The sequence below is a fragment of the Chryseobacterium oryctis genome, from assembly GCF_025971925.1.
Taxonomy (GTDB): domain Bacteria; phylum Bacteroidota; class Bacteroidia; order Flavobacteriales; family Weeksellaceae; genus Chryseobacterium; species Chryseobacterium oryctis.
The window spans coordinates 403,700-461,370 of sequence record NZ_JAPDHV010000001.1 but is presented as its reverse complement, the minus strand read 5'-3'; the positions used below and the strand labels follow the sequence as shown (position 1 = coordinate 461,370).

Sequence of the window (57,671 nt, the reverse complement as noted above, 5' to 3'; positions counted from 1 at the left end):
TTGAATTTTATTTTTTTATTATTAGAAAAGAAACCTTTGGTGTATAAAAAATTGTCTCTGTAATTTGATTCGGGAAAAATATAATCATCATTAAGAGTAGCTTTGTAGATGTCTAAAGCTGGAATTGAAAAATTCGTAATATTTTCGTTTTCTTCGGTCTCAATCCAATAAGAGTTAGTTTCGCCGTTTTGGGTTTCTGTTTCAAGTTTTACAGGAATAGCAGACGGCATGTTTTTTACAATTTTTATATTTAGAGAATCACCTTCTTTTTTTATTCTTTTTAATTTGAAATTGGCTCTGTTTTTATGTTTCAAAAATGCTGCTAAATAATCTGTAGTAGTATCTTTTTTTGAAAGTTCTTTTAAAAAGTCTTCAGGTTTTATCTGTGTATCTTTGTTTTGAGATAGGAAATCTTTTAGAGTATTATTAAAATTTTCATATCCCATTTTATCCGCAGAATAATTGAACAGACTTCCTGTTTCAAAACTGCTGATTGCCATGTTGTTGAAATTGCTTAATGCTGAGAAGTTTTCATCAATTCCCTGATCAAGATTTTGAGACATTATATATTGATAAGCTAAACCATAACGGTCAATCAATTTCACATTGGATGCATGAAATAATTTCAAAGGTTTTACACCAAATATTTTCGTTTCAGGAAGGCTTCCCAATAATTTTGTATCATTATAAAATTTCTTGAGATACTGTAATTCCAGATAAGATTTTAAACCATTTTTAAACCAATGGTCATCTTCTTTGTTGGTAATAATACTTTCATCAAGTATTTTTTTTGCGATGATTCCGAAATAATCTAAATCTGTTTTTTCAGCATCTGTAAACATTTGAAATCTGAATTTCCAGAATGCAATATCATTGTTGCCAAAAAAATCTTCCTTTCCCCTGAATTTATCGGAAATAAATAATCTTTCGGGAATAAAACCTATTCTGTCTTTAATAAACTTTAAATGTAAAGGAAGATAAAATTCAAGATTTTCTTTTTCCTGAGGTTTTAAATTGTACCCAAATTGTATTTCAGTATTAATTCCATCTGTATTTATTTTAATGGACGGAAACTGATTTTCGGAGATTAAAAATTCAGGATCAGAATCCAAAAATCCTTTAAAAGAATTCATTTGGATTTGCGTGAGATTACTTTCAATAAAATAATTTACCGGAATATCAAAATTTACAGTCCAATGTGTATTGAAGTTTACAGATTCTTCAATGTCGTTGTAAGCTCTTTTGGAAATATTGTCCGGATCGAAGTGATCCGGAACAATAAAGAAATATTTTAAGGCTATATTTTTATCAGAAGTGCCATATTCCGTGAATTTTTTATCAGGAAGCTGCATCTGATAATGAAGCTGTAATTTTATATTTTCTCCAGGCTTCAAAGCTGTTTCTAGAGGCAGAAAAATATTTTCTTCTGAAAAATTGCTGACAGAAATATCTTGATCTTTAGAGTTTTTAATATTTAAACTTAAAACCTTACCCAATTGTTCAGGCCTGGCAAAGTGTAAATCATTATTTCTATCTTCAAGTTTTCTATAGGCTAGAGCAGTTCCTCTTTTATGATATGCCGAAACCCAGTTTAAAAGTTTAATTGTGGTTAAATCTTTTTCTGAATGGTTATGATAAATGATTTCCTGATTTACCTCCAGTATTTTCTTGTCTGTAGATAACTTGGCTTCAATATAAATGCTGTCTTTTTGCGCAGAAATCTGAACAACTCCCCAAAACAAAACAAGACAAAAACTAATCTTCTTCAATAAATTGTGATAAAGTACCAAATATAACTTATTTCAATATAATTTATGAAAAGAAATTGTTAATTATGACTCAACTTTTTTTCAAAGAATTCAAATAAGCATTCCATCCTTCGTTTTTATAAGTAACTGCAGCCTGTTCAGGATTTTCAGACTTATAAATTCCTCTTCCTACGATAATGAAATCTGTATGTAGAGTCTGGAAAACATGCTCCGGAGTATTGTATTGTTGCCCTTTTCCATCCCCTGAATCTGCCAAATTTACACCAGGTGTAAACAATAAAACTTCGTCAGGAAGAGCGTTTTGAGAAACTCCTCCGATTACATTTGGGTGAGATAAAGCTATTTTAAGTGCTTCTTCTCTATAGCTGTTTGTTGTTAAAGTACCTTTAGAAGACATCCCGATGATGGCAACAACTCCTACATTTTTGAAACAGTCTAATGATTCAAAACCTCCGATAACCTGAGATGTTACGAAATCTGCCCAATTTGTAATTTTAAAAACACCACTTGTAAATTGTAATTCCTGGGTGTTTCCGATGTCAGCAAATTTTCTGTCCTCCATTAATAAGAACTGATGTTTTTCAGCTATTGCTTTCAGTGGAGTGATGGTTTTTTCATATTCGAAATCTGAAATAACATCAATATGAGTTTTTAAGGCAATGATATGCGGACCAACTTTTTCAGCTAAATCTAATAATTCCTGAGTGGTTGTAACATCAGCGGAAGCTATAAGGTTTGATTTTTTAGCTAAAGTTGTTTCTAATAATTTTTTTGAAACAGAATGTTGTGCATTTTGCAGTTTCTGCTCATAAGAAAGACGAGTTTTTTCTTCAAACTGAATATGATTTCCTTGTAAGAAGTCCTGAATTCTTTTTACTTCTTCGTCAGTAAGTTGTCCGTCTTCCTGAAGAATAGCACAAACTTCTGTAATATTGAAAAGTGTATGAACTCTAAATCCTTTGCTTTCTAAAAGTTGTTTTCCACCTTGTTCTCTATCCAGAACAACCACGATATCAGAAACTTTCAGGTCTTCCTGTTCAACTTCGGCAATGGTTTCTACCAAAGATTTTCCGGAAGTGATAACGTCTTCTACTAAAAGACAATTCTGACCTTTTTGATAAATACCTTCAATTAATTTTTTTGTACCGTAGCTTTTAGCTTCTTTTCTTTTAATAATTAATGGAATGTAGCTTTCCAAGGACATTGCAGTTGCCATTGGAAGTGCAGCGTACGGAACTCCGCAAATCAAATCAAAATTATCAAGAGGAAGCATTTCCAATAAATAATTCGCAAGATTTTTTAAAATTTTAGGTTCCGAAGCTAATGGTCTTAAATCTACATAGAAAGGGCTTTCAATTCCGCTTTTTAATGTAAATCTCCCGAATTTAATGATACCTAGTTTGTAGCACTCTAAAAAGAATTCTTTTTTACTTTCCATTATTTTTTATTAGATATTGCAAATTTAAGGATTTGAAAGTGAATAGTGAAATCAAGCTGTGTTCATTATAAAAATAAAAGCCACTCCAAAATTTATTGGAATGACTTAAAAAAGGATATTATTTATAAAATTATTTTACAATTTCGGCATCAATTACTTTTGTAGCAGAGGTATTGTATTTTTGTTCTGTTTCCCAAAGCAAAAACTTATCTACTTCTCGTATTAATTTTGGTATAGCTAAAGATAAAATTGCTAAATCATCCAAAACTCCTACTACAGGAATTGCCACCTCGGGAATCAAATCTATTGGTGAAATCACATATAGTAACCCTAATAATGGTAAAATAATATCAATAGATCTCATAGGATAAGCTCCTTTTCGCCACATTTTTACCATTCTGAAGATGTCAGGGATTTTTTTGATGAAGCCCTTGTGGTTGATAGCTTCTTTAGCTAAATTTAATTTTGAGTATTTCATTTTGTGTTTAGATTAAAATATTTTTTTTAACATTACAAATTTCACAAATTCTATACCAAATAATTATAAAATTTAGTTAAAAAAATTATTTAATTATACTGTCAATGAACTGATTTACAGAGTCTGTATTCCAATCTCTATATGCATCTTCCTTAATGATTATTCTTCCTGTTTTGTCTAAAAGAAAAGTTGTAGGAAAAGCTTTAGGCAATATTTTTTCAGAAATTGGGCTTTGTGCAATATAAACAGGGACATTGTAATTATTTTCTTTCAAAAACTTTACTACAGCATCTTCCTGGTCATTCATTGCAATTAATATAAAATCTACATCATTTTTTCTGGAATCATACAGCTTTTGAATAGAAGGCCATTCTTTTCTGCAAGGAGGACACCACGTTCCCCAAAAATTTAAGAAAACAGGTTTTTTATCTTTGAAAGCTTTTAGATTTGTACTCGGAACGTTTATTCCTTTTAAATCTATATCATAATCTTCTTCACTTATATGTACAGCGTTTTCAATAGTTGCAATTGGGAAAAAAGTATCTCTTAAAGTATCTTTCACTCCTGGAACAAAAGCAATTATCCCGATGATGGCAATTAATACGATATAAATTATATTTTTTTTCATAATAATTCTAAAATTTCCTGAATGGCATCTTTCCCTCTATTTCTCGCGTAATAAACCTGAAGTTCATTATAAAAATCGTCTTTTGTATAAACTTCAGGATCTGCTTTGTATTTCATTAATAATTCTGTCCCGTATTTTGGACGAGGTCCCCAAGAATTTTTAACGTTAAAATCTTTATCCAAGATAAGAACTTTAGGGATTGATTCCGTTCCGTTGGTTAAAAACTGATTGATTAATGTCTTATCACTGTCTCTCAAGAAAATTCTGACATCATTTCTGCCTTCAAAGAATTTAGCAACTGCAGGAACTGTTGCACTTGCATCACCACACCAAGGTTCTGAAATTATCAAAATCTTCCCATCAAAATTTTTCCCATCAAGCTTTTTTAACTGCTCTTCATCAGGAGAGAATTTTTTTAAAGTTCTATCCATTCTTTGAATTCCCAGTTCGTAATAAGGTTTGTAATCTATATCTGATTGAGTTGTAGGATTTGCTAATCTTTCTTCGGCGATTTTCAGATATTCTTCAAAAGAAATTCCTTGATTCCAGTAATTCTCCATTACTAAAAAATGTTTTTATGGTTAAAAATTATTTATATTTCTTGTTTTGTTGATTAAGAATAAATCTGCCAATACAAAAGCAGCCAAACTTTCCACAACAGGAACGGCTCTTGGAACAACACATGGATCGTGACGTCCTTTCCCTTCTACAATTACAGGGTTTCCGTCTTTGTCAATACTTTCCTGAGGTCTGATAATTGTTGCGACAGGTTTGAAGGCTACTCGGAAATAAATATCCATTCCGTTTGAAATTCCCCCTTGAATTCCTCCTGAAAGATTAGATTTTGTAGTGAAATCTTCATTGAAAAGATCATTATGTTCTTTTCCTGTCATTTTTGCACCGCAGAATCCGCTTCCGTATTCAAAACCTTTACACGCATTGATGTTGAGCATTGCTTTCGCCAATTCAGCCTGAAGTTTCGAAAATATCGGTTCGCCAATGCCTACAGGTACGTTTTTGATAACGCAGGTAATTGTTCCGCCAATCGTGTTGCCTTCTTTTTTGATTTCTTTAATTTTTGAAATCATTTTTTCGGCAGTTTCTGAATCGGGACAACGTACTTCATTTGATTCTGTTTTTGAAAAATCTAAATCCTGATAAGGTTTTTCACAAAAAATTTCGCCTACAGAAGATACATAAGCATTGATTTCAATAGTAGATAAAAGCTGTTTTGCAAGTGCACCTGCAACTACCCAGTTGATGGTTTCTCTGGCAGAAGATTTTCCTCCGCCACGATAATCTCTGATTCCGAATTTTTGATCGTAAGTAAAGTCAGCATGACTTGGGCGATAAGAATTCGCAATATGATCATAATCTTTCGATTTCTGATTTTCGTTTTCGATGATAAAACCAATTGGGGTACCTGTGGTTTTTCCTTCAAAAATTCCCGAAAGAAATTTTACCGTATCACTTTCTTTTCTTTGTGTAACGATAGCTGATTGTCCAGGTTTTCTTCGATCTAATTCTTGTTGAATTTTATCGAAATCAACCGCTAAACCTGCCGGAAAATTATTGATTATTCCACCATAAGCCAAACCATGACTTTCCCCAAATGTCGTAAGACTGAGTAGATTACCTAAAGTATTGAACATGATACAAAATTACCTTTTTTTCTTCAGATAATAAAGTTTCAAAACTTGTTTAATTTATGGGTGTTTTTTAATATTATTGATAACGTTTTGGGCTTCTTTTTTTTCTTTTTCTGTTAAATTTTTCCAGATAAATCCTTTTTGAATATTATTTTCATCAATTAGCTGTGGGAAAATATTTGCATTGATGTCATCAAATATAAAACTTGTTGAAATAGCCGGAAGTTGAGTGTCGAAATTATAAGGATAATCTTTTGATACATTAAATTTTAGATTCCCTATTTTATAAGATTCGAATTTTTTATAATAATATACAGATGGTTTGTAGAATTGTTCTTTTTCAAATTTAGTCATGAAATTTCCTAACCTGAAACTCGGAACAAGTTTTTGAACAAGATTGGGGAAAGATAAAAATAGGATGAAAAAAATACTCAAACCTGAAAAGATATAAAGTGATTTCTTTTGAGTAAAATATGAAATAAACATCACAAAGAAAATCACAAAAAATACATCTATGAAAAATCTGTACTGAGCCGAAAATAGTAAAACCAATGCACTTTTAATAATGATTGAAATACAAATAAGAGTAATGATTTTGTTCTTTTTAATGTAAGTAAATACAATGAATAGGAATAAACTCAGAATAAAAAGAATGTTGATTTTCGATTTGATTCCTTTTAAGAAAAGCCAGTTTTTAATATAGTCTAAACCAGAAAACTGTTGAATTTCCTGATAAGAATATTGCATATCATACGTTTTTAGAATCGCATATTGAGAAGATATTTTTAAAACTTCAGGGTTAGGTTTCCAGCTTATTCCTAAGTCGCCAATTGAAATTGGAAAGATAGGATATCCAAATGTCCAGATATTTTTAATAAAGAATAGAAGAAGAATTATTGTCCCGGGAATTAAGTTTTTAAAATTAAATTTAACGATAAAAATAGAGTAGAGAAAGGATAAAATTGGTAACCAAATCATCGTTGGTTTGATTGCAAAAACAAAAACTGAGAATGCAAAAATCAGATGTACATTTTTATTTTCTTTTACAATTTCACTTAAAACAATTATTGAAAAAATAATTACAGGTAAATCGGGACTTGGAGATTGCGAAAACAGTAATAATACGGGAATGAAACAAAGCTGAATCCAGCTTTTGTTTTCTATAATATATAAGGAATAGATAATTAATAGAATGGCATTAATTCTTAAAAAAGGATCCGTGAAATTTGAAAATCCTGCCTGAAAGATATGCCAAATCGACATTTGTCCTAAGGTAAGGTCTAGATTTGAAATACCTTTTACCAAACCATATTCTGTAAGCCACTTTAAGCTTGGTATATAATATCCAAAATGGTCTAAAATAAAGGGATGAAATGAACTGCCGAATAAAATCAATAAAATAATTCCACCGAATAAAACTGTTTCTTTTTTTGAAAAATTATAAAGAGGTAAATACAATTTTTCTCTGAAAAAGAAAAAAAGTCCAATTAAAATAGTGATAACTTCAACGTATATATTTAACGGAAAGAAGAATGATAAGATAGTCCAGATAAGGCTTATGATAAAGATTCCGGAAAATATATTTCCTGAAATTCCTTTACATAAGCTTCCGAAGAGTGAATTTGTGATTTTTCCCCAGCCCATCAAGGTAGGGAATATGAAAATTGTCGAAATTAAGATTAAAAACATAAAAAAAGATTGCCTAAAAATAAGCAATCTTTTAATTTATTGTGAAAGTATTAAATTAATGTTATTGAACTCTACCATCTTTTCTATCACCAGCTCTACCGATTGTATAACCAGTCGCACCACCAACAACACCGCCAATTACAGCACCTAAACCTCTGTTTTTCTTAGAAATTATAGCGCCAGCTGCAGCTCCACCTACAGTTCCGATAATGGTTCCTTTAGCGGCTTTACTCATTCCTTTTTTTTGTGTTGTTCCTTGAGAAGCACTATTTCCGTTGTCTGCGTAAGTTCCGTTTGAACTTGAACTTGAGGATTCTCTGTCTCTATATATTGTTTTGGTTTCTCTTATTACCTGTGGTTTTGAATTTTTTGCAGTTGCTTCACTTTTTGCTTTTTTAACTTCAGCGATGCTGTCTGCTTTTTTTTGTGTTTCGTAAGCCATTTTTTCTTTTTCGATGGCCAGTTTTTGTTTTTCGATTTCCAGTTGTCTCATCTGGAATTCTACTTTTTGTTGTTCCAGAGATTTTTCTGCTACTTGGTTGTCTTTTTTACAAGCTGTCAACATGAAAATTGACACTAAACCTGTTAATAATATATTTTTCATAACTCAAATTTTAATTAGGATATCAAAGTAGTATTACTGAGATTGTTTAAATATTTTCAATTATGAAGCCAAATTCAGGTTAAGTAATGTTAAAAATTCTAAAAATATCTTAAATGAGGCGTTTTCGTTGAGAAATATGAATATTAATTAGATTTTGATGGTTTTATTTTAAGTAATAATTACACAGATGTTTTTTTGTTTACAATCTTATCTATTCCTAAACCTAAAATAAATCCGATAAGGGAAGGTATGATCCAGCCTAATCCATATTCAAAAAACGGAATTTTATCTAAATATTTTAAAGTAGATTCATCCAGTTTTCCGAATAATTTAAGTAAATCAAAAACAGCAATAACTGTTGAACATATCAATGCGAGAGTATATGGAACTTTACTTTTAATAAATCGACCGAATAAAACAATGTAAATAACTAAAGTTATTGTGATTGGGTAAACAAAAACTAAAGGAGGGTAAGCAAATTCGATGATTTTATCTACTCCTTTTATTGATAATCCGAAAGATATTATTGTGCATAAAATGGTTAATAAAGTATAGCTCAATTTACCATTGGTAATTTTATTCAAAAATGTTCCGACTGCAGATGTAAGCGCAATGGAAGTGGTTAAACAAGCGAAAGCCATACATAATGCAATAGCTATAACACCATATTGTCCTAAGATATTTTGAGAAATGTGAATTAGTAATTCTGAACGAGATATTTCAGTGCCGTTTGCGACACCTGATGTAGCCCCCAGATAAATTAATCCACCATAAACGAATAGTAAACAGGTCGTTGATAATAATCCTGAAACAATAACAATTTGGGATTTACTTTTTTTATCTACGTATCCTTTATCTTTTGTTGCTTTAATAATGATACCGGCAAAAATAACTGAAGCTAAAACATCTAATGTTTGGTAGCCTTCTATAAAACCTCTAGAAAAAGCACCTGTCATTGATAATTTAGATGACGAAAAATTTGCAGTTGGGTTGATTATTCCCATTGTAATTAATATTACTAAAAGAACCAGCAAAATAGGGGTGAGGTAATTTCCTATAACATCGACTACTTTTGAAGGGCGAATTGCCAGAGCAAGTGTTATTGCGAAAAAAACGAATGAACTCCATATTGGATTCATTCCCTGAAAAAAGGGTTTAATACCAACTTCAAAAGTAGTTGCAGCAGTTCTTGGTATTGCGATTAAAGGTCCTATACAAATAATGGTAATAGTTCCTAAAATTAAAACTAAGTATTTATTAATTCGATTTCCTAAATCATGAAAGCTATCTCCTGAAAATACGACAGATAAAATTCCTGTAAAAGGTAAAAGAACTCCTGTTAATCCAAATGAAATTATTGCAATAAAAAAATTAGCGCCTGTTTCTACTCCAATTAAAGGGGGTAATAGTAAATTTCCGGCTCCAAAAAACATTGCAAAAAGCGCAAAACCTAGTGTTAAAACATTACTCAACTTACTTTTCTTCATAAATCCGTATGACATTTGTTAATAATAAAATAAAATAGGCTGCAAGGTATGTAAATTATAAATTTTAATACTAAGGTTTATTGCTTTTTTTGTCTATTTATCAATGTAATATATCGTTAATTATGAGTTTAGATTTATTTAATGTAAATCTCTTATTTTTGAAATAACAAATTGCATTAATATGAAAAATTTAATTCTGAAAACTTTAGTTTTTGGAGGTCTATCTATGGGGTTTACGGCACAATCACCCCATGATGCTATCATAGGTAGTGAGAATATACCTGTAAAATCTATTATGTCAAAAGAAGTTTCCAAAGCTAAGACTTATAAAATAAGATATGGGCTTCTTTCAAAAAATGGAGATAAAATTCTTTCAGGAAATTATGATGTAGGGAGCTTTATGGCAACGAATAATGTTACCGGAGAAACTTTTGACACATATTATGGAGGAGGATTTCAGTCACTCCCTGCTTATTATGAAGAACTTCCGGAAGGTACATATACTTTCTGGGCTATGCAGGGTCAAGGAGGTTGGGCAGGATATGGTTCTGTACAAGGAACTGTTTCTGATGCTCAAGTTGGGACAGATGGTTATATTACGGTTTATATTCCGATTACTTGGGAAGAGTAAATTTAAAATAAAAAAACACATGTTTAAATTCCTCATTTTTTGAGGAATTTTTTAATGATAATGGATTTTATTTCGCAAAATTGAGAAATAAATATTAAATTTAACATAAACTAATACCTTGAAAACTATGGAGACTGAAAATTATATATTTCTGGTTAAAACATTCTTTGCACTCGGCTTATCTCTTCTTGTCATTTTAGGATTTTATCAGGTTCTTAAGAAGAAGAATCTTAGAGATGGTTTTAGAACCTATGGATTTTATGCCACAGACAGAAAAAGGTATAATAAGCGAAATAAAAGATAAAATTTTATATTCAATAAATCCCTTACTATACTTGGATTAAAATAAATTTTATTAGTGAAATATTTTGTGAAAATAAAGTTTTTCAATAATAATTCGAATATGTGTGAATTTTTATCTACCTTTGTGTCTGAAAAATTTTTTTTCATCATTTGTGTTTTACCTCCCATATCATATGGGAGGTTTCTTTTTTCTTGGCATATGATATTCTGAAAATATTATGTGTTTTATTACGAAAAATATTTGTATACCTAATAATATTTATAAACTTTTTAATCGATTTGGGTGTGCAGAATGGTTTCACTTGCCGTACTTTAGTTAATAATATGAGTTTTTTGAATTTGTTAAATTCGTAATTACTTTAGGTAATAATTTTGAAAATATTTTTTTGTACTATTAATTAATGTGCAATTGGAATTGGTAAAAATAAATTTTCGTAAAAAAGATTCAGTTTTATACTAATAATTTAAAAAAAACGATTTAGATTTGTAGTATTAATATAAAAAAATGTATTTATGAAGAAACTCTCCACTGTTTTAATTTTTTCTTTGTGTTTGGTAGACATTGGTTTTGTCCCTAATGTATAAAAGTTATAAATGTGTAATGAACTTATTTTTTAAACTGTTTGACTTATGAGAAAATTTTATTTTTTGTTCTTATTTTTTCTGTCATTTTGGGGATTGAAAGCTCAGTACTGTACACCTACAGCTGGGGCATCAAGTACAACCTATTATTTAAAGACAATTACCCTTTCTGATCAGAGTAGTATTAATTATACAGCTTCAACATATCAAAGTTATGTTAATAATTCTTCCCAGGTGGTAAATACATCTCCGGGCGGGGTCATACAACTGAATTTGGCAACAAGTTCAAGTACTGCAAAGTATTATGTATATATAGATTGGAATAATGATTTTGATTTTAATGATGCTGGCGAAAATCCTATAGCTACCACATCGTATGCTGCAACTTATACAGGAACTATAAACGTTCCTGCTGCTCAGGCTATGGGTTCTTATAGAGTAAGAATTGAGAATGGTTATTTAACACCAACGACTCCTATTACTGCCTGTGGACCTAGTAACTATGGAAACTTTGTAGATTTTACAATTGCAGTAGGAGCGCCTCCTACATGTATTGTTCCAACAGCTTTAGCTGCTTCAAATGTTCAGGCTAATTCTGTTACTTTAGGTTGGACGGCTTCAACTTCAGCTCCTGCTAATGGATATGAATATTACATTAGTACAACTAATACACCTCCTACTCCTACAACGACAGGGGTAGCAGTTCCTACAGGTACTTCAGTACCGGTGGGTAGTCTTGCTCCTTCTACTACTTATTATTGGTGGGTTCGATCAGTATGTTCTTCTACAGATAAAAGTTTTTGGGCTGCAGGACCATCGTTCACGACTCTTTGTAGTGCCATAACAACTCTTCCTTGGACAGAAAACTTTGATTCTATGACAACAATAGGGGCTGCTATTGTACCGAATTGTTGGAAACAAATAAAAGGAACATACGATTGGAATTCGTCAAATACGGCTTCTACAACATATAATGGGCCTAGATCTACGCCTAATTATATGAGAATTCAATACAGTAATACCACTGCCAGTCAACTTTGGACACCAAGTTTCAACTTGACAGCAGGTACACAATATGAATTTTCATTCTATTATAATACAGGAGGAACAACAAGTTCTTATATGGGCTTTACGGGTAATGTATTGGTAAATACATCCCAAACAGCTACCGGAGCTACAACTTTAGGACAATTTATTACATCAACACAAGGTACTGCAAACTATACGCTGTACAAAGTGTATTATACGCCAACAACATCTGGGACATATAATTTTGGACTAAGTGTTACTTCTACAGGTTCTCCTTGGTATTTAGGGGTTGACGATTTCAAATTGAGAGTTGCTCCAACATGTACAGATCCTCAAGGTTTGACAGTTTTAAATACAACAACAACAAGTACTACAATACAATGGACGGTACCAACTCCTGCTCCTGCAGGTGGATATGATGTTTATTATACAACGTCAAATGCTACTCCTGCTGCAAGTGTAACGCCACAGTATTCAGGAGTTACAGGTCCAACTCAACTAATTAGTGGATTAGCTCCAAGTACAACCTATTACATTTGGGTGAGAGCAAGATGTAGTACTTCTGATATAGGTGATTGGACAGGGCCTCTTTCTGTTTATACTAATTATTGTGCACCTACAGGAGGTACGTCTTCGACATCATACTATTTAAAAGATATTACAACGACAGGAGGGTTTACCAATCTTGCTTATACAGCCTCTTCATATAGTGCATATGTAAATAATTCTGCTACCAGTTTTTCTGCATTACCAGGAACGTCTGTGAATGTTAGTATGAATGCAGGAACAAGTACATACTACTATTATTTATGGATAGACTGGAATAATAATATGACGTTTGAGCCTGCAACAGAAACGGTTTATGCTTCAACAAGTTATATTAATACAGCAACAACAACAATTAATACGGCAGGTCGTCCTTCAGGCTCTTATAGAGCTAGATTTGCGGCATCTTATATTGGTACACTGGTGCCTTGTGGTCCGGCTGCTTATGGTAATTTTGTAGATTTTACTTTTATTATTAGACCGTGTTCTACTACAGCTCCTACAAATGTTTTTGTGAGTGCTATTACTCATAACTCTGCTACAGTAAACTGGACTGCCTCTCCAGATAATCTTAATTATATAGTTTATTGGAGAGAAGTTGGAGCTACAGGATGGCCTAATTCTTCTCCGATACTATCGCCACCTACAACCAATTATGCTATTACAACAGGTTTAGATCCTGCTAAAAATTATGAAGTAAAAGTCGTTGCGGTTTGTAATACAACTGAAGGAACAGCTACTTCGGTTCCATTCTCTACAAAATGTGATCCTACTCCTCCAAGTATTACAATTAGTAATATTACGACAAACTCCGCATTAATAGCGTGGGCACCTTTAGCTGCAAGCTCTTCTTATGTGATGAGATATAGAATTGTAGGAAGTGGTGCTGCAGGATGGAGTGCTAATATACCTTTACCGGCTGCTCCGGTAAATACTTACACATTACCAGGTCTTACTCCTTACACAACTTATGAGGTTCAGATAGCAAATATTTGTACTGGTGAAACAACGCTTAATCCATGGTCTAATCCTAAAGTATTTACAACGGAAAGAACATGTGAATTGCCGCCTCCGGGATTAACAATAACTAATCTTACTCCAACAACGGCGGTAGTTGTTTGGGATCCTTTCCCTGGAGCAACTTATATTCTGAGATATAGAAAAGTAGGTATTCCAAGCTGGACAAATGTTCCTGTTTCAACGAATACTTATACTATAACAGGATTGTTAGAATTAACGAAATATGAAATGCAGGTAGTAAATGTGTGTAACGGAACACCGGGAACTTATACTCCTCCTTACTACTTTACAACTCCTACAGTGACTTACTGTCATATGCAGTCTCAGAATGGAACTTCAACATACATTTCAAATGTAACAGTGAAGCCTAACAGTAAACCTGAAATGAATAATACTTCTGTTGGTTCTACATATTCAGACTATACAGATAACCCTGTTAAGTTCATTGAATTGATTCAAGGTTCAACAGGAAATCAAATTTCTATTGAGAAGAAACTGTTAGGAGCGAACGGAGATGCAGGATTGGCAGTTTGGATTGACTTCGACAGAAGCGGAACATTTGATATTAATGAAAGAATTCTTGCTGTGGTACCAAATCAGACTACGCCTATTACAGGAACGTTTGATGTACCTGCAGATGCATTTGTAAGCCTGACAGACTACAAATATGTAGTGATGAGAGTAGCATTACAGAAAGGAGGAATTCCTGTGAATTGTACAAGTTTTACAGATGGAGAGGTTGAAGATTATACAGTAAGAATTTCAAAAAATCCTGTGGTAAATACAATCAACCAGACAGACATCATGATTTACCCTAACCCGGTAAGTACAGTATTGAATGTTAAGAATATCAGCAAGAAAGCAAATTATAAGATTTATAATACAACGGGACAGGTTGTTTCAAGCGGATTAATCTTAAACAATGCAATTGACGTAAGAAACTTGATAAATGGAGTTTATGTGATAGACATTGACGATGTTCAAGGTAAGGCACAGAAGAAATTTATCAAAGAATAATAATTAATTATTTATAGTAATAGAATAAGCTCTCAGAAATGAGAGCTTATTTTTTTGAAATATTTAATTGTCAAATATTATTGTTAACTTTTTATTTAGTGTTGTATTTTTATTTAATTTTAAAATAGTTTATTTTTTTACTGGATTTTATTTGATTTAGTGTAGTTATTTATTAAAATTAGTACTTGTTATGACACTATTAAAATAATGTTAAAAAGATAAATGTTGGTATTCTTGGCACAATATTTCAATGTATAAAATAACTCATGTTTAATTTGAGTTTTCATGGTTATTAGTTTTTATCCTCTACTTCGGTAGGGGATTTTTTTATTGATTAGTAATAACAAATAATTAAAAGATGTTTTAATTTATTTTATTCTCTAATATGTGATTTAAAAATATTTTATTGAACTATAAATATTTCATTATGGTTAGATTTGAACAATTATGGAATAATCATCCGGGGGAAGAATGTGTTTCCTTGTAATAAAAGTGTTCATCAAAATCAATGTGCTATTCGTATGAGTGTAGCATTAAGTAAATCAGGTGTTGATATAATGTCGTTTGGAGGAGTGAAATGTTGGGAAAAGCATGAAGATGGATTTAAACATATTCTAAGAGCTCAGGAATTAGCAGATTGGATTAATATACATCCCGAAATATTTGGAAAGAGGTTAAAAATGGAAAGGAAAAAATATCCTAAAATGAATAGCAAAAGTTTTAAACATAAGGGTATTGTTTTCATTAAAGATGGATGGTCTGGAGGTGTTGACCATATTGATTTATGGGATGGAATCGAATTGAAGGGTGGAACATCAGATTATTTTGAAAAGGGGGTAGAAATATGGTTTTGGTTTCTTATCTAAATTGAATATTATGAAAAAAAATGTTTACATACTAATCTTGAGTTTCTTTATTCTTTCTTGTTCAAAAGAGAAGAAGGGTATTACTATACAAAATAACGAGAGTGCTATAACGGATACTACATTGGTAAATGGAGTCTTGTTGGAGCTTTCAGATAGTACTGGGATAGGTAAATTAAGGATTCATTCAGATGAGTATAAAATATCAGGGAAAATAAAGATAAAACCTCCATGTTATTTTTTAAAAAGAGACGGAAAAGTTCTTTCTTTTTCTTATCCTGAAATTAATGTGAATGAAACTGTAATTATTCAAGGAAAAGATGGAGTTCAGGGGATTGTTTTTAAAAAAGACAGTATTATTTATGAAGATTATTTTCCTATCACATCTCCCTATAATGTAAAAGAGGGAGCTGACGAAATTGTATATCAGGATTTTGCACATAGATTCTATAAAAATAGATATTGATTTTTAAATATCAATAGTTTTTATATGTTATCGAGGATGTTTAAACTACAAAATGAATACAAGAAATGAATTGAAAATAAATAAAAAAACAAAACCCGAACAATTTGTTCGGGTTTTGTTGTGAGGTACCTAGCGGATTCGAACCGCTGTAGATGGTGTTGCAGACCACTGCCTAGCCGCTCGGCCAAAGTACCATTTTTAATGTGTGCAAATATAATAAAAATCCTGATTCAATAAAAATTTTTTAAGCAAATTCTTTCTCTCCAAGGCTGTCGATTTCGCTTTTTACCTGTTTTTCAGCTTGATATTTTTTTATATTAATCACTCTTGTATCACTCCAACTGTCATGCCAACCGTTTTCTCCCAGAAATGAAAGAGCATCAAAAGGCACAAGTCTTGAAAAAGTACGTCCAACTATTTGTCCTATCGTAGGATTATTACCATCTATACTTATTACTTTGGTTCCGGTGATGTATTTTGCAATAGTTTTTCCTAGATAGTATTCCATTAAAATATAATAACATAAGTGGAAAGTAATATATAAAAATGTAAAAGCTAAATTTATTGCAGTATCTTCTTCTATAGCTTCTGAATCTATCGCTTCTCCAAAAATAATCGCGTAGATTATTCCGAAAACTAAAAGAGAACCATAATAAATTACTTGTATGAAAATTCCGTCTAAAAGTGAATTTGCAAATCTTGTACCTAAAGAAGCCTTGTGTCTGTCTACAATCTGTAAATGTTTTCTCATCGTATTTTGTGTTTGTTTTAATTATTTAAAATCCGTTTAAAACTAATTTTAGGGTTGCGTTGGTATCAATTACAGCCGTGATTCCCGTTGGTGATAACAGAATTTGTGTTGGCTTTAAATTGAAAACCTTTCCGTTCATTTTCAACCCTTTGTAATATTCTTTGTTGAAAGCTTCTTCTATACTTTTCTTTGAAGTTTCTTCTAGTTCCTGAGTAGGAATTCCGTATTCATCCTCAATCATTTTAGTAATTTTTCCCTGAAAGAAAACCGAAGCTGTTTTATGTAAAATATTGGAAGTTTTTAGCTTGAACTTGGTATTAGATAAAACAATTTTCCTTTTAGTCTCATCATAAACCGGTATTCCTGAAATAATTGAAGTTCCTTTAATATATCCATCGGTTTGCGCTTCAATCATGATTCGGTCATCAATACCATAAACTCTGATGTCGGTAATTTTTACTTTAGAATCTCTAATGTCAAATTCTTTATTTAGAAAAGTTTTTCGGGCAATCGTACTGGCTTCAGTGAATGGAATATTTGCCGTTGTCTGAAGTGAAAACTTGTCGGAAAGATTTGCAGCAAAATTGAAATTGGGTGCAGAAGTTATTGTTTGTGAAGCGGTTGGTTTACTTCCTGTAAATGTTTCAGAATACACATCAACACCAAGGTTGGTGTTAATTTGATTTGCGTAAAATTTTAAAGGAGTGATATTTACATTAATTGGAGAAACTTTTAACCATGTATTGTACTCTTCAGAAATATTGAAAGGTTGTGAAAAAGTATTCCACGCCATTACTGCATATTTTTGAAAATTAAGTTGAGCTGCCATTTGCTGGTCAATAGTTTTACAGAATTTTTCCTGTTGTTCTTTTAAACTTTTTTCAACTAAAGAAGTAATAGGAATTTGTATTTTTCCGTAATCTAAAACGGGTTTAGTCACCCATCGGAATCCGTTGGGCTGAGTATTAGTTGTAATTGTCCAGTTATTTTTAAAATTTAAAGTTGTGTTGAAAGACATTACGGTTTCAAAAGTTGTATTTTGATAAGTGTATACTCCTAATGTTCCGATGCCTTTCTCTGCCCATATTTTTAAAGGAACTTCAATCAGTAAGTTTTGATTGGTTCCTCCTACAAGTCGTATGGGTCGGGTTTTCCAAACTTTTACTTTAAACTGGTCGTTATTATTATCTGTGTAAGAATCATCCTGATATATAAGTTCTTTCACAGAAGCATTTATCATATTGCTAATCTCCGAAAGTGGTATGGTGACAGGCATTGTAATGCTTGATTTTATTTTTGGAAAATTGTAAGTCGCCAATTGATTATCGACTTTATCTTGTCCAAATACACTTACGAAGACCAGTAGAAATAATATTTTTAGATATTTCAATTTGTGATGAATTTTTAAAATGTGAAAGTAATAAATTTTAATTATTCGCAGAAAAATTCTTTTCCAGCTCAATGCTTGCACCTTTCATTTCGCCTTTCATTGGAGGGGCGGTTTTGGTTATTTTTAATTTAATATATGAGATTTCAGGAAATTTTTCATGGATTTTAGAAATAATTCTTCCGCCTAGATGTTCCAGAAGTTTAGACTTTATTTTCATCTCATCATGAAGAATTTCATTGATGTCTGCGTAGCTTATCGTATCATTCAAATCATCGGATATTGCGGCTTTCCACAAATCTGTATGAAGTTCTACATTGAGAATATAATAGGTACCCACAATATTTTCTTCAGGTAAAACCCCGTGATAAGCATATATTTTTACGTCTTCAAGATAAATCTTGCTCATATTTTTTTTAATTTTTATTAAGCAAAAATCGTTTTAATTCTTCAAAATCAGGACGTATTTCTATACTTTTTTTCTCTTTTTTCATTAATTCACTTAGTGATTCAGGTAATTTGTTTTTTATATTAATAGCTTTTTCTACAGCATCTGGGAACTTTATAGGATGTGCAGTTTCTAAAATGAGCCCTTTTCTATTCGGATTTTCTTTCAAATATTGATTTAGGGCAGAGCAAGCAACTGCTCCGTGAGGTTCCAGAAGGTAGTCGTAGTTTTCGTACACTTCTTTGATTGTCTGTAAAGTCTTTTCATTATTGATAGAATAGGCAGAAATTTTATTTTTCAATTCTTCAAACTGATGTCCGAAAAGCTCTAAGATTCTTACAAAATTGCTCGGATTTCCCACATCCATCGCGTTTGACAGGGTAGCAATGGTTTTTTGAGGCTCTAATTTTCCGGTTTGTAAATAATTCGGAATAACATCATTTTCATTACAAGCTGCAATAAAATGTTCTGCAGGAAGTCCTCTGAAATATGCTAAAATTCCTGCACAAATATTTCCAAAATTTCCGCTTGGTACGCAAATTATAGGCTTTTTATTCTCCAATTTTTGCCATTGTTTCAGTGCTAACAAATAATAGATCTGTTGAGGAAGCCATCTTGCAACATTGATGGAATTGGCTGATGTTAGAAATAGTTCCGAATTGATTTTCTCATCTAAAAAAGCCTGTTTTACGAGCTGTTGACAATCATCGAAACTTCCGTTAACTTCCAAAGCCGAAATATTTTCGCCAAGTGCAGTCAATTGCTTTTCCTGAACTTTACTTACCCGATTTTTTGGATAAAGAATAACAACATTAATGTTTTCGGTTTTATAAAAACCATTGGCAACAGCACCTCCGGTATCACCGGAAGTTGCTACCAAAACTGTTACTTTTTTATTTTCATTTTTCAAAAAATAAGATAAACATCTACTCATGAATCTTGCTCCAACATCTTTAAATGCTAGAGTAGGACCATGAAAAAGCTCCAGAGAATAAATATTGTCATTGATTTTTTTCAATGGAATATCAAAATTGATGGTTTCAAAAACAATTTCTTTCAAAATATCAGACGGAATTTCATCTCCAACAAAATCTTTCATACATAGATAAGCGATTTCTTCATTTGAAAACTCTGATAGGTTTTCAATAAAATCTTTGCCGAATTGAGGAATCGATTCAGGATAGAAAAGCCCTTTTTCTTTTCCCTGTCCTTTTATAGTTGCAGTTTTAAAATCTACAATTTCTTCTTTATCTTTTATATTATAATAATTCATTTGTTTAAATTTTATTCTGTGATTTTAATTCCTGACGGATTTATTTTTGAAACATATACGAAGTTTTCAATGTCAATTTCGTCATAAATAGATTTCATAAGTTTTGCAATATTTTGGGCAGTTTCTTCTTTTTCAGATAACATAAAAATAGAAGGGCCTGAACCTGAAATACCTCCTCCTAAAGCTTCGGTTTTCAAACTTTTTTCTTTAATCTTATCAAATTTTGGAATTAAAATACTTCTTACAGGTTCAACGATGACATCGTTTAAACTTCTTCCAATCAATGCAAAATCATTTTTCTGAATTCCTGCTACAAGTCCTGCAATATTTCCCCATTGTTCTATGGCATCTTTCAGTAAAATATTTTTCTTTAAAATTTGTCTTGCATCGGACGTTTTTACTTCAACTTGCGGATGAACTGCCGTCACAAATAAATCTGGGGAGTTCAACGGAATAATATCAATAGGATTTGAAGATTTTACCAAAGTAATTCCTCCGTAGATGCAGGGTGCAATATTATCTGCATGTTTTACTCCCGATGCAAGTTCTTCTCCGAACATGGCAAAATGTACCAATTCTTCTTTTGATAAAATATTTTCTAACAAAATGTTGGCTCCGACAGCGGCTCCGGCGGCGCTAGCCGCGCTGGAGCCGAGTCCACTTCCTGGTTTTATATTTTTATGAATGATAACCTCAAAACCTGTTTTCAGATGAAGATGTTCTTTAATTTTCAATAAGACAATACCTGCAACATTCAGTGAAGGCTCTTCCGGTAAACCAAAATTATCAGTATGTTTTATGATGATTTCAGGAGTTTCTAATAACCTGAATTCCATTTCATCGTAAGGTTCATGAATTGCCATTCCCAGAATATCAAAACCGCAAACCAAATTAGCAACTGTTGCCGGAACCTTTAATTTAATTTTTTTCATAATTTTAACTTTTAAATAGAACGTACAATATCAGCGAAAACTCCACTTGCTGTAACTTCAGATCCTGCACCTGCACCTTTTACAACCAAAGGTTGCTCAGAATATCTCAGTGTTTTAAAAATGACAATATTGTCTTTTCCGTACAGATGATACAAATCACTTTCAGGAGCAATATGTTGTAACCCGACTTTGGCTTTTCCATCTTTGAATTCAGCGACGTATTTTAATCTTTTTCCGTCTTTCTGTGCCTCATTTAATAAATTTTTAAAATGGTTTTCGTACTTGATAAGAGATTGATAAAATTCTTCTACGCTTCCCTGCATACATTCTTTTGGAAGAAAACCTATATTTTCAATTTCATTAAATTCAAGTGAGTAACCAGCTTCTCTCGCTAAAATCAAGATTTTTCTGGCAACATCAGTTCCTGCTAAATCCATTCTTGGGTCAGGTTCTGTGTAACCATCTTTTTGTGCCTGAAGTACTACTTCTGAAAAAGGTTTACTTCCGTCATAATTATTAAAAACAAAATTTAATGTTCCGCTTAAAACAGCTTGAATGGAAGTGATTTTGTCACCGCTTCTTATTAAATCATTGATTGTTCCAATAATAGGAAGTCCTGCTCCGACGTTGGTTTCAAAGAAAAATTTACAACTATGATTTCGGGTAATTGTTTTTAATGTTTTATAATTTTCAAAATCGGAAGAAGCTGCAATTTTATTACAAGCAACAATATTTATGCTCTTTTTTAGCAATTTTTCATAAATATTTGGAATCTCAGAGCTTGCCGTAACATCTACAAAAACAGAGTTTCTTAAATTACGATTGATAATTTCGTCGGCAAACTTTTTAACTGATGCATTTTCACCGTTTTTAATGAAATTTTCATATTCATTTTCAGAAATTCCTTTGTCGGAGAAAATCATTTTTCGGCTGTTTGAAAGTCCTACAATTCTTAAATTAATTAAGAGGTTTTCTTTAAGATATTCATTCTGATCATAGATTTGCTGTATAAGTTTTTCACCCACATTTCCTGTTCCGCAAATGTAAAGATGAACTTGCTTGATTTCTGATTCGAAAAACTCTTCATGAAGAACATTCACTGCCTTTTTGATATCTTTTTCTGAGATAACGATACTTATGTTTTTTTCTGAAGAACCTTGTGCAATTGCTCTGATATTAATTCCGTTATTTCCTAAACATCCAAACATTTTTGCGCTTACTCCGCTTCTGCTTTTCATGTTTTCTCCAACCAATGCGACGATTGAAAGACTGTTTTCAATGTTTACAGGATTTACTTTTTTTAATCGTATGTCATCTTCAAAAGTATTATTGATTGCATTTTCTGCATTTAGAGCATCTTTTTCATTAATTGCAATGGTGATTGAATGTTCTGAAGAACTTTGAGTAATCAGAATTACGTTAATCTTTTCATTGCTTAAACATTGAAATAGTTTAGCCGAAATACCAGGAATCCCTATCATTCCGTTACCTTCCAAAGTTAATAACGATATGTTGGACATATTCGAAATTCCGACAGCAATTTGCTCATTTTCAATATCGGATTTTATCAGATTATGCGAAATTAAAGTTCCTATAGCTTCCAGATTGAATGTATTTTTAATTCTTAAATCAATATTTTTAACCATTACAGGCAGTATTGTCGGAGGGTATAAAACTTTTGCTCCAAAGTGTGAGAGTTCCATCGCTTCATGATAAGAAATCTCAGCAATCGGTTTTGCATTGGAAACTAATCTAGGATCAGAAGTCATCATACCATCTACATCAGTCCAGATTTGTAGTTCCTCTGCATTGATAGCAGAAGCAATAATGGAAGCTGTGAAATCTGAACCTCCTCTTCCTAATGTTGTTGGATTGCCTTTTTCATCTTTTGCAATAAAACCGGGAACAACAATAACCTGATGTTGATTTTTACTTATGCTTTTTTGAAAATTACTTTCAGTATGTTCAAAATTTACCTTTGCGTTTGTGAAATTGCTGTTTGTGATAATATTTTCCGCAGAATTTATCCATACGGCATCGATTCCTTCTGATTTTAGTCTTGAAACAATAATATTTGATGAAAGAAATTCTCCATACGATGTAATTTTATCTTTAATTCGGTCGGTAAATTCTCCTAAAACAAAAATTCCGTTGCAGATATCTTCAATATCGTTAATGTGTTTTTTGACAAAGCTCAGCCAAGAACTTTGTTCTAAAACAGGAACTAATTCTTTTACGAGATTCAAATGTTTCTCTTCAATGTTTTTAACAATCTGAATGTATTTTTCATCTTTTTTAGAAGCACTTTCGGCAGCTTGTATCAGATTGTCTGTAACATCATGAAGGGCTGAAACTACGACAACAATTTGGTTTTTTAAGGCTTCTTTTTTTATAATTTTTTCGACTTGTAATATATTTTGTGAATTGGCAACAGAAGTTCCACCAAATTTTAAAACTTTCATTATTTGTTTTTTGAGTTATAGAAAAATTGAAATTTTTACTCTTTAGACAAAAGAGTATACGAACGTATAATGATATGTGAAAATTTACCCCGTTATGGGGTAGTCGTAGTAGTTGTAGTGATAGAAACAAACGATACTTCCGAAATAGAGAAAATCGGAGTTGAAATATCAGATATGTTTCTTAGAAAATTCATTGAAGCGACAAATGTACAAAATATTTTGAAATAGCAATGGTTTAAATAAAAATAGACTGTCTCAAAGACAGTCTATTTTTATTTTTAACAATTTTCTGGAATGTACTGACCTTTAGGAACGCATTGTAAATATCCACTACAGCCTACTCCGCAAGTTTCGTGAATTTCACAGTTTAAATTACAGAATGTAGTTCCTCCATTTACACTTTTAAGACTTTTTCTGTCTAGTTTTTTCAAATTTTTCATACAGAATATAATTTTAGATTCGTTTCAAATATAAATAAATATTCAATATAATGTGAAAAAACTATTTTATACTTTTTGAAAGGTCAAGCATAGCCTCAATCGGTTTCAATGCTTTTAACCTTAATTCTTCTTCAATAATAATCTCAGGAAGTTCATATTTCATACATAAGTACAATTTTTCCATTGTATTACGTTTCATATAGAAACATTCTGAGCAATTACAGCTTTCATCAAAAACCAAAGCCGGAATCAATTCTTTATGAGGTGCTCTTTTTTTCATTTCATGAAGAATGCCTTCTTCTGTTGCGATAATGAATTTTTGACAATCATCTTTTTCTACAAAATTTAAAAGGGCAGAAGTAGAGCCTATGAAATGAGCCAATTTTAGAACTGCTTCTTCACTTTCCGGGTGTGCAATAAGTTTAGCTTCCGGATTATCGGCTAATTGTTTTGCAATTCTCTCCATTGAAAATGCTTCGTGAACAATACAGCTTCCATCCCAAAGAATCATATCACGACCTGTTTTTTGCGACAAATATCTTCCCAAATTTTTATCGGGAGCAAAAATAATAGGTCTATCTTTTGGAAGAGATTCAATTACCGTTTCAGCGTTTGAACTTGTAACGATAATGTCACTTTCAGCTTTAGTTTCAGCATTACAGTTGATGTAAGTTGCAACTAGAGCATTAGGATGTTGTTCACGCATTTTTCTAAGACCTTCACCGGAACATCCGTCTGCTAAAGAACATCCTGCCATTGTATCAGGAAGAACAACTTTTTTTGTCGGGTTTAAAATTTTTGCAGCTTCTGCCATGAAATGCACTCCGCAGAATACAATCATATCTGCATCAGTTTCTTTGGCTTGTCTTGCTAATTGTAGGGAATCTCCCAAGAAATCGGCAATATCCTGAATTTCTCCGGGTTGGTAATAATGTGCTAAGATTACTGCATTCTTTTCTTCCTTTAGTTTAAGAATAGCTTTTACCAGTTCTTCCCCCTCAGGAATGATAAGGTCTTTTATGTCTAAATAGCCTCTCACCGGAATTGCAGATTTGGCTTTTTCTAATGTTTCGGTACTCATGTTCACCTTAATGTTTTTGGGTTATCAGAAATTAGATTTACCTTCTGGTTTCCAGTTGGTTAATTTCCAATAAAATTTTTTATTAAACTTTCTATTTCTTTTTTTGCTTTGTCTAAATCTTCATTGATGACGATTTTATCAAATTCCTTTGCATAAGACATCTCCTCTTCAGCCTTTGCAACGCGGGTTTTGATGGTTTCTGCATCATCTGTATTTCTTGTAATCAATCTTCGTTCCAATTCTTCAATAGAAGGTGGTTCTATGAAAATGGATAATGCTTGTTCTCCAAAATATTTTTTTAAAGAAATTCCTCCTTTTACATCAACATCAAAAATTACAACTTTTCCCTGATTCCAAATTTTTTCAACTTCGGATTTTAAAGTACCGTAATATTTATCAGTATAAACTTCTTCATATTCTACAAAAGCATCTTCTGCAATTTTTTGTCTAAACTCGTCGGGAGATATGAAATGATAATCTACCGCATGAATTTCGCTTCCTCGAGGCTGTCTTGTAGTACAGGAAATTGAGAACTGAAGCTCTGAAAAAGCTTCTAAAGAATGCTTTACTAATGTAGTTTTCCCGCTTCCTGAAGGAGCTGAAAATATAATGACTTTATTCATTTTTATAGTGTTGAAATACGAGCTATGAATTATGAGCTATTTTCAAATTGTTTAAAGAAACTTATAACTCATCACTAATAACTTACAAAACGTTTAGCGTTTGTTCTTTAATTTTTTCCAAATCATCCTTCATCATTACAACTAATTTCTGAATTTCCGCATGATTGGCTTTTGAACCTAATGTATTGATTTCTCTTCCTATTTCCTGAGCGATAAACCCAAGTTTTTTACCATTGAAGTCTTCATTATCCATTACTTCCTGATAATATTTTAGGTGCTGAGCAAGTCTTACTTTTTCTTCCGAAATATCTAATTTCTCTGTAAAGTATGCCATTTCCTGATAAAAACGAGTTTCATCTACGTTTTCAAATTCTTTTAAAGATTTCTGATAGCGTTCTTTCACGGCAGTTATTCTTTCTTCTTCAAAAGGAACAACTTCGTTAAGGTATTTATCAATATTTAAGATGTTTTTTTCAAGCTCGTTTCTTAGGGTTCTGCCTTCTGTTCTTCTGAACTCTTCAAAACGGTCAACAGCGTTGTTTACTATTTTTGCCAATGCTTCCCATTCTCCTTCTGTTAATTCATCAGGTCTTGAGGTGATTGCATCAGGAAGTCTTACGGCCATTTTCAGGTATTCAAAATCAGGACCGTCAGAAGCTACATTTTTAAGCTCATTGATGTAAGAGTCAATAAGGTTTTTATTGATTTTTACATCAGTTGTTTCTTCAAGATTTTCTAGATTGATATAGCAATCTACTTTCCCACGGATAAGTCTGTCATTAAGAATTTTTCTTATCTCAAATTCTTTTTCTTTATATCTCAAAGGAATTTTAATGTTTAAATCAAAACTTTTACTATTCAGAGATTTAATATCTATAGTAATCTTTTTCCCTTCAAAAACATCTTCGGCTCTGCCGAACCCGGTCATTGATAAAATCATAGTTTTTTATTGTTCTACAAAGATAAACATTTCAATGCATGTTTTCATTATGTTAATTTGGCCATACAAGTCATAAAACGAAAAGCAGAAATAAAAGCTCAATTTCGTAAATTAGCGCAGTGAAAAAGAAAAACTTGATTTCTGTAGTAGGTCCCACGGGAATTGGAAAAACTAGATTAGCAATTGATTTGGCAAAACATTTCGATACGGAAATTGTTTCCTGCGATTCGCGCCAGTTTTTCAAAGAAATGAAAATAGGAACAGCCTCACCTTCTGAAGAAGAACTGTCTGAAGCTCCTCATCATTTTATAGGAAATCTCTCAGTTCAGGATTATTATTCAATTGGGCAGTACGAAGAAGATGCTTTACAAAAGCTCAACGAGCTCTTTGAAAATCATGAAACTGTCATTTTGGTTGGAGGAAGTATGATGTACGAGAAGGCTGTAATTGAAGGTTTGAATGATTTGCCGGAAGCTGATGAAGAAAATCAAAAAAAATTACAGGAAATTCTCGAAAACGAAGGAATTGAAAAACTTCAGGAGATATTAAAAGAACTTGATCCGGAATATTTTACTGTTGTTGATTTTCATAATCACAGAAGGCTTTTACGGGCTATTGATGTCATTTGGCAGACGAATAAAAAGTATTCTGAACAAATTGCTGTTTCACAGGATTCCAGAGATTTTAATACGATAAGAATCGGAATTGAAGCTCCAAGAGAAGAATTGTACGACAGAATCAATAGGAGAGTGGATATGATGATGGAGAAAGGGTTGTTGAAAGAAGCTGAAAGTCTTGAAAAATTTAAGCATTTGACAGCTTTAAATACAGTTGGCTATGCTGAATTGTTCAAATATTTCGATGGAGAATGGGATTTGGATTTTGCCGTTTCCGAAATCAAAAAAAACAGCCGAAGATATGCAAAACGTCAATTAACTTGGTATAGAAAAGCTGATGATATTCATTATTTGCAATTGGGATATTCTGAAAAAGATTTTGAAGATTTGATTGAATATATTAATCAGCAATTTTAAATAAACTCTTCTCATTGTCATTCTGACGAAGGAAGAATCTTCTCTGCTATTTTAAGATTCTTCATTTCACTTTGTTCCTTTTAGAATGACAGTGAAAAACAAAAAATGCAGTCCCGAAAGACCGCATTTTTAAAACAATATAAATTTAATTAAATTACTTCCAGCCACCTCCTAAAGCTCGGTATAAATCTACAATACTGCTTAATCTCTGTCTTTTTACAGACGCAAGATTGAGTTCAGCCTGTAAAGAATTTCCCTGAGCGGTAATCACTTCTAAGTAATTTGCCATTCCGCTTTTGTATAGCATCTCGGCACTTTTTATTCCATCTTTTAAAGTCGAAACTTGTTGTGCTGCTTTTTCTTCCTGAATTTTTAAACTTTCGTTAGAAACCAATGCATCAGATACTTCACCAATTGCACTCAGAACCGATTGACGAAAAGCCAGTACATTTTTTTCTCTTTGAATTTTAGCAACATTCAAGTCGGTTTTCAATTGTTTTTTCTGAAAAATAGGTTGAGTAATTCCGCCTAAAACAGAGCCAAATAATGATGCCGGAATTTGAAACCAGTTATCAAATCTAAAAGAATTTACGCCTCCATTTGCAGTTATTTTTAATGCAGGATACATATTTGCCTGAGCAATTCCTATCATTGCATTAGATTCCAATAAAATCAATTCCTGCTGACGAACATCTGGTCGACGGCTTACCATTGCAGCAGGAAGTCCGGCTGAGATGTTTTGTGGTAAAGAAGTATCTGACATTTCAATGCTTCGGGCAATTTTATTTGGATTTTCACCCACCAAAATACTCAAAGCATTTTCCTGAATGGCGATATTTTGTTCTAATTGGGTAATCAAAAGTTCTGTCGATTGTTTTTGTGCTGTTGCTTGTTGCACTCCCAATGAGGTTGTATCACCACTTTGCCACATTTTTTCTGTAATGGAAAGAGTATTCGTGCTTAGTTCTAAATTTGCTTTTGCAATTTGAAGTTGTTTATCAAGCATCAACAGATTGTAGTATCCTTGAGCAATGGCTGCGACAACCTGTGTCTGAATCGCTTTTGTAGCTTCATAAGTTTGCAAATACTGCATTCTTGAAACTTCCTGCTGATTTTTAATTTTACCCCAAATATCTGCTTCCCAAGACAAATTGAATGCAGCATTGTAATCTTCAACATGATTTTGACCTAAAAATAGATTGAGACTCTGCCCATTCATGCTATTTTTTGAAGGCTTTGAAATTTGGGCTGCAACTCCGAAACCAATATCAGGATATTGAAGATACTTTGCCTGTTTCAATTTTTCTTGTGAGGACGCAAGTTGTTTTAAAGCAATTTGTAAGTCGTAATTATTTTTAATTCCCTTTTCAATCAGATTTTGTAAAATCGGGTCATTGAAAAATTGTTTCCATTCCAAATTGGCAACACTTGCTGTATCAGCAGTCGCTGTATATTGGAATTTTTCCGGAAGCTGAAGGTCAGGCTCCGTGAATGCCAATTTTGACACGCACGAAACCGAGCCTAAAGCCAATATAAAAGTGAGTAAAATATTCTTTATTCTTTTCATAGTCCTTAGCTATAATTTTAATGATGAGTTACTAAACTTTGTTCTTTTAGAAGTCTTTTTTTCTTTCTACTTGGCATTTTTTCATGTAAATATTGGAAAATCACATACATTACAGGAATAATGAATATTCCCAAGACAACTCCTGTAAACATTCCTCCAACCGTACTGATTCCGATTGAATGATTTCCTTTTGCAGAAGCACCTTGTGTCCAAACTAAAGGAAGCATACCGATAATGAATGCAAATGAGGTCATCAAAATAGGTCTCAAACGTAGTCTTGAAGCCTGAAGTGCAGATTCTATCAATGTTTTTCCTGCTTTTCTTCTTTGAACGGCAAATTCTACAATAAGAATGGCATTTTTTGCTAATAATCCGACAAGCATGATTAATCCTACTTGTACATAAATATTATTATCAATTCCGGCTAATCCAGTAAAAGCAAATACTCCGAAAATACCCGTAGGAACAGTCAAAATAATTGCAAAAGGAAGAATGTAACTTTCATATTGAGCCGCTAGTAAAAAGTACACAAACAGAATACTTAAAAAGAAAATGAAAGCAGTTTGTCCGCCAGTTTTTATTTCTTCACGGGTAATTCCTGTCCATTCATATCCGTAACCTCTCGGCAAAGATTGCTTTGCAACTTCTTCTACAGCCTTAATGGCATCTCCTGTACTATATCCCGGATTAGGAGTTCCGTTAATGGTAACTGCATTAAATAAGTTGTTTCTTGTCACTGTTTCCGGACCGAAAGTTCTTTTTAGTTTTACCAATGTTTTTACAGGAACCATTTCTCCGAGTTTATTTTTAACATAAATTCCTTCCAGAGAATTGACGTCCGTACGATAAGGAATATCTGCCTGAGCCATTACTCTGTAGTATTTCCCAAATCTGTTGAAATCTGAAACAAAGCTACTTCCGTAATAAATTTGCATGGTCTGCATCAGTTCAGAAACAGAAACTCCTAACTGATTTGCTTTATCTGCGTCTACATCAATGGTATATTGAGGATTTCCTGCAGCATAAGTTGTAAATGCAAATGCAATTTCGGGACGTTTCATCAATTCTCCGATGAACGCTTGTGTTGTTGTTCCTAACTGCTCAAAAGAACTGTTCGTTTTGTCCTGAAGCATAAATTCGAACCCAGAAACGTTACCAAATCCCTGAACTGTTGGGAAATTGAAAAAGAAAGCGTTGGCATCTTTTACTTGCGCAACTTTTCCTGTTAATGCTGCGGCAATTTGGTCTGGATCTTTCATATCACCACGATCTTCATAATCTTTAAGTTTAATAAAACCTGCAGAATAAGGAGATGCGTTAGCATTACTGATAAAGTTTAGCCCATCTGCAACCCAAAGATGTTTTGCAACATTTTCACCTTTTATAATTTTATCTATTTGTTCTGTAGCTTTATTAGTTCTTTCTAATGAACTTCCGGGAGGAGTATTTACAGCATACAAAACGAATCCCTGATCTTCCGTCGGAATAAATCCTGAAGGAGCTTTTTTGATCAAAATGACACTTGCTGCAATAATGATGGCTAAGCCACCTACAGCTATCCATTTATTTTTAATTAAAAATTTTACACTATAAATATATTTTTTTGTTAGGTTGTTGAAACTTGCATTGAATGCATTGAAAAACTTAGAGCCAAATCCTTTTTTGTGACCGTGTTCTCCATGTTCTCCTTGAGGATCGTTTAAAAATAAGGCACATAGAGCGGGACTCAATGTTAAGGCATTAATTGCAGAAATTAAAATCGCTATTGCCAACGTAAAAGCAAATTGTCTATAGAAAACACCTGCAGGACCTTGCATGAAACCAACCGGAATAAATACCGCACACATTACCAAAGTGATGGAAATAATAGCTCCTGATATTTCACTCATAGAGTTCATAGTTGCCTGTTCTACGGGAATACCTGTTTGTTCCATTTTAGAATGAACTGCTTCCACAACAACAATTGCATCATCTACCACAATACCGATGGCAAGAACTAAAGCAAATAATGTAAGCATGTTGATACTAAAACCAAATAGCTGTAGGAAGAAAAATGTACCGATAATTGCAACAGGAACAGCGATTGCAGGAATCAATGTAGACCTAAAATCCTGAAGGAAAATATACACAACGATGAAAACTAAAATAAATGCAATAACCAAAGTCTCCACAACCTGATGAATAGACGCATCTAAGAAATCTTTTGAGTTATACATGACGATGGGTTTTACACCTTTTGGAAGAGTCGTTTTAAACTCATCAATCTGTTTTTCAATTTCAGTTAAGATTTCGTTTGCGTTTGAATCAGCTGTTTGAAGAATGGCAAAACCCGATACAGGTTTTCCGTCAACTCTATTTGCTGCAGTGTAGGTATAAGAACCAAATTCAACTCTTGCAACATCTTTTAACCTTAAAAACGAACCATCATTATTCGCTTTAATGGCTATATTTTCATAATCTTCATTTTTGCTGAGTTTGCCTTTGTATTTCAATATATACTCATAGGTTTCTTTACTTCCTTGTCCCAGACGTCCGGGAGCGGCTTCAAGATTATGGTCTTTTATGGCATTCAAAACTTCCTGAGGCGAAAGATTATTAGCTGCAAGTCGGTCTGGTTTTAGCCAAACTCTCATTGAATAGTCTCTAGTTCCGAAAACCTGAGCCTGAGCAACACCGGGAATACGTTGTAATTGCGGAATAATATTGATTTTCATATAATTCTGCAGGAAAAGCTCATCGTATTGTTTAGGATCTTCACTGTATAATCCCATGAACATTATGAAACTATTTTGAACCTTTTGAGTGGAAATTCCAGCTTGTGTTACTTCTTGAGGAAGCTGACTCATTGCTTTTGAGACACGATTTTGAACATTTACAGCAGCGTTATCAGCATCAGAACCTTGTTTGAAAAATACACTCAAAGTCATTGTTCCGTCGTTGCTTGAGTTTGAAGTCATATAAGTCATGTTTTCAACTCCGTTTACTGCTTCTTCAATCGGGGTTGCTACAGAACGAGCTACTACTTCAGCATTTGCTCCTGGATAAAATGCTGTTACCTGAACACTTGGCGGTGCGATATCAGGAAATAATGTAATCGGAAGATTAAAAACCGATAAGATTCCCAATAGCAATAATATAATGGAGATGACCGTGGAAAGTACAGGTCTTTCTATAAATTGTTTTAACATAAGAAGTTTATTTTTTGTCTTCTGTTTGAATAGATATTTCTTATAAAGGTTTTACATGTAACAAACTATCAGAAGAAATTGGCTTTGGCTTGATTGAAGCTCCGTCTTTTAAGTTCCCGATTCCTGTATAAACGATTTTTTCGCCAGGTTTTAATCCTTCGGAAATAAAATAATAGCTTTCTGTTTTTCCGGATATTTTTATTGGTTTGCTGGTTACTTTCAGGTCTTTTCCTACGATGTAGACATAAGTTTTGTCCTGAATTTCAAATGTAGATTCTTGTGGAATTACCATTACATTAGACAATAATTGAGGCATGCGAACACGTCCTGTATTCCCTGTTCTTAAAATTCCGTTTTTGTTGGGAAAAACAGCACGAACACTTATTGCTCCTGTTGTTTTGTCAAATTGCCCATCTACAATACTCATTTTTCCTTTTTCAGGGTAAATGCTATTGTCTGCAATCACCAAATCTACCATCGGCATATTCTTCAGTTTTTCTTCTAAAGTTGCTCCTTCATATTTGTTTTGAAAAGCAATAAAATCGAGTTCACTTAAAGAAAAATAAGCGTAAATTTCACTGATATCCGATAATAATGTCAACGGATTAGGATCTGTTCTGGAAATCAAACTTCCTTTTTTATAAGGAATTCTTCCGATATATCCACTTACGGGAGCTGTTATTGTTGTAAATCCTACATTGATTTTAGCTCCACCAACAGAAGCTCTTGCTTGTGAAGCGGCTGCAACTGCGGCTGTATAATTGGCTTTAGCTGTTTTCAGTTGTACTTCAGAAACTACTTTTGCAGCAACAAGAGGTTCTAGTCTATCAACCTCAACTTTAGCTTTTTGAATGTTGGCATTGGCTACTTGTAAATTTGCCTGTGCCATATTCATTTGTTCTCCGTAAGCTCTTGAATCTATTTTGAATAAAGGCTGACCTGCTCTTACATAAGAACCTTCCTCAACATAAATTTTATCTAAATAACCGTCTACCTGAGACCTTATTTCTACATTGTTTTTTCCTTCTAATGCAGTCGGAAATTCCTGATATGTTGTAGCTGGAGAAGTAATTACTGTATAAACCGGTAATTCTGGAGAAGGAGGTGCGGTATTTGGGTTTTCTGCAGCTTTTGTACAGTTTTGTAAAAGGATAATACTTGATATAAGTATGATAAACCTTGTTTTTCCGAGGATTTTCATTTTAGTTTATTTTTAATAAAGTGTTAGATTAAGTAGTATTTGTTTAATTTGAATTCTGTTAATTTCCCTAACGGTGTTAATTTTAAGTTTAAAAAAAATTCAAAAATTTTTAATTTTTTATAGAGGTACATATTTCCATGATTGAAATGTTTTTGAATGTTAATTTATATGAATTAATTACGTGTTAATTTAGCTAACGGTGTTAATTTTTGATGACAAATTTGCATTATAATAATTTCATGTCGCTTTTATAAATGGTTATTAGTTTTTTTTGTTGAAAAGGATGTTTATAAATAAAAATTGGTGTTAAATTTCCTAACGTTGTTAATTTTTAGTTTAAAAAAAATTTACAAAGATTTAATGAAAGAAGAAACCGTTTCGTCAAGAGTTTCTTTATTCATCGTAGAAGGGATATCATCATTACGCATCATCATAATTGAAATCAAACCATGAACTGCCGAAAACAATGCGTGAGACATATGACAAGCGTTATCAGGATTTGAACCATTCTTCTTAATAATTTCGCCGGTACATTCATAGATCATATCCTGAAATGAAGAAAATTCTTCCTTCATCATACCTTTTCCGCAACATTGCATTCCCAAACCAAACATTAATTGATAATATTCTTTATTATTAAAAGCAAAATTCCAGTATGCATCTACAATTGCCTTGAGTTGTTCCTCAGGAGTATCGTGCTTTTTCTGGGCTTTTAATAATTCTATATGTAAATTATGGAAGCCATTTAACGAAATTTCAAATAAAATAGCTTCTTTGTTTTCAAAATAATCATAAACAACAGGAGCACTGTACTCAATAGCATCGGCAATTTTTCTTATCGAAAGAGAAGCCCATCCTTCTGTTTTAGCCAAATTGAAAGCCGCCTGCAAGATACTTGCACGTATAGATTCTTTTTCTCTTTGGCGACGTTCATGTAACCCCATGATATTTTTACTAACAGTGTTAGCAAAATTACAAAGTTTTGAATGTAACTTCCAAACGAATTGTAAAATTTAACATTTAACGAAAGTTTATAAATTACCGAATAGACTATTAATAAAAGAAATCTTTATCTTTGTGAACAAATAAATAAGGATATGAATACTCCCTCAAATATGTTAGCCTTGGGTACAAAAGCACCTTTTTTTGAGCTTCCGAACCCTTCAAAAAGCAATGAAATTCAGTCATTAGATGACTTGAAAGGTGAAAAAGGAACATTGGTAATTTTTATGTGCAATCATTGTCCTTTTGTACTTCATGTGATTGATAAATTGAATGAATTGTATGAAGATTATAATGAAAGAGGAATAGAATTTATTGCCATTAACTCTAATGATGTAGAAAAATATCCTGATGATTCTCCTGAAAAAATGATTGAATTTCAGATTGAAAGAAAATTTGATTTTCCATATTTATATGACGAAAGTCAAGCGATTGCAAAGGCATATGATGCAGCTTGTACACCAGATTTTTATTTCTTTGATGAAAAACTGGATTTGATTTACAGAGGTCAAATGGATGATTCCAGACCAGGAAATAACAAAGATGTTACGGGTGAGGATTTAATTATTGCTTTTGAAAATCTTTTATTGGGTGAACCTCAGGAAGAAATTCAAAGACCAAGTATGGGATGTAACATCAAATGGAAATAATTTAACCCATTTTCTAAAAGTATAAAGCTGTTCGTTTGAACGGCTTTTTTTATTAATTGGTTTTGCAGATGAAACAAATATTTTAAAAAGTAGCTTTCACCTCTTTCTCAACCTGCAAATCAACATTTACTTTATTGTGGGCAAAATTTTTCATAAACTCGGAAGGTGTTTTTTCGGTGTATTTTTTAAACATTCTATTGAAATACGTTACATTATTAAATCCACAACTATAGCTACATTCGGAAATACTTTTATCCTGAGCCATAAGCAAACATGCTTTGTTGATGCGGAAGCGATTTACAAATTCGGTGAAGGTAATCTGAGTCGCTTTTTTGAAAAAATTGCAAAATGCGGGTAAAGTCAGATTGGCTAATTTAGCAACGTCTTCGATGTTGATTTCTTTATCATAGTTGTGCTCAACATAAGTGAAAATTGTTTCAAGGCGGGTTTTATTTTTCGAAATAATGGTGTAAGGCATGATTTCCTTATTCAAAAGTTCGTAATCTGTACATTTTGAAAGCTCAAACAAAATTTCAAGCAACAACAAATATCTTTTATAGCCTTCTGATTCCAATACTAATTTTAATTTCGGAAGCATTGCCTTTTTTACCTTATTGTGGAAATGAATTCCATATTTTGACAATTCTAATAGGTTTTTGATAGAATTGGCTTCTACTTCCATCTGAGGAAACTGCAAAATTTCTTCCCTGAATTGAAGAACGATTTCTTCGTGTGGGTCAATAGAATTTAATCCAAAACCTGAATGAGGAATATTTGAGCCTATTAATACCAAATCTCCGTTGGTGTAATTGCTTTTATGATAGCCGACGTGACGTGTTCCGCTTCCGGAAATCACACATACGAGTTCAATTTCCGGATGATAATGATACTCCCATTTAAACTCTGAAATAGGGGAGTTGTTGTGAATTGTACGGAATGAGCTTTTCTCATCAGGAATTACCCTTTCAAAAGTAACTTTCATTTAGTTAATCAATTTTTATCTACTAAAATAATAAATATATTAATATAGTTCAAATATTGATTTATAATGTTAAATAAACGTTAACTCAAATGCATATATCTTAGACACCAAGAAATTAGTTGGATGAAGAATTTCAATATTAAGGCAGTTTTATTTTTAAATTATTTCGTTTTTGCGATTCTTTTGAATTCTGTAGGAACTGTAATTTTACAGGTACAGCAAAACTTCGGAATTTCAAAATCACAAGCAAGTGTTTTGGAAGGTTTCAAAGATTTACCGATTGCCATCTGCTCATTTATTTTGGCATCTTTTTTACCAAAAATTGGTATCAAAAACTCTATGCTTATCGCATTGGCTTTGGTAAGCTGTATGTGTTTTGTAATGCCTTTTTCCAATGATTTCTGGTTTTTCAAATTACTATTTACGATTGTTGGAGTTTCTTTCGCACTGATAAAAATTTCTGTTTTTACTTCTATAGGATTGGTAACCAATACAGATAAAGAGCACTCCAGTTTTATGGGATATTTGGAAGGCTTTTTTATGATTGGTGTATTGATGGGAAATGTTTTATTCAGTTTATTCATAGATGACCATAATCCGAAATCTACTCATTGGTTGAATGCTTATTGGGTTTTAGGAGGACTTTCTGCTTTGTCGTTTCTTTTTCTAATGTTTTCAAAATTGGATGAAAAAGAAGCAAAAAGTGAAAAAACAGATTTATTGGGAGATATTAAAAACAGCATCAGCTTATTTAGCTACAAAAAAGTGCTTTTCTTTTTATTGTGTGCTTTTTTGTTTGTTTTGGTAGAGCAGAGTTTTCAGACCTGGACACCTACTTTTTATAAAGAAATTTTAAAATTACCAACTTCAATGAGTATTCAGGCGGGAGCAGTTTTGGCGGGAGCTTTTGCTTTGGGAAGGTTTTTGTCAGGATTTTTCTCAAAAAGATTCAGCTGGATTTATGTTGTTTCTTTCTGTGTCGTTGGTTTTGCAATTAGCATATTATTAGTTTTACCCTTAACACATAACATTCATATTGACGCAAGTACAAGTTGGTTACAAGCTCCGCTCGTGGTATACTTATTTCCATTAATGGGCGGTTTGCTTGCTCCGATTTATCCGAGTATTAATTCGGTGATTTTGGCGTCGATTCCAAAATATTTGCATAGTGCAATGTCCGGATTGATTGTAGTTTTTTCTGCAATTGGCGGAACAATTGGTTCTATAATTACAGGTTTCGTATTTCAGGAGTTTAGTGGGCAACAGGCTTTTTACCTATCCCTAATTCCTCTTACGTTGTTGATGATTTCAGCAATTTTCATGAATAAATTAAAGATAAATCCTAAAAAATAAAATGAAGAATCAGCTTTACATCAATGAAATTCAGTCACTTTTTGATGATGTGCAAAGGTCTCAGATTTTTGATGACCAAAAGATGATGACGGATGCTGTTCCATTATTTTCGATTTCAGCAATTAATGAGAAATATGAAAGTGAAAAACAGAAGGAAAGTTTTGACTTAAAAGATTTTATTCTTGAAAATTTTGATTTTTTAGGAGCCAAAATATCAATTGAGAGAGAATATAAGTTGCCTATTGATGAGCATATTGAAAAACTTTGGGATGAACTTACAAGAACTGCTTACGAAGAAAAAGGAACTTTATTAAAACTTCCAAAGCCATATATAGTTCCGGGAGGTCGTTTCAACGAATTTTTTTATTGGGATAGCTATTTCATCATGCTCGGATTACAGGTTTCGGGACGTGTAGAAATGATGGAAAATATTATTGAAAACTGTTCTTATTTGATCCAAAATGTTGGATTTGTTCCCAATGCAAGCAGAACTCACTTTCTGAGTCGTTCGCAACCGCCATATTTTTCTTTGATGCTAGACTTGCTTTTTGAAACGACAAAAGATGAAAGTATTTACATCAAATATCACAGTGCTTTAGAAAAAGAATACGCTTTTTGGATGGATGGAGAGAAAGAACTGAAGAACGGAGAAAGCATAAAAAGAGTTGTGAAAACCAAAGATGGAGACATTCTAAACAGATATTACGATTCTGAAAACACACCTCGTCCCGAAAGCTATTTGATTGATATTGAAGATAGTGAAAATGCTTTGGGAGAAGAATTTTACAGAAATATAAGAAGTGCCTGTGAATCTGGTTGGGATTTTTCCAGCAGATGGTTTGCAGACAGAGAAAATATACAAACAATTGAAACTCTGAATTTAGCAGAAGTAGATTTGAATTGCCTTTTATGGAATTTGGAAAAAACATTAGCTAAATCTTCAGAACTTCAAAATTTAGAAATAAATAAAAATTATTTCGTTGAAAGAGCAGCAACTCGAAGACAAATGATAGAGAAATATTTTTGGGACAAAAACGTTCAAACTTATAAGGACTATCACTTAAAAAAACACACACAAACATCGTCTGAACATATTGCTGCTCTTTATCCTTTATTCCTGGAGTTGGCAAATGAAAAACAAGCTGAATCTGTTGCTAAGCACATCGCTGAAAAATTTTTATATCAAGGAGGATTGGTGACAACTACCCAAAGAACAGGACAGCAGTGGGATTTTCCAAATGCTTGGGCTCCTTATCAATGGATAGGTTATAAATCAATGAAAAATTACGGATTTGATGATTTGGCTGAAAAAATCAGGAATAATTGGTGTTCAAATGTAGAAAGGGTTTACAATAATACAGGAAAACTGATGGAAAAATATAATGCTTTTGATAAAGAAACCATTGCAGGAGGAGGAGAATATCCGAATCAGGATGGTTTCGGATGGACAAACGGAGTATATCTCAAACTGAAAAATATTTAAACTAACTATATAAATTCATATCACTATGAAAAAAAGAACAATATTCCTAATGGCCGGTGTGGCTACGCTTTATTTTAATAATGCGTATGCTCAGGAAACTCCACAGGATTCCACAAGGTCGGCATCAATTGAGCAGGTTGTTATTACGGGAAATTCAAACCCGAAAAAGAAAATAGAATCTAGTACAGCGATTTCTACGTTCAGTGCTAAAGAAATTCAGAAACAAAACCCGATAAGTGCAGCTGCACTATTACAAAGAGTTCCGGGCTTTGCCGTTGAAACTTCTGGTGGAGAAGTAGGGAATAACCTTTTTGCAAGAGGTATTCCTTCTGCGGGAGCTTATGAATTTGTACAGGTTCAGGAAGATGGATTGCCAGTTTTTGAAGATGGAGCTTTACAGTTTGCCAATGCGGATAATTTTTTCCGTGTAGATAATTCAGTGAGCAGATTAGAAGCCTTAAGAGGAGGCTCTGGTTCTATCTATGCTACAAACTCTCCCGGAGGTCTTATTAACTTTATTACAAAAGAAGGAGGTAACGATTTTAAAGGGACAGCAAAATTAGAAACAAGTACTTATGGACTGATGAGAGCCGACCTTAATGTAGGAGGAGCTTTGGTTCAGGATAAATTATTTTTCAATGTAGGAGGTTTTTATAGAACAGATGACGGAATTAGAAAAACAGGTTTTAAAGCTAATAATGGAGGACAAATCCGTATGAATTTAAAATATGGTTTCGATAAAGGATATGCAAAAGTATATTATAAAAAACTAGACGATAGAAATACGTTCTTTTTACCAATTCCTTTGTTACAAGATGGAGACAAGCTGAAAGGTTTCCAAGGTTTTGACCCTAATTACGGAACATACAGCTATAGAGGAATTAGCCAGTTGAATATTCCTCAAGCTGGAGGAGGATTTTTCAGCAGAAATTTAGAAGATGGAATTCATCCTAAAGTAGATGTTTTAGGAGCAGAGTTTAAATATGATTTAGGAAGTAATATCAGTGTAATCAATAAAACGAGATATACGGATATTAATATGAATTACACTGGCATTTTCCCTGCAGGAGGTCCTAAAAATGCAGCAGAATGGGCTACGGATGCTGTTAAAGATGGAGGATTGGGAATGAGTAATTATCAATATTCACTAGTAAGTAATGGAGCGGTGGTAAATCCAGCTTATGTTCAAAAATTAGGATTCTGGGCAATTGATAAACAGATGAATAATTTTGTAAACGATTTACAATTCAGTTATAAATTCGATAAAGGAAATGTTACAGCTGGTTTCTATAAATCTAATTGGAAATCTCATCAATACTGGAACTGGAGCAATATCTTGGCAACAGCAACAGACAGACCAGAACTTTTGAATTTGGTAAATCCTGATTTAGATCCAACCGATATAGGTTATTCTAAGACGTACAATGGTGTGATGGATATGACTTTCTTACAAAGAGATACCCAAACACAAGGAAGTTTAAATGATTTATATGTAAACTTAGATTATAACGTTACAGATGCATTGAGTTTCAATGGAGGAATTCGTTACAGTCACGATTTTTATAAAGGAAATTTTGCCAATACAACCAATGCCAATCTGAATAATTCAGGATTAACAACTGATGGAACACATAGTTTTGCAACGACCACAGCTGATGATAATATGAGTGTTTTAGGTGGAAAATATACTTATTGGAACTATAATATCGATAAGGTATCTTATACTTTAGCAACAAATTATAAAATTAATAGAGAAAATGCTGTTTATGCTCGTTTCTCTCACGGATTCAGATCTCCAAATGAAGAAGCGTATTACAATTATTTCTCATCATCAAATCAAACTCAGCCTTTAGAGTCTGTAACAACCAATCAGTTAGAAGTTGGATACAAATATTACTCTCGTAATTTTGATGTTGCGGTGATTCCTTTCTATTCTACATTGAAAAACCTTTCATTTACAGATATTTTCTCAGACGGAACTTCAGAAAATACATTCGCAAATACTCAAAATTATGGAGTTGAGATAGAAGGTTTTGCAAGATTGTTTAATAATGTATTAGAAGTTACTTTCAACGGAACAATTCAGAATCCAAAATATAAAAACTTGGAGGCAGGAAGTCTTTTAGAAGGAAATACTGTAAGAAGAATGCCGAAATTCTACTTTAATATTTCTCCAGCAGTGAATATCACAAAATCTTGGAGAGCTTATGTAAGTATGAATTATTATGGAAAACGTTTCCAAGATGAAATGAATGTACAAACATTACCTTCTTTTACAGAAGTAGGAGCGGGAATGTCTTATCAATTAGGAAAAATACGATTTGCAGTTGACGGAACCAATATCTTCAATACAATTGGTATTACAGAAGGAGACCCAAGAGCAGGTTCGCCATCTGGTGAAGGTATTATTATGGCAAGACCTATTATGGGAGCAGCGGCAAGAGCGTCTATTACTTTAGATTTTTAAACTGATACTTTCCAAAAAACAAAAACCGCTTCATACAAATGATGCGGTTTTGTTTATTTTTTTTAATCTGAATTAGGTATAAGAAAGCAATAATAAAAATATATAAATACTTGATAATAAATGTTATAATATCAATATTTACTATTGAACTGCTATAGAATAATCGCAAAGATTTAATTGTTTAGAATATTATTTAAGAAAGCAAAGAGTGCCGCCGAAGGCGGCTAAGCAAGCGCTTTATCAGGCAAATTTATTTGCCCGAATCTTTATTCTCTTAAAATAAAACACATTGATAGTAAAAATCTTTGCGTTCATTTTAAAATTCATAAATAAATTACTCATTTCACATATGAAATTGAGACAAAACTGAGATGTTTCCTGCAAGAAAAATCAATAAATTATAATTAAAAAGCTATACTCATATTATTTAAAGAACGGATTGTATTGTTTTTCAAAACCAATGGTTGTAGGGTTTCCATGTCCCGAGAAAACTTGTGTTTCATCATCTAATACAAAAAGTTTTGTTCTAATTCCATCAATTAACTGTTCATAATTGCCTTTGTAAAGGTCGGTTCTTCCAATGCTTCCTTCAAATAAAACATCACCAGAAATCATGAATTTTTGTTGTTCATTATGATATACAACACTCCCTGGAGAATGTCCAGGAACGTGATAAATTTTAAATTTTTCCCCATCTAAATTAAGCTCATCTCCTTCATTGATGTATTCAATCTCTACATTTACAGGATCAACTTTAAAACCGAATCTTACGCCACTTGCCTGAAGCATATCCAAAACCTCTTTGTCTTCCTTATGCATATTTACAGGTACTTTAAATTTATCAAAAGCCCATTGTAACCCCAGAACATGATCAATATGAGCATGAGTTAAAAGGATTTTCTGAATCTTCAACTCTTTTTCTGTGATAAAATTATCAATTGCCTGAGTTTCTTGTTCATTCATGTTTCCTGGGTCGATAAGCCATGCATTTTTGTTTTCATTATAAAGTATATAAGTGTTTTCGCTTGCAAAATTGAATACGAAACCTTGAATCTGAAGCATAATCTGAATATTTTTTTATCAAAAATACGATATTATTAAGAAAATGATGTTTTTTGGCTATCTTCGTATTAATGAAAACTTTGCAATTATTTTTACTGTCTTTAAGTGGTTTGGTTTTGGGTCAAAAAATCCAAAGTATACAACTCTTCAATCCTCAGACGAATGATGAAACACCAGTGATTAATTTTAATCAGCAATTGGTATTAAGCTTCGATGATCTTAGTAATTCTAGTGAGATATACAGATATACATTGAAGCACTATAATAGAAATTGGCAGGATGACAATCTTTTTTTTACAGAGTTTGCCAATGGAAGTTTGAATGGTTTGTTGGATAGATTTGAATACTCCTTCAATACTTTACAGCCTTATACACATTATAAGTTGACTTTTCCTAATGATAAGATGCAGCCGAAAATTTCAGGGAATTTTGAATTGATTGTTTATAAAGATTCCGCCGAAAAACCTCTTTTCAAAAGAAGGTTCTATGTAGTGGAAGATAATGTAACATTAGCCTTAAATGTTTCTAGGTTTTCAGATGCTAGAAATCCCAATGTAAACCAAAGGGTAGAGGTTCAAGCGGTTGCAAAAGGTAATAATTTGTCTTCTAATGTAAATTCTATCACAGTAAATGTGATGCAGAATAATAACCCGAATATGGTAATTAATAATTTGAAACCAAGTTCAACATTAGGAAATAAACTTCTTTTTCAACAAATGAACCTTGTTTTCCCAGGAAATAACGAATTCTATTATTTTGATAATAAAAACATGAATATGGCAGCAGATATGGTATATTCTGTTGAGGTAAAAGATGGGGTAAATTATACTTATCTTCATCCTGTTTGGGCTTTTCCTCTCAATTATCAATATCAACCGGATGTAAACGGAGCCTGGTATTACAGAAGAAATGATTTGGGAATTGAAAGAAATGCTGAAAGAGAGGCAGACTATTCCTGGGTATATTTTTCGTTGGAATCTGATCCTGTAGATAAAGAAATTTATGTTTTAGGTGGTTTTAATGATTTTAAGCCTAGCAAAGAATATCAGATGCAATATGATGATCAAAGTAAAAGATACGTTGCTAAAATATTTTTGAAGCAAGGTTTTTACAATTATATTTTAGCTACCAAAGAAGCTAATGGAAGTATGAACTTGGGTGAAGTAAACGGGAATTTTTGGCAGACAGAAAATCTGTATCAAGCGTTTATGTATTATGCACCTTTTGGAAGAAATTATGATGGTTTGGTAGGATATGGTGAATTAAGAACACCTGTAAGGTAAATTATTATGTTGTGCATATAAAAAAATAAATTCAAAAAAATGTGAATTATATTATTATTAATAGTCTATAATTTTCATATACTTTAAAATTAAATAAATTAAATTCACTTTTTTTAATAATTCTTTATTGAAATCATTATGTATATGCTGTTTTTATTTTGTTTTTAAATGTTAATTTGTTGTTTTGTTGTGTTTTTGATAAGAAAATATATATACATTTGTTTACAGAACATAACAAAATATTTTTATGAAAACAAGATTTATCTTCGCAGTTAGTATTGCTGCTTCTGCCTTTGTTTTTGGACAAGAAATTCCATCAAAATTAGTTTCTGGAAAAAAAGGACTTCATGCTGAATTAATAAGATTCGACAAAAATGGTCCTAAGTTTGAAGGAAATCCGGTTTTGTTTGATGAAACAACTAAAAGAATTTCACAAGGGAAAGGTTTAATGCTTGGTTTAGAGCGTGATGAGCTAGGGTTTGAGACGTATAGGTTTCAACAAACTATTAATGGAATTCCTGTAGAACATGGAATGATGGCCGTACAGACAAAGGCTGGAAAAATTGTAGGAGAAACAGGAAAGTGGTTTCTGAAAGAGCCTACAGCTTTAGAAAAAACTAGTGGTATTTCTGAAAAGGGAGCACTAGATAGAGCTTTGGCTTTTGTAGGGGCAGATTCTTATAAGTGGCAAAATAAAGAAGAAGAAGAGTTTATTAAAAGAGAATCTAATAATCCTAATGCTACTTTTGCTCCTAAAGGAGAGCTGGTTTATTATTCAGATCCTTCTGAAGAAAAGTTGGCAGACCTAAAATTGGCGTATAAATTTGATATTTATGCTGAGAAACCTTTAAGTAGACAATATGTTTTTGTGGATGCTAAAACAGGTGAAGTTTTGGGAGCTGATGCGTTGATTCATGAAACAAATGCTCCGGGAACTGCGACAACAGCTTATAGCGGAAACCAATCTATTGTAGCAGATTCTTATAACGGAAGTTATAGATTAAGAGAAACGGGTAGGAACGGTGGAACGGCAGTAGAAACCTATAATTTGAAAAAAGGAACTAACTATTCAGCTGCTGTTGATTTTACTGATACTGATAATATCTGGAATAATGTAAATACAAATAAAGATCAATATGCTACTGATGCACATTGGGGAGCTGAGAAAACTTTAGATTATTATTATACTAAGTTTGGACGAAAAAGTATCGATAATAATAATTTTGCAATAAAATCATATGTACATTATTCTACAAACTATTTTAATGCATTTTGGGATGGTAGCAGAATGACGTATGGAGATGGAAGTTCTGTAAACGGAAATAAACCATTAACGGCATTAGATGTTTGTGGTCACGAAATCACTCATGGTTTGACTACTAAAACGGCCAATCTTGCATATCAGAGAGAATCTGGAGCACTAAATGAAGGTTTTTCTGATATTTTCGGAAATAGTGTTGAATTTTGGGCAAGACCTACACAAGCTAGTTGGAAATTAGGTGAAGATTTCAGTTATGTAATCAGGGATATGTCAAATCCTAATGCTTATAGTCAACCAGATACCTATATGGGAACTTATTGGGTAAATGCAAGCAGCACTTGTACTCCTCAAGGAAATCCTAATCTACCTGGATATAATGATTATTGTGGGGTTCACACTAATTCTGGAGTTCTTAATTTCTGGTATTACTTATTGGTAAATGGAGGTTCAGGAACAAATGATAAAGGGTTTGCTTATAATGTTACGGGAATAGGATTGGATAAAGCAGGAGCTATTGCTTACAGAACACTTACAAACTATCTTACTTCTGCTTCTAATTATGCTAACGCTAGAACTTATTCACTTCAGGCTGCTGCAGACTTATACGGAGCTGGAAGTAATGAAGTAACACAAGTTACCAATGCATGGAATGCAGTAGGTGTTGGTGGAGGAACTTCTGCTGCAGGAAAGATTGCAGTGGCTGAAACACCGCTTTATACAATCAGTCCAAATCCTGCAACAGATAGATTTACAGTTGGGTTTGATGGAAAAGAAGGAAGCGGCGTAGTTGAATTGATTAGCTTAACCGGGAAAAAAGAAATTTCTGAAAAGGTTAATACTGTAGATGGGGCAAATAAAATAGATGTGAAATTACCATCTAATATTCTTCCAGGAGTTTATATAGTAACTGTAAACGGACAAAAAGCCGGAAATCTGATTAAAAAATAAATTTTAATATATTTCAAGAAAAGGGTGCGAAATTTATTTCGCACCCTTTTCAGTTTTTATATAAAGATAAAATTACACGAGATAAAAATCATTCAATCGTTCTTCGCATAATATTTTTACCACATCAATCCATCGGTCTTCATCATTAAGGCACGGAATGTAGTGGAAGTTTTCTCCACCTGCATGAAGAAACTCTTCTTTACCTTCAACGGAAATTTCTTCTAAGGTTTCTAAGCAATCTGAAACGAAAGCTGGGCAAACGATTGCCAGATTTTTAACGCCTTTTGAAGGAATCGTTTCTAGGGTTTCATCGGTATAAGGTTCAATCCATTTATCTTTTCCTAGTCTTGATTGAAAAGATACAATAGCTTTTTCTTTAGGAATTCCCAGTTTTTCAATAACTGCCTCAGAAGTTTTAAAACATTGATGTCTATAGCAACGCGCATTATGAGATTCAACTTGGCTGTTTATACAGTTCGAATCATCTATTTTGCAGGTATTTGAAGGGTCTGTTTTATAAATATGTCTTTCTGGTACTCCATGATAAGAGAATTGAAGGGCATCAAAATTTTCAGGTAATTTTTCCTTAATGCTTTCTGCCAAACAATTGATGTAGATATCTCTATTGTAGAAAGGTTGTACATAATTTATTTTTATGTTCGGAAATTTGGCTTTTCTTACTTCTTCTGCTTTTTCAATAACAGTTTCAGTTGTGCTCATTGCATATTGAGGGTACAGTGGGAAAAGCACTATTTCCGAAATACCTTGCTCTACCAATTTTCGGATTCCTGTTTCTATGCTGGGTTCTGCATATCTCATTCCAATCTCAACAGGTACATCCACAAGTTTTTGCAGTTTTTTCTGTATTTTTTCTGTAATTGCAATCAAAGGAGAGCCTTCATCCGTCCATACAGTTTTATATGCTTCTGCAGATTTTGGAGGTCTTGTTCTTAATATTATTCCACGAACCAAAAGTGCACGAAAAATCCAACGATAATCGATTACTCTTTCATCCATAAGAAACTCATCAAGATATTCTTTTACATCCGGTACAGATGTAGACTTTGGCGAACCAAGATTTACTAATAAAATTCCTTTCTTTGATTTTAAGGATTCTTTTTGCAAAACTTTATTTTTTAATTAAAATTATAAATTAAATTTTAATGGAATTATCCATTTACAGCTTCTACTTTTTCCACTAAATCTGGTACGAATTGTTTTAAAATATTTTCGATTCCGTTTTTCAAAGTTGCAGTAGAACTTGGGCAGCCTGAACATGCACCCTGAAGAAGCATTTTAGCAGTTTTACTTTCTTGGTCGTATTCCATCAAAGAGATTTTTCCTCCGTCATTTTCTACAGCAGGAGCAACATACTCATTTAGAATATCAGAAATTTTTTGCTCATCATCTGTATATTCTCTGTTGATGATTTTTTCTACCGGATTTTCATGTTTCTGAGGTTCAATATTTGAAATTTCACCTCCATTTTGAAGATATTCAGCGATAAGTGCACGAACAGTCATCATTACCTGATGCCATTCTACAGAATTATCTCTTGTAACAGCCACGAAATTATCTGAAATGAAAACTTCTTTAGCAAAATCAAATTCTTTGAAAATAGCCTGAGCCATAGGAACGCCTTCTGCTTCATCTCTTGATTTTACTTCAACAAAACCTTCCAATAACAATTTATTTGAAACAAATTTCATTACGTTTGGATTAGGTGTCATTTCAGCATAGATCTGATACATTTCTTTTCTTTTCTGAAGATAGACTCTAGGATTTGCCAATAATTCGTCCTCAATTACATTTTTAAGGCTTTCAGCCACATGTTCCCATTCTACTGTATCTTGTTTTGCAACAGCAACAAAATTGGCCGTAATGAAAATTCTTTCTACAAAAGGATAATTAAAAAGTTCCTGTGCCAAAGGAATTTCTGAAATATTTGAATCTCTATCCAATTCCAAAGACCCCGGAATCAAGTTGTAATCTGCTACAAATTTCATCACTTTTGGGTTTTCGGTTGGTTCTATAAGTATGGTATGCATTTTTTCGTTAAATTTGAGTTACAAAAATACGTAAATAGAAATTAGAAGTTAGAGATTAGAAATTAGATTTTTGCTATCATCGTAATTTAAAATTTGAGAGAAAATATTTAACTTCTAAATTGCTTATTATCAAAATTTTCAATTAGAAACTATGGCTTTAATAAAAGAACTTTTAGGAAAACAACCTCAAATCGGAGAAAATACTTTTTTGGCTGAGACAGCAACGATTATAGGAGATGTTACGATGGGAAAAGATTGCAGCATTTGGTATAATGCGGTGATTAGAGGAGATGTTCATTACATAAAAATGGGGGATAAGGTAAATGTTCAGGATAATGCGATGCTACATTGTACTTACCAAAAACACCCTTTAAATATTGGGAATAATGTGTCGATTGGTCATAATGCCATTGTTCACGGATGCACAATTTTAGATAATGTTCTTATAGGAATGGGAGCTATTGTTATGGATGATTGCCTAGTGGAAGAAAACTCTATTGTTGGAGCAGGTTCTGTGGTTACACAAGGAACTCATATTAAATCCGGAGAAGTTTGGGGTGGAGTTCCTGCAAGAAAAATTAAAGATATTAATGCTCAACTGTTGGAAGGTGAAGTTAATAGAATTGCGAATAATTACGTAAAATATTCTTCTTGGTATAAAGAAAACGTAAAAGAAGGTGAAGGGTAAATCCTTACTTTATTTTAATTTTACTATTTATAAATCAGAAAGCCCTTTCAACATTGAAAGGGCTTTCTGATATTATTGAGCAGGAAAAATAAGTTCTGCTTTTTCGTTTATACATCTTATTTTTATAGGTTCTTCTACAACAATACAATCTGAAGTGATGTCGTATTTTTTATTAAATTCTTTTTCCTTGTTATTGTAAAGTTCAAGTATTGGTAAAATAGTTTCCTCTAATTTTGAAGGATATGCAATATAAGATTTAGGTCCACCACAAGGCTGAGAGCCCATTGCAGCATATTTCCAATCGCCAATTGTTGCTTCCGTACATTTTTCTTTTCTTAAAGTTGATTCAATGTCGGCTTTTACTTTATCCAATGACGCTTGGTCGTATTTTTTACTGTCTTCATCGGCAGGTCTTTCGGAAATATCTTTAGGCAGGTTTTCATTAATTTCTGTTTTTTTTACTGATGAACAAGAAGATATAATGAATAAAATTGAAGCGAGTAGTAGGAGGGTTCTCATAAGTGTTTTCTCAAGATGATGGAAAGCTTTTTTCAAAATTTATGCCAAGATAAGAATTTTAAACTTCATTTTCCGTAATTTTGAGGACGATGAATAATCATTTTTTTGACTTAATAGAGCATACCAACAGAAGTGTTTTTCTTACCGGAAAAGCAGGTACAGGAAAGACTACTTTTCTCAATGATTTTGTAAAGCGTACACGAAAAAAACATATTGTAGTTGCACCAACAGGTATTGCGGCTATCAACGCGGGAGGGGTTACAATTCATTCCATGTTTGGATTGCCTTTAAGAACTTTTTTACCTACTACAGAAAGAATTGATACCAACTTGGCAAATAATATTGCCGACTTGATGCCTCATTTTAAATATAGAAAAGATAAGCTTAAACTTTTAAGAGAGGTTGAAATCATTATTATTGATGAGGTTTCTATGTTGAGAGCCGATGTTTTGGATATGATGGATTTTTCTTTACGATTTATAAGAAGAAATAATCAGCGCTTTGGAGGTGTTCAGATGTTATTCATCGGAGATTTGTATCAGCTTCCACCTGTGGTGAGAGATGAGCATATTCTGAAAATGTGCTACAATTCACCTTTCTTTTTTGATAGTTTGGCAATTAAAGAAATACCACTAATTACGATAGAATTAACTAAAGTTTATCGTCAGACTGATCAGGAATTTTTAGAAATTCTAAATGCAATTCGTGATGGTGATGTCGCCCATATTGATTTTGAACATTTAAATGAAAGATATAATCCGGATTTTGAAATGGGAAATGAGTCTTACGTTTATCTGTGTTCACACAATAAAATGGCAGACGAAATCAATCAGGAAAAATTAGCGGAAATAAAAGTGGATGCTAAAACCTATGAAGCTAAACTTTTTGGTGAGTTTAAAGAAAATCAGTTTCCTAATGAACAGTTTTTAGAGCTGAAAATAGGTGCTCAGATTATGTTTATCCGAAATGATATTTCTGGCGAAAAAAAATATTTCAACGGAAAGTTGGGTGAAATCTCTGCTTTGGACGAAAACGAAATTAAAGTGATTCTTGACGGAAGTGAAAGAGAAATTATCGTAAAAAGGGAAGTTTGGGAACAAAAAAAATATTTTTTAGACACTGATAAAAATATTAAAGAAGAAGTTCTAGGAAGTTTCGAACAGTTTCCTATAAAATTGGCTTGGGCGGTTACAATTCATAAAAGTCAGGGCTTGACTTTCGATAAGGTCATTATTGATGCCGGAAAAAGTTTCACAGCAGGGCAGGTATATGTCGCGCTTTCCCGTTGTAGAACATTGGAAGGAATCGTTCTGAAGTCAAAAATCACTCCTGAAGTGATTTTTAAAGATAATAGAATTTTACATTTTCACACAGATACGGTTGCCAATGATCATGTTGAATCTATTTTGAATCAGGAAAAATATGATTACAGCATCAAAAAAGTACTTAGAACAGTTGATTGTTTGTGGTTTCTCCAAGAAGTTGAAGATTGGAATAAACTTTCCATTACCACGAAAAGTATTGATAATGTAAAAGCAAATCAGTTATATCTTCAGCTAAAACATGAAGTTGTAAATCTTGGAAAAATTTTCGAAAAACTGGAGCGAATTATTTTCCAAAAGGTTAATAATTTTATCAATCAGAAAGAAGAATGGTCTGAAATTGAGGCTAAAACAAAAGGTGCTGTTAATTTCTTTTTTACGGAAATCAGAGATAAGGTTTTCAATCCTTTGAAAGAGTTTTATGCAGAAATAAAAGGTGCAAAAGGCTTGAAACAGTATAATGAGGAGCTTAAAAGATGGCTTGAAGATATTGAAGAATATTTAAACAGCCTGAAAGAAATTCATTTGCTGGAAACCAAACTTCTGGATGAGAAAAATGACAAAGAAGTAAGCATGAAAATTGCAAAAGTTCCGTCTCAGGTTCTTACTTTTCAATTGTTTGAACAAGGAAAAACCATTGCTGAAATTGCCTTAGAAAGAGGACTGGTAAAAGAAACTGTAATTGGTCATTTGGCAAAATTTGCCGAGCAAGGCTTGCTTGATATTTCGAGAGTTATCACTTCAGACAAGATAAAAACTTTTGAAGAAGAATTTTACAAAAACTCTCATGAAACTTTAACAGAATGGAAAAATGCTTTGCCAAGCGACTTTGAGTTTAATGAAATCAGAATTTTGATTAATCATTTTAATTATCTGAAGGAGAAAGGGAAATAGAAAATAATTAACTATCTATGACACAAATTCAAAATTAAACTAACTCAATTCAAAAAAATTATCACTGATTTTAGTTTTTATTCCGTATAAATCTTTTCGAATAACAATTAATAAATTATTAAGATTTTTAATATTTGGTAATTGAATAAATTTCTTCATTTCAATTAAAACATTATCAGATGCAAAAAGTGACATATTTATAAATTCGGTATATATTTCATTTTTTAAATTTTCAATTGAATTAAGCTCAGGTCGATGATTAGTTAATGTAGATTTATTTTCTTCATAAAAAACTAATGAATGACATAAAATAATTATTGCTTTATATCGAGTTTCTTTTAAGTTGTTTTTTGAATCTTCTTTTAATTTTTTATTAGCTATGAAAAAATCAAAAGCACTTTTTAGAATACTCCCAAAACCAATTAAGCCAAGTATTGCAAAAATTTGATCATACATAGTTTCAAATATACAAATAAATTGTGCTTATTAATTTGTAATTAAAATATATTGATATAATTCCAATAGTTTTTCCCTGAACTACTCAATCAATCCTATCAATTACAAAAAGTAACCAATACGATTTATTAGCTTTAAATTTGTTTGGTTGTAAACCTCAATTTAAAATATGAAAAATTTTGAACTTTCAGTTCTGGATCTTGCTCCTGTAAAACAAGAGAAAAGTATCCATGATACTTTTTTGGATAGTTTGTCTTTAGCAAATCACACTGAAAACTTAGATTGTAAAAGATTTTGGCTTGCCGAACATCACAATATGGAAAGTATTGCCAGTTCTGCAACCTCAGTTTTGATTGGCTTTATTGCCAACGGAACAAAAAGAATAAGGGTAGGTTCTGGTGGAATAATGCTTCCTAATCATAGTTCATTGGTTATTGCAGAACAATTCGGAACATTAGAATCTCTTTTTCCCGGAAGAATAGATTTAGGCTTGGGTAGAGCACCCGGAACAGACGGATTAACGGCACAGGCTTTAGGAAGAAATCCTGCAATTATTAACGAACAATTTCCAAGACAAATTTTAGAATTACAAAGATATTTTTCAAAAGAAAATTCAGAAGCATTGGTAAGAGCTATTCCGGGAGAGGGATTAGATATTCCGTTGTATATTTTAGGTTCAAGTACAGACAGCGCTTGGTTGGCTGCTGAATTGGGTTTGCCGTATGCTTTTGCCTCTCATTTTGCTCCTGAGCAAATGGAAATGGCTTTTAATATCTACAGAGAACATTTTGAACCTTCCAAACAGTTGCATAAACCTTATACTATTGCTTGTGTAAACGGAGTTGCAGCAGAAACTTCGGAAGAGGCACACAAAATTTCAACAACGTTGTTTCAGGCTTTTATTAATATTATAAGAAACGACAGAAAACCGTTTGCTCCTCCTGTTGATGATATGGATGAGATTTGGTCTCCTATGGAAAAATCTATGGTTTTGCAGAAGTTAAGATATACTTTTATAGGAAATCAAGCTGAAATTGAAGAAAAACTTAAAAATTTTCAGGAAAAATTTGAGGTTGATGAATTAATGATTAATTCTCATATTTTCGATCATCAGAAAAGATTAGAGTCATATACTATTATCAAAAAAGCAAAAGACTCTCTATTCAAAGCTGAATAAACCGTTTATATTAATTGGTAGATGCTTATTTTTATGAGTATCTTTACAAAAATTTAAAAAGTAAAAATGTCCGATATTAAATTAAATACTATTCCGGAGGCTATTGAAGACCTTAAAAATGGTAAAATAATCATAGTAGTAGATGATGAAGACAGAGAAAATGAAGGTGATTTTCTTTGTGCAGCTGAACTTACAACCCCGGAAATCATCAATTTTATGGCATTGCACGGAAGAGGATTAATCTGTATGCCACTTCCTGAAAAAAGATGTGATGAATTAGGATTAGACGTAATGGTGAGTAGAAGTAGCGATCCTAAAGAAACTGCGTTCACTGTTTCTGTTGATCTTTTAGGAAACGGGACATCAACTGGTATTTCTGCAGGTGACAGAGCTAAAACAATTTTAGCCTTGATGGATGAAAAATCTAAACCTACAGATTTTATGAGACCTGGACATATTTTTCCGCTTCGTGCAAGAAAAGGAGGAGTTTTGAAAAGAGCAGGACATACAGAAGCTGCTATTGATTTAACAGGTTTAGCAGGTTTAAAAGAAGGTGGAGTTATCTGTGAGATTATGAATGAAGATGGTACGATGTCTCGTTTACCGGAACTTCATGCATTCGCTCAAAAACATGATATGAAGATTGTTTCTATTGAGGATCTGATCCATTATCAGCTTAAAAAAGGAAATCTTATTGAGAGAATTGAAGAAAGAAAAGTAAAAACGGCATACGGAGAGTACAATTTCTTTGCTTTCAGAGAAACATCAAATGACCAGATTCATTTTGCTTTAACAAAAGGTTCTTGGACGGTTGATGAGCCTGTTTTGGTGAGAGTTCAGTCTTCTGATTCTTATTTTGATGTTTTGACAAGATTAAATAATGGTGAAAAACCTTTGTTGGAAAAGGTAACCAATATGGTAAATGAAGAAGGAAAAGGTGCTATTATTTTCATTAATAATGTATCAAGTTCTGAAAATACTTTAAGAAAATTGCAACAATTTTTGAATTATCAGGATGGGCAGGAGCAGCGTCCTACTTTAGCATATAATTATAGAGATTACGGAATCGGAACACAGATTTTGAAAAATCTCGGAATTAATAAGTTTAGAGTAATCACTCAAAATCCTAGTATTAAGCCTCAGGTTGGAGGATATGATGTAGAGGTTGTAGAGATGGTTCAATTATAAAAAAAGAAAATGGCTTGATTTATCAAGCCATTTTTATTTCGTCAAAATTTCTGAAACCGTTCAGAAAATCTTTTATATTCATTCGTTTTTTTCCTTCCAATTGCAGTTCTAAAGGATAGTATATTCCGTCTTGTGTGAAAATTTTAAATTCATTTTTTGAGATTTCTAAACTTCCGATTTCTCTTCCATGATTTGAAATTTCAAATTTTCCACCAAATATTTTTAATCCTTTTTCTTCTTCTCCAATTTTTAAAGTGGCGAAAGCAGCAGGATAAGGTGACATTCCTAAGATAAATTGATGAACAATTTTTGAGTTTTTTGTCCAGTCAATTTTGGTGTCTTCTTTAAAGATTTTAAAGGCATTTTTAGGATGTTCAACGTAAGGCTGAGGTTTTTCTACGATAGAGCCTTCAGAAAGCCCGTCAAGTGTTTTTACGACTAATTTTGAACCTATTTCCATTAATCTGTCATGCAGACTTCCTGCATTTTCATCAGGCAAAATTTCCAATTCTTCCTGAAGAAGGATATTACCTTCGTCGATTTTTTCATTAATGAAAAAAGTAGTTACACCGGTTTTTTCTTCACCATTAATAACTGCAAAATTAATAGGTGCAGCGCCCCTGTAATCCGGTAAAAGAGAGGCATGAAGGTTGAAAGTTCCCATTTTTGGCATTTCAAAAAGAACTTTAGGCATCATTCTGAAAGCTACAACCACAAAAACATCTGCATTCAACTTTCTTAATTCTTCTAAAAATTCGGGATTTCTCAATTTTTCAGGCTGAAAAACAGGAAGATTATTTTCTTCGGCATAGATTTTTACGGGAGACTGATTGATTTTTTGTCCGCGTCCACTTGCTTTATCTGCAACGGTAACAACACCCACTACTTCATGATGTGATTGGTGAATAGCTTCCAACGAAGTTTTTGCAAACTCCGGAGTTCCTAAAAAAACTACTTTCAATGATTTCATAGTGCAAAGATAAGTGTTATTAAAGGATATAAAAAGTAAATGTTGGAATTGATATTTTGTCTGTGAATCAAAATAGAGTGAATCAAAATAAAGAATTTCTCCTTTTGTCAAAAAAGAAATATAATTATGCTAACATATACGTTCGGAAATTTTGCATTTTCACTTTTCCGGAATCTAAAAGATAAATCAAATTTTCTAAAATATTTTCTTTTGGATGATAACTAAGCTGTACCGAAATTTCTTCTATTGTAGCCGGGTTTTTAGACAAAATATCAATGATTTGTAAAGAAATGTTTTGTCCGCCTAAAATTGACTGTTTTTTCCTTTCGCAAACAGTGCATTGCACACAGTTTTTGGTGTCTTTTTCTCCAAAATAAGAAAGAATAAGTTTCATTTTACAATATTGGTTGTCTTCAATATAAAACTTCATTTCTTCCCATTTTTGAATTTTATTTTTCTGGATATGCTCAAAAAGTTTCCAATAAGCATTGTTGATGGCTCTTTCGTCTCTTGGTTTTAAGAATTTTACACTAGATAAAGCGCCATCAATATATTCAAGATATCCTTTTTGCTGAAGTTCTTTTAGCCTTTCTTTAATCAAATGAACACTTACTTCAATTTTATTACTCACTTGTTGTTCGCTGAACATTACTTTATGAGTTGTGATTCCTGAAATAGTTCTTAATAATAGTTCGATAAAATAGGCATCTTTTTGTGGAAGCTGATCTATTTCATCACTTTTTATCAGCAGTTCTAAAGATGATAAAGATTTATTATCATTGAAATAAATGATTTCCTGATTATGCAGGAAAGTCAAAATGTTATTAATCTTTGCTTTGGAAAGATTTGTGAAATTTTGTATTCCTGTAAGGTTTAATTGGAATGTTTTTTCGGGTAATTCAAATTCTGCAACCTGAAAAATAGAGTAGAGGTAAGATATAACCTTTAAATACTCAGCTTTATTAGGGGTTTGGTTTTTTAAAATTTGGTCAAAATTTGACAACTCCTGCTTATTCCAAAGAAGGAAAGCAAAGCTTTTTTTACCGTCACGTCCGGCTCTTCCTATTTCCTGATAATAATTTTCGATAGAAGGAGATGGGGAGAAATGAATGACAAAACGGACGTTGTCTTTATCGATTCCCATCCCAAAAGCATTGGTCGAAATCAAAACATTTTGGTTGCTGTTTTTCCAAATATTCTGCTTTGTATTCTTTTCTTTAGTAGTTAATCCGGCATGAAAAAAGTCTACATTTTTTAATTGTTTTTGATGTAGAAACTCTGTTAATTGTTCTGCTTCTTTTCTTGTTCGAACATAAACAATACCTGAATCAGTAGCATATTTTAAAATATCAAGAACTCTTTGGTATTTATCGGAAACTTCTTCTGTAAAAATTTTAATATTATCTCTTTTAAAACTTCTTTGGAAAATAGTAGGATTTTTAAGCTCTAATTTTGTTTTAATTTCATCTAAAACTTTAGGTGTAGCTGTAGCCGTTAAGGCAAGACAAGGGATTTCGGGATTGTTTCTTCTAAAATCTTTAATGTTTTGATAACTAGGTCTAAAATCCTGTCCCCATTCTGAAATGCAATGAGCTTCATCTACTGCAATAAAAGAAAACTGAATTTCCTGTATTTGCTGCAAAAACTGTATGTTTGTTAGTCTTTCAGGAGAGATATATAATAATTTTGTAATACCATCTTTACATCTGTTATAAATAACTTCAGCATCAAAATCATCCAATTCGGAAGATAGATATTCAGCTTCAATTTGATGATATTTTAATTGATTAACTTGATCTTTCATTAAAGCTAAAAGCGGAGAAATGACTAGGCAAACTCCTTCTTTTAAAAGTGCCGGAAGTTGATAACAAAGAGACTTTCCCGCTCCGGTTGGCAAGAGAGCAAGAGTGTCTTTTCCATAAATTATGGAATCTATAATCTCTTCTTGAGAATCTCTAAAGTTATCATAACCCCAAAAATGTTTTAGGGTTTCATATTTTAGCTTTTGAAAATCAGTTGGGGAAATCATGGAGTAAAAGTAAGGAAACTATCACAACAAAAAAAGTCACGCATTGCGTGACTTTTATATAATTTAATAATTGTAAATTATTTTGCTTCAAAGTAAACTCTTCTGTTTGCTCTGTTTTTCCATTCAGGACATTTAGTTGCAGGCTCACACTCTGGGTATTTAAGGTCTTTTTCACCTCTACCAATAGCGTTAAGTTTTCCTGATTCTGCACCATTCTTGATTAAATAATCTTTAACGTTATTAGCTCTTCTTTCAGATAGTTTTTGGTTATAAGCATCTTTACCTCTTGTATCTGTAGCTCCAACTACAGTATATGATCCGTTTGAAGAATTAATATAGTTAACAGCATTATTCAAGATAGGA

At 32.5% G+C, this 57,671-nt stretch carries 48 protein-coding genes and 1 tRNA gene (2 of these 49 running past the window's edge); 16 read left to right on the top strand and 33 right to left on the bottom strand.

From position 1 onward, the window contains the following. The 9 genes from OH806_RS02260 to brnQ form a co-directional block, all read right to left on the bottom strand. On the bottom strand, positions 1 to 1,769 hold the 5' portion of the coding sequence (locus tag OH806_RS02260) for a gluzincin family metallopeptidase (RefSeq protein WP_264742054.1). Its footprint begins 1,051 nt before the window's first position; the window shows 1,769 of its 2,820 coding nt (coding positions 1-1,769); its start codon is at positions 1,767 to 1,769; its stop codon lies beyond the left edge, outside the window. A 70-nt stretch (positions 1,770 to 1,839) separates the two neighbouring features. Continuing rightward, positions 1,840 to 3,207 carry an orotidine-5'-phosphate decarboxylase gene (gene pyrF, locus OH806_RS02255; RefSeq protein WP_264742053.1) on the bottom strand — a complete coding sequence of 456 codons (1,368 nt, stop codon included), beginning with the start codon at positions 3,205 to 3,207 and terminating at the stop codon, positions 1,840 to 1,842. Between the two features lie 130 nt (positions 3,208 to 3,337). Beyond that, a complete protein-coding gene (locus OH806_RS02250) occupies positions 3,338 to 3,685 on the bottom strand; it encodes a YkvA family protein (protein WP_264742052.1) in 348 nt (115 codons plus the stop codon). An 85-nt stretch (positions 3,686 to 3,770) separates the two neighbouring features. After that, positions 3,771 to 4,313 carry a TlpA family protein disulfide reductase gene (locus OH806_RS02245; RefSeq protein WP_264742051.1) on the bottom strand — a complete coding sequence of 181 codons (543 nt, stop codon included), beginning with the start codon at positions 4,311 to 4,313 and terminating at the stop codon, positions 3,771 to 3,773. After that, entirely contained in the window at positions 4,310 to 4,873 is a 564-nt protein-coding gene (locus OH806_RS02240) for a thioredoxin family protein (protein ID WP_264742050.1), read from the bottom strand. Before OH806_RS02240 ends, OH806_RS02245 begins: the two co-directional genes overlap by 4 nt. A gap of 21 nt (positions 4,874 to 4,894) precedes the next feature. Continuing rightward, a complete protein-coding gene (gene aroC, locus OH806_RS02235) occupies positions 4,895 to 5,965 on the bottom strand; it encodes a chorismate synthase (protein WP_264742049.1) in 1,071 nt (356 codons plus the stop codon). Positions 5,966 to 6,019: 54 nt separating this feature from the next. Further along, positions 6,020 to 7,651, bottom strand: a complete 1,632-nt coding sequence (locus tag OH806_RS02230; protein ID WP_264742048.1) for an LIC_10190 family membrane protein — start codon at positions 7,649 to 7,651, stop codon at positions 6,020 to 6,022. A gap of 61 nt (positions 7,652 to 7,712) precedes the next feature. Then, complete coding sequence (locus OH806_RS02225) at positions 7,713 to 8,255, bottom strand: YMGG-like glycine zipper-containing protein (RefSeq protein WP_264742047.1); 543 nt, start codon at positions 8,253 to 8,255, stop codon at positions 7,713 to 7,715. A gap of 179 nt (positions 8,256 to 8,434) precedes the next feature. After that, positions 8,435 to 9,742, bottom strand: a complete 1,308-nt coding sequence (brnQ, locus tag OH806_RS02220) for a branched-chain amino acid transport system II carrier protein (RefSeq protein WP_264742046.1) — start codon at positions 9,740 to 9,742, stop codon at positions 8,435 to 8,437. Positions 9,743 to 9,923: 181 nt separating this feature from the next. Here brnQ and OH806_RS02215 point away from each other — a divergent pair, with 181 nt between their 5' ends. The 4 genes from OH806_RS02215 (at position 9,924) to OH806_RS02200 (ending at position 16,199) form a co-directional block, all read left to right on the top strand. Next, the gene (locus OH806_RS02215; RefSeq protein WP_264742045.1) at positions 9,924 to 10,373 is read left to right on the top strand and encodes a hypothetical protein; all 450 of its coding nucleotides are present in this window, start codon (positions 9,924 to 9,926) and stop codon (positions 10,371 to 10,373) included. Positions 10,374 to 11,306: 933 nt separating this feature from the next. Further along, on the top strand, positions 11,307 to 14,870 hold the full coding sequence (locus OH806_RS02210) for a GEVED domain-containing protein (protein WP_264742044.1): 3,564 nt from the start codon (positions 11,307 to 11,309) through the stop codon (positions 14,868 to 14,870). 473 nt (positions 14,871 to 15,343) lie between these two features. Beyond that, positions 15,344 to 15,736: a type VI secretion system amidase effector protein Tae4 gene (locus OH806_RS02205; RefSeq protein WP_264742043.1), complete on the top strand. Its 393-nt coding sequence runs from the start codon at positions 15,344 to 15,346 to the stop codon at positions 15,734 to 15,736. Positions 15,737 to 15,746: 10 nt separating this feature from the next. Then, complete coding sequence (locus OH806_RS02200; RefSeq protein WP_264742042.1) at positions 15,747 to 16,199, top strand: hypothetical protein; 453 nt, start codon at positions 15,747 to 15,749, stop codon at positions 16,197 to 16,199. Between the two features lie 123 nt (positions 16,200 to 16,322). Here the strand turns inward: OH806_RS02200 and OH806_RS02195 are convergent. From OH806_RS02195 to thrA, 7 genes are all read right to left on the bottom strand, one after another. Then, a tRNA-Cys gene (locus OH806_RS02195) sits at positions 16,323 to 16,393 on the bottom strand. 50 nt (positions 16,394 to 16,443) lie between these two features. Continuing rightward, positions 16,444 to 16,950 carry an RDD family protein gene (locus OH806_RS02190; RefSeq protein ID WP_264742041.1) on the bottom strand — a complete coding sequence of 169 codons (507 nt, stop codon included), beginning with the start codon at positions 16,948 to 16,950 and terminating at the stop codon, positions 16,444 to 16,446. A 25-nt stretch (positions 16,951 to 16,975) separates the two neighbouring features. Then, positions 16,976 to 18,340 (bottom strand): DUF4403 family protein, encoded by a 1,365-nt coding sequence (locus OH806_RS02185; protein WP_264742040.1) that lies wholly within the window; start codon positions 18,338 to 18,340, stop codon positions 16,976 to 16,978. Positions 18,341 to 18,377: 37 nt separating this feature from the next. Then, a complete protein-coding gene (folB, locus tag OH806_RS02180) occupies positions 18,378 to 18,746 on the bottom strand; it encodes a dihydroneopterin aldolase (protein ID WP_264742039.1) in 369 nt (122 codons plus the stop codon). Positions 18,747 to 18,753: 7 nt separating this feature from the next. Next, a complete protein-coding gene (thrC, locus tag OH806_RS02175; protein WP_264742038.1) occupies positions 18,754 to 20,058 on the bottom strand; it encodes a threonine synthase in 1,305 nt (434 codons plus the stop codon). A gap of 11 nt (positions 20,059 to 20,069) precedes the next feature. Beyond that, entirely contained in the window at positions 20,070 to 20,990 is a 921-nt protein-coding gene (locus tag OH806_RS02170; RefSeq protein ID WP_264742037.1) for a homoserine kinase, read from the bottom strand. 11 nt (positions 20,991 to 21,001) lie between these two features. Then, positions 21,002 to 23,452 carry a bifunctional aspartate kinase/homoserine dehydrogenase I gene (thrA, locus tag OH806_RS02165; RefSeq protein WP_264742036.1) on the bottom strand — a complete coding sequence of 817 codons (2,451 nt, stop codon included), beginning with the start codon at positions 23,450 to 23,452 and terminating at the stop codon, positions 21,002 to 21,004. A gap of 69 nt (positions 23,453 to 23,521) precedes the next feature. Between thrA and OH806_RS02160 the strand changes: the two genes are divergently transcribed. Then, positions 23,522 to 23,680, top strand: coding sequence for a hypothetical protein (locus tag OH806_RS02160; protein WP_264742035.1), 159 nt, complete (start codon positions 23,522 to 23,524; stop codon positions 23,678 to 23,680). A gap of 50 nt (positions 23,681 to 23,730) precedes the next feature. Here OH806_RS02160 and OH806_RS02155 read toward each other — a convergent pair whose 3' ends face one another. From OH806_RS02155 to OH806_RS02140, 4 genes are all read right to left on the bottom strand, one after another. Next, positions 23,731 to 23,892 carry a bacteriocin-like protein gene (locus OH806_RS02155; protein WP_264742034.1) on the bottom strand — a complete coding sequence of 54 codons (162 nt, stop codon included), beginning with the start codon at positions 23,890 to 23,892 and terminating at the stop codon, positions 23,731 to 23,733. 61 nt (positions 23,893 to 23,953) lie between these two features. Beyond that, entirely contained in the window at positions 23,954 to 24,973 is a 1,020-nt protein-coding gene (gene nadA / locus OH806_RS02150) for a quinolinate synthase NadA (RefSeq protein ID WP_264742033.1), read from the bottom strand. A 59-nt stretch (positions 24,974 to 25,032) separates the two neighbouring features. After that, positions 25,033 to 25,596, bottom strand: coding sequence for a guanylate kinase (gene gmk, locus OH806_RS02145; RefSeq protein ID WP_264742032.1), 564 nt, complete (start codon positions 25,594 to 25,596; stop codon positions 25,033 to 25,035). An 82-nt stretch (positions 25,597 to 25,678) separates the two neighbouring features. Beyond that, the gene (locus OH806_RS02140; protein WP_264742031.1) at positions 25,679 to 26,524 is read right to left on the bottom strand and encodes a YicC family protein; all 846 of its coding nucleotides are present in this window, start codon (positions 26,522 to 26,524) and stop codon (positions 25,679 to 25,681) included. Between the two features lie 131 nt (positions 26,525 to 26,655). On the opposite strand from OH806_RS02140, the gene miaA reads away from it, so the two are divergent. Beyond that, entirely contained in the window at positions 26,656 to 27,570 is a 915-nt protein-coding gene (gene miaA, locus OH806_RS02135; RefSeq protein ID WP_264742030.1) for a tRNA (adenosine(37)-N6)-dimethylallyltransferase MiaA, read from the top strand. Positions 27,571 to 27,724: 154 nt separating this feature from the next. On the opposite strand, the gene OH806_RS02130 is transcribed toward miaA, so the two are convergent. From OH806_RS02130 to OH806_RS02115, 4 genes are all read right to left on the bottom strand, one after another. Next, positions 27,725 to 29,137, bottom strand: a complete 1,413-nt coding sequence (locus OH806_RS02130; RefSeq protein ID WP_264742029.1) for an efflux transporter outer membrane subunit — start codon at positions 29,135 to 29,137, stop codon at positions 27,725 to 27,727. A 17-nt stretch (positions 29,138 to 29,154) separates the two neighbouring features. After that, a complete protein-coding gene (locus tag OH806_RS02125; RefSeq protein WP_264742028.1) occupies positions 29,155 to 32,325 on the bottom strand; it encodes an efflux RND transporter permease subunit in 3,171 nt (1,056 codons plus the stop codon). Positions 32,326 to 32,365: 40 nt separating this feature from the next. Next, positions 32,366 to 33,526 (bottom strand): efflux RND transporter periplasmic adaptor subunit, encoded by a 1,161-nt coding sequence (locus OH806_RS02120; RefSeq protein WP_264742027.1) that lies wholly within the window; start codon positions 33,524 to 33,526, stop codon positions 32,366 to 32,368. A gap of 347 nt (positions 33,527 to 33,873) precedes the next feature. Next, positions 33,874 to 34,470 (bottom strand): TetR/AcrR family transcriptional regulator, encoded by a 597-nt coding sequence (locus tag OH806_RS02115; RefSeq protein WP_264742026.1) that lies wholly within the window; start codon positions 34,468 to 34,470, stop codon positions 33,874 to 33,876. 153 nt (positions 34,471 to 34,623) lie between these two features. Between OH806_RS02115 and OH806_RS02110 the strand changes: the two genes are divergently transcribed. Continuing rightward, entirely contained in the window at positions 34,624 to 35,178 is a 555-nt protein-coding gene (locus OH806_RS02110; RefSeq protein ID WP_264742025.1) for a thioredoxin family protein, read from the top strand. 82 nt (positions 35,179 to 35,260) lie between these two features. Here the strand turns inward: OH806_RS02110 and OH806_RS02105 are convergent, their stop codons facing one another. Continuing rightward, complete coding sequence (locus OH806_RS02105) at positions 35,261 to 36,160, bottom strand: AraC family transcriptional regulator (protein WP_264742024.1); 900 nt, start codon at positions 36,158 to 36,160, stop codon at positions 35,261 to 35,263. Between the two features lie 123 nt (positions 36,161 to 36,283). On the opposite strand from OH806_RS02105, the gene OH806_RS02100 reads away from it, so the two are divergent. Genes OH806_RS02100 through OH806_RS02090 form a run of 3 tightly spaced genes read left to right on the top strand, consistent with a single transcriptional unit; the run spans position 36,284 to position 41,463 of the window. Next, complete coding sequence (locus OH806_RS02100) at positions 36,284 to 37,513, top strand: MFS transporter (RefSeq protein ID WP_264742023.1); 1,230 nt, start codon at positions 36,284 to 36,286, stop codon at positions 37,511 to 37,513. A gap of 1 nt (position 37,514) precedes the next feature. Next, positions 37,515 to 38,996, top strand: a complete 1,482-nt coding sequence (locus OH806_RS02095; protein ID WP_264742022.1) for a trehalase family glycosidase — start codon at positions 37,515 to 37,517, stop codon at positions 38,994 to 38,996. Positions 38,997 to 39,021: 25 nt separating this feature from the next. Next, complete coding sequence (locus tag OH806_RS02090; protein ID WP_264742021.1) at positions 39,022 to 41,463, top strand: TonB-dependent receptor; 2,442 nt, start codon at positions 39,022 to 39,024, stop codon at positions 41,461 to 41,463. Between the two features lie 423 nt (positions 41,464 to 41,886). On the opposite strand, the gene OH806_RS02085 is transcribed toward OH806_RS02090, so the two are convergent. Next, entirely contained in the window at positions 41,887 to 42,525 is a 639-nt protein-coding gene (locus tag OH806_RS02085) for an MBL fold metallo-hydrolase (RefSeq protein WP_264742020.1), read from the bottom strand. Positions 42,526 to 42,596: 71 nt separating this feature from the next. Here OH806_RS02085 and OH806_RS02080 point away from each other — a divergent pair, with 71 nt between their 5' ends. After that, entirely contained in the window at positions 42,597 to 43,808 is a 1,212-nt protein-coding gene (locus OH806_RS02080; protein ID WP_264742323.1) for a type IX secretion system plug protein, read from the top strand. A gap of 247 nt (positions 43,809 to 44,055) precedes the next feature. Then, on the top strand, positions 44,056 to 46,017 hold the full coding sequence (locus OH806_RS02075) for a M4 family metallopeptidase (RefSeq protein WP_264742019.1): 1,962 nt from the start codon (positions 44,056 to 44,058) through the stop codon (positions 46,015 to 46,017). Positions 46,018 to 46,089: 72 nt separating this feature from the next. Here OH806_RS02075 and hemH read toward each other — a convergent pair whose 3' ends face one another. Further along, positions 46,090 to 47,142: a ferrochelatase gene (hemH, locus tag OH806_RS02070; protein WP_264742018.1), complete on the bottom strand. Its 1,053-nt coding sequence runs from the start codon at positions 47,140 to 47,142 to the stop codon at positions 46,090 to 46,092. Positions 47,143 to 47,186: 44 nt separating this feature from the next. Then, positions 47,187 to 48,065: a NifU family protein gene (locus OH806_RS02065; protein ID WP_264742017.1), complete on the bottom strand. Its 879-nt coding sequence runs from the start codon at positions 48,063 to 48,065 to the stop codon at positions 47,187 to 47,189. 151 nt (positions 48,066 to 48,216) lie between these two features. Between OH806_RS02065 and OH806_RS02060 the strand changes: the two genes are divergently transcribed. Continuing rightward, positions 48,217 to 48,753 (top strand): gamma carbonic anhydrase family protein, encoded by a 537-nt coding sequence (locus OH806_RS02060; RefSeq protein ID WP_264742016.1) that lies wholly within the window; start codon positions 48,217 to 48,219, stop codon positions 48,751 to 48,753. A gap of 72 nt (positions 48,754 to 48,825) precedes the next feature. Here the strand turns inward: OH806_RS02060 and OH806_RS02055 are convergent, their stop codons facing one another. After that, a complete protein-coding gene (locus OH806_RS02055; RefSeq protein WP_264742015.1) occupies positions 48,826 to 49,272 on the bottom strand; it encodes a hypothetical protein in 447 nt (148 codons plus the stop codon). An 89-nt stretch (positions 49,273 to 49,361) separates the two neighbouring features. Between OH806_RS02055 and OH806_RS02050 the strand changes: the two genes are divergently transcribed. Further along, positions 49,362 to 51,488: a helix-turn-helix domain-containing protein gene (locus OH806_RS02050; RefSeq protein ID WP_264742014.1), complete on the top strand. Its 2,127-nt coding sequence runs from the start codon at positions 49,362 to 49,364 to the stop codon at positions 51,486 to 51,488. A 39-nt stretch (positions 51,489 to 51,527) separates the two neighbouring features. On the opposite strand, the gene OH806_RS02045 is transcribed toward OH806_RS02050, so the two are convergent. Continuing rightward, entirely contained in the window at positions 51,528 to 51,944 is a 417-nt protein-coding gene (locus tag OH806_RS02045; RefSeq protein ID WP_264742013.1) for a hypothetical protein, read from the bottom strand. A gap of 169 nt (positions 51,945 to 52,113) precedes the next feature. Here OH806_RS02045 and OH806_RS02040 point away from each other — a divergent pair, with 169 nt between their 5' ends. Both OH806_RS02040 and ribB read left to right on the top strand, forming a co-directional pair. Beyond that, on the top strand, positions 52,114 to 53,121 hold the full coding sequence (locus tag OH806_RS02040) for an LLM class flavin-dependent oxidoreductase (RefSeq protein ID WP_264742012.1): 1,008 nt from the start codon (positions 52,114 to 52,116) through the stop codon (positions 53,119 to 53,121). Positions 53,122 to 53,187: 66 nt separating this feature from the next. Next, the gene (gene ribB / locus OH806_RS02035) at positions 53,188 to 54,309 is read left to right on the top strand and encodes a 3,4-dihydroxy-2-butanone-4-phosphate synthase (RefSeq protein WP_264742011.1); all 1,122 of its coding nucleotides are present in this window, start codon (positions 53,188 to 53,190) and stop codon (positions 54,307 to 54,309) included. Between the two features lie 22 nt (positions 54,310 to 54,331). Here ribB and fmt read toward each other — a convergent pair whose 3' ends face one another. The 3 genes from fmt to OH806_RS02020 form a co-directional block, all read right to left on the bottom strand. Continuing rightward, a complete protein-coding gene (fmt, locus tag OH806_RS02030) occupies positions 54,332 to 55,279 on the bottom strand; it encodes a methionyl-tRNA formyltransferase (protein WP_264742010.1) in 948 nt (315 codons plus the stop codon). A 124-nt stretch (positions 55,280 to 55,403) separates the two neighbouring features. After that, positions 55,404 to 57,308, bottom strand: coding sequence for a RecQ family ATP-dependent DNA helicase (locus OH806_RS02025; RefSeq protein WP_264742009.1), 1,905 nt, complete (start codon positions 57,306 to 57,308; stop codon positions 55,404 to 55,406). A 77-nt stretch (positions 57,309 to 57,385) separates the two neighbouring features. Continuing rightward, a protein-coding gene (locus OH806_RS02020) for an OmpA family protein (protein WP_264742008.1) crosses the window boundary here: on the bottom strand, positions 57,386 to 57,671 show its end. It continues 1,166 nt past the right edge of the window; the window shows 286 of its 1,452 coding nt (coding positions 1,167-1,452); the start codon falls outside the window, past its right edge; the stop codon is at positions 57,386 to 57,388.

Coding starts and splice junctions, on each gene's coding strand:
- pyrF (WP_264742053.1), bottom strand. CDS start 3,207: ATGGAAAGTAAAAAAGAATTCTTTTTAGAGTGCTACAAACTAGGTATC.
- OH806_RS02250 (WP_264742052.1), bottom strand. CDS start 3,685: ATGAAATACTCAAAATTAAATTTAGCTAAAGAAGCTATCAACCACAAG.
- OH806_RS02245 (WP_264742051.1), bottom strand. CDS start 4,313: ATGAAAAAAAATATAATTTATATCGTATTAATTGCCATCATCGGGATA.
- OH806_RS02240 (WP_264742050.1), bottom strand. CDS start 4,873: ATGGAGAATTACTGGAATCAAGGAATTTCTTTTGAAGAATATCTGAAA.
- aroC (WP_264742049.1), bottom strand. CDS start 5,965: ATGTTCAATACTTTAGGTAATCTACTCAGTCTTACGACATTTGGGGAA.
- OH806_RS02230 (WP_264742048.1), bottom strand. CDS start 7,651: ATGTTTTTAATCTTAATTTCGACAATTTTCATATTCCCTACCTTGATG.
- OH806_RS02225 (WP_264742047.1), bottom strand. CDS start 8,255: ATGAAAAATATATTATTAACAGGTTTAGTGTCAATTTTCATGTTGACA.
- brnQ (WP_264742046.1), bottom strand. CDS start 9,742: ATGAAGAAAAGTAAGTTGAGTAATGTTTTAACACTAGGTTTTGCGCTT.
- OH806_RS02215 (WP_264742045.1), top strand. CDS start 9,924: ATGAAAAATTTAATTCTGAAAACTTTAGTTTTTGGAGGTCTATCTATG.
- OH806_RS02210 (WP_264742044.1), top strand. CDS start 11,307: ATGAGAAAATTTTATTTTTTGTTCTTATTTTTTCTGTCATTTTGGGGA.
- OH806_RS02200 (WP_264742042.1), top strand. CDS start 15,747: ATGAAAAAAAATGTTTACATACTAATCTTGAGTTTCTTTATTCTTTCT.
- OH806_RS02190 (WP_264742041.1), bottom strand. CDS start 16,950: ATGAGAAAACATTTACAGATTGTAGACAGACACAAGGCTTCTTTAGGT.
- folB (WP_264742039.1), bottom strand. CDS start 18,746: ATGAGCAAGATTTATCTTGAAGACGTAAAAATATATGCTTATCACGGG.
- thrC (WP_264742038.1), bottom strand. CDS start 20,058: ATGAATTATTATAATATAAAAGATAAAGAAGAAATTGTAGATTTTAAA.
- OH806_RS02170 (WP_264742037.1), bottom strand. CDS start 20,990: ATGAAAAAAATTAAATTAAAGGTTCCGGCAACAGTTGCTAATTTGGTT.
- thrA (WP_264742036.1), bottom strand. CDS start 23,452: ATGAAAGTTTTAAAATTTGGTGGAACTTCTGTTGCCAATTCACAAAAT.
- OH806_RS02160 (WP_264742035.1), top strand. CDS start 23,522: ATGATATGTGAAAATTTACCCCGTTATGGGGTAGTCGTAGTAGTTGTA.
- OH806_RS02155 (WP_264742034.1), bottom strand. CDS start 23,892: ATGAAAAATTTGAAAAAACTAGACAGAAAAAGTCTTAAAAGTGTAAAT.
- nadA (WP_264742033.1), bottom strand. CDS start 24,973: ATGAGTACCGAAACATTAGAAAAAGCCAAATCTGCAATTCCGGTGAGA.
- gmk (WP_264742032.1), bottom strand. CDS start 25,596: ATGAATAAAGTCATTATATTTTCAGCTCCTTCAGGAAGCGGGAAAACT.
- OH806_RS02140 (WP_264742031.1), bottom strand. CDS start 26,524: ATGACCGGGTTCGGCAGAGCCGAAGATGTTTTTGAAGGGAAAAAGATT.
- OH806_RS02130 (WP_264742029.1), bottom strand. CDS start 29,137: ATGAAAAGAATAAAGAATATTTTACTCACTTTTATATTGGCTTTAGGC.
- OH806_RS02125 (WP_264742028.1), bottom strand. CDS start 32,325: ATGTTAAAACAATTTATAGAAAGACCTGTACTTTCCACGGTCATCTCC.
- OH806_RS02120 (WP_264742027.1), bottom strand. CDS start 33,526: ATGAAAATCCTCGGAAAAACAAGGTTTATCATACTTATATCAAGTATT.
- OH806_RS02115 (WP_264742026.1), bottom strand. CDS start 34,470: ATGGGGTTACATGAACGTCGCCAAAGAGAAAAAGAATCTATACGTGCA.
- OH806_RS02110 (WP_264742025.1), top strand. CDS start 34,624: ATGAATACTCCCTCAAATATGTTAGCCTTGGGTACAAAAGCACCTTTT.
- OH806_RS02105 (WP_264742024.1), bottom strand. CDS start 36,160: ATGAAAGTTACTTTTGAAAGGGTAATTCCTGATGAGAAAAGCTCATTC.
- OH806_RS02100 (WP_264742023.1), top strand. CDS start 36,284: ATGAAGAATTTCAATATTAAGGCAGTTTTATTTTTAAATTATTTCGTT.
- OH806_RS02095 (WP_264742022.1), top strand. CDS start 37,515: ATGAAGAATCAGCTTTACATCAATGAAATTCAGTCACTTTTTGATGAT.
- OH806_RS02090 (WP_264742021.1), top strand. CDS start 39,022: ATGAAAAAAAGAACAATATTCCTAATGGCCGGTGTGGCTACGCTTTAT.
- OH806_RS02085 (WP_264742020.1), bottom strand. CDS start 42,525: ATGCTTCAGATTCAAGGTTTCGTATTCAATTTTGCAAGCGAAAACACT.
- OH806_RS02080 (WP_264742323.1), top strand. CDS start 42,597: ATGAAAACTTTGCAATTATTTTTACTGTCTTTAAGTGGTTTGGTTTTG.
- OH806_RS02075 (WP_264742019.1), top strand. CDS start 44,056: ATGAAAACAAGATTTATCTTCGCAGTTAGTATTGCTGCTTCTGCCTTT.
- OH806_RS02065 (WP_264742017.1), bottom strand. CDS start 48,065: ATGCATACCATACTTATAGAACCAACCGAAAACCCAAAAGTGATGAAA.
- OH806_RS02060 (WP_264742016.1), top strand. CDS start 48,217: ATGGCTTTAATAAAAGAACTTTTAGGAAAACAACCTCAAATCGGAGAA.
- OH806_RS02055 (WP_264742015.1), bottom strand. CDS start 49,272: ATGAGAACCCTCCTACTACTCGCTTCAATTTTATTCATTATATCTTCT.
- OH806_RS02050 (WP_264742014.1), top strand. CDS start 49,362: ATGAATAATCATTTTTTTGACTTAATAGAGCATACCAACAGAAGTGTT.
- OH806_RS02045 (WP_264742013.1), bottom strand. CDS start 51,944: ATGTATGATCAAATTTTTGCAATACTTGGCTTAATTGGTTTTGGGAGT.
- OH806_RS02040 (WP_264742012.1), top strand. CDS start 52,114: ATGAAAAATTTTGAACTTTCAGTTCTGGATCTTGCTCCTGTAAAACAA.
- ribB (WP_264742011.1), top strand. CDS start 53,188: ATGTCCGATATTAAATTAAATACTATTCCGGAGGCTATTGAAGACCTT.
- fmt (WP_264742010.1), bottom strand. CDS start 55,279: ATGAAATCATTGAAAGTAGTTTTTTTAGGAACTCCGGAGTTTGCAAAA.
- OH806_RS02025 (WP_264742009.1), bottom strand. CDS start 57,308: ATGATTTCCCCAACTGATTTTCAAAAGCTAAAATATGAAACCCTAAAA.